The sequence below is a fragment of the Pseudomonas brassicacearum genome (genome assembly GCF_003732175.1).
Lineage (GTDB): Bacteria > Pseudomonadota > Gammaproteobacteria > Pseudomonadales > Pseudomonadaceae > Aquipseudomonas > Aquipseudomonas brassicacearum_G.
In genome coordinates this window covers 343,085-384,449 of record NZ_MOBI01000013.1, presented here as the reverse complement: position 1 = coordinate 384,449, position 41,365 = coordinate 343,085, and the positions used below count along the sequence as shown (strand labels likewise).

Sequence of the window (41,365 nt, the reverse complement as noted above, 5' to 3'; positions counted from 1 at the left end):
GAAGTATCCGATCAGAAATAAAAATGCCAGTCAGCTTAACTGACTGGCATTAGTCCAAGTGGCCGGTTTTTTTGTGGGCGGGATTTGGTGAAACGCTGTTTCTTCCTCCATGAATAGCCAGTCAACGCTTGTCAAATTAAGTGCGGATTGCCCATTCTCTGGGTTCACGAACGAGGCCTATTTTCAAAAAAGCAATGTCCTACACTACTCCGGGAATTGTCCGTACACTTGCGCATTGCTGTGCTTTTGTCACGAGGCTTATAGTCGGCCGACGCCCAAATGGCGTGTCGGGTTTGGCGACTCGACGACATGGTGCAGAAGCTTCCGAGCAGTTTCGGAGCGCTTTTGAACGCACTTAGCTACCTGTTTTTTGGCAGCTGTGCGTGGGAGATCTTCGGATCTGCCGGTTATGCCATGTCCGGTTCGCCAACCCGCGTACAGCTGCCACCCTTTGTTTGGCGACAATTGAGTGGTGCGGTCTTCCAACTACATGGTGATCACTCATGAATGAATACATGGCTTTAACGAGCAACGCCGACGACCTACCCTCCCTGTTCGTCAACACCACTCAACCGCTGCATTCACTGCTCAGCACGGCCAGTTATAGAATCCGAGCCGTGACGCAGATTCTTGAAAACCTCGCGATGCGGGGTGACATCACCACTGACTCGGTCATTCTCAGCGACTTCGCATTGCTCTGCTGCATACCTTTGCGCGACGGTTGCGATGTGCTGGATGTGATTGCGCGACGTATGGATGCAGAACCGTCCTGACGTCACAAGGAAGAGGCCACTCCGGTTTTCCGACAGTTCTAAACTGGAGTTTGGCCGATTTCACGCCCTGTTTTCGGCCTCGTTGGGCAAACCTGCCGCCTCCGCCGCGATGCAGAATTCGTCGGCGCGCGCCAGGCCCTAACGCAGCCCCTAGAACTTGACACCGCAAAACACGCATGCTAGCGAGTGCTATACTTCTTTCGAATTGCATGAAGTCTGCAACGTCCCCCACGGGTACAGATACCGACTGCAAATCTCAGTTAACGGCTGCAGGACAGAGGAGGTCTACAGCAAGCACGAGATGGGAGGTGTGGTATGAATCGGCACTATTACATCAGTGACAATCTCGACGATCTTGAAACCGTTGAAAATGAATTGGAAGCCAACGGCATCAATACCGAACAAATTCATGTGCTCAGTGAAGAAGTGGCTGATGTTGAAGAACATCACCTCCACGAAGTTAACTCGTTAATGAAACAAGACACTGTTCACTCTGGCGAGATTGGTGCAGTGGTCGGTGTGCCACTTGCTGCGCTGGTCCTTGGCGGCGCCTATTGGCTGGGCTGGACCGAATCCGCCGCAGGCTGGGTGCCTTTTATCTTCCTGGCGATTGTTATCGCGGGCTTCTGCATCTGGGAAGGCGGATTTTTTGGTATCCAGGTGCCAAACACTCACTTCCGCAGTTTTAAACAGGTGGTAGACGAGGGCAAACATATCTTCTTCGTGGATGTTGAGCCGGATCAGGAATTGGTACTGGACCGGGTTATCGAACATCATCCAAGACTGAAGATCGCCGGCATGGGAACGGCAGCCCCTCACTGGACAGTAGCCTGGCAGCACAAATGGCATCAGTTCAAGCGAGTGATATCGGGTTAGCCCCTGGAGGCTTGAGGCTATCCGGAAGTGCCGTCCGGACGTCGCTTATTGGCCGAAGAAAATGACCCGGCTGAGGAACACATAGTCTGCCTCGGTGGCCATCAGCCCGACGAGCACCAGTAAACACAACGGTGGCACCAATATGGCGTAGACCATGGCCAACCGTTCCCAAGCCATGTGCATGAAGATGGAGACAATCAAACCTGCCTTCAACAACATGAGCGTGATGATCAGGGACCACCGGAGGTAGCCCTGGAAGTGAAAATAGTCGACAAGATACGACAGCGTGCTGAGGACGAATAACAGACCCCAGATTTTCAGGTACAAGCTGATTGGATGTTGCTGACCTTGAGTATGCGCCATCATCAGTGCTCCTCTTCAGAACCTGTTCACGACCTACCATAAATAGAAGAAAGCAAAAATAAATACCCAGACCAGGTCCACGAAGTGCCAGTAAAGCCCGGCTATCTCGACGATCTGATAGTTTCCGGAGCGCTCATAATCTCCCCGCAATACCTTCAGCGCCACAATGCTGAGGTAGATGACGCCGACTGACACATGCAGTCCGTGAAAACCGGTAATCATGAAAAAGCTGGCACCAAATTGCGCCGCCCCCATGGGGTTCCCCCAGGGACGCACCCCTTCTGCGATGAGCTTGCTCCATTCAAATGCCTGCATGCTGACGAAGGTCACACCGAAGGCTGCGGTCGCCAGCATCAGGGCAGCGGTTTTCGCGCGATCACGGCGATAGGCGAAATTGACTGCCATGGCCATGGTGCCGCTGCTACTGATCAGCACAAAGGTCATGATGGCGATCAGAATAAGCGGGATTTCTCTACCGCCGATCGTCAATGCGAACACTTCACTGGGGTTCGGCCAGGCGCTGGTGATCGTCATGCGTACCGACATGTAGCCGGTTAAAAAGCAGGTAAATACAAACGTATCGCTGAGCAGGAATATCCACATCATCGCCTTGCCCCAGGGGACCTGCCTGAAAGCCTCTCTGTCCGAGGACCAGTCGTTGGCGATGCCCTGCCATCCCGTTGCAGGCGGCGAACTGGGTGGGTTGGATGAACTGGATTCGAGTGGGGCTAGCGGGTGCGATGCCATGGCTTTTCACCTCAGGCCGCAGAATCTGGCAATAGCTTCATAGGTTGCCGGCGTACTGGTCAGCAGAGCGAATAGCACGAACCAAAGACCCAGTAAGTAATGCCAATAGATGGCACAGAGCTCTACGCTGGCGCTGAGTTGCGGCAACGGCACGTGATGCAGGAATTTAGCGACGGTTCTGCTCCAGGCGATCAGCCCGCCCAGCAGGTGGAACCCATGCAGGCCGGTCAACAAGTAGAAAAAACTGTTGGCCGGATTGCTGGCGACAAAGTAGCCCCAGGCGACAAACTGCTGCCAGACCCAGAGCTGTCCCGTCAGAAAGGCAACAGCAAATACGCCCCCCACTGCAAAGCCAATGACAGTTGCATCCAGTCGAGCCTGCCGGGCAGCCATCCGCGACCACTGCAGTGCGATGCAGCTCAATACCAGAAAAGCCGAATTCAGCCATAGCTGCCATAGATTGGCTAACGGCGCCAAGGGCTCCGTCAGGGGTTGCCAGTCGGCCATTTGCGAGCGCTCAATAAAGGCGACCAGGAAGAGAAAGAATAACGAGCTCACTACAGCCAGAAACAAGCGCAGGCCGACCCTTGCGTTTTGGATTCTATCGGCAGCCTCGGCGGCCTGAATATCCTCAGGACCACCATTCCAACTACCGCCGGGGTCAGCACCGTCGGCGTTTCTCAATAGCAGCCTGTTCATGTCTTAACGTCCGCAATCCTGGCTCCGGCACTGAGTTGCCGCATCTGCTCCAGCTCCTCGTCGGAGACCGTTTGCGGAACGAAATCCTGGTCTATTCCCGGCATGCTGTAGTCGTAGGCCCAGCGATACACAACCGGCAGCTTCGCGCCCCAGTTACCGTGTACCGGCGGGGTGTCTGGCGTTTGCCATTCCAGACTGGCCGCGCCCCAGGGGTTACTGCCTGCAGGCTTGCCTTTGAAAGTGCTCCAGGCCAGGTTGAACAGGAACAGCAGTTGGGAAACGCCGACGATCAATGCGACCACCGTAATGAAGGCATTCAATTCTTGCGCCGACTGCGGGATGAACGCGTAGTTGTCATAGGCATAGTAGCGGCGTGGCATGCCCTGGAAACCCAGGTAGTGCATGGGAAAGAAGATGGCGTAGGTGCCGAGAAAAGTAATCCAGAAATGCAGCTTGCCGAGGATGTCGTTCGTCATGCGCCCGGTGACTTTCGGGAACCAATGATAAATGCCGCCGAACACCACCAGTACCGGTGCGACCCCCATGACCATATGAAAATGGGCCACAACGAAATAGGTGTCCGAGAGCGGAATATCCACGATCACATTGCCGAGAAACAACCCGGTCAGACCACCGACCAGAAAGGTGACGATAAAGGCCAGGGCAAACAGCATCGGTACGGTCAGATGTATGTCGCCCCGCCACAGGGTCAGAATCCAGTTGTAGACTTTCAGTGCGGTCGGCACCGCGATGATCAAGGTGGTGGTGGCGAAGAAAAAGCCAAAGTACGGGTTCATTCCGCTGACATACATATGGTGTGCCCAGACCACAAAGCTGAGTACGCCAATCGCAATAATGGCCCACACCATCATTCGGTAGCCGAAGATACCTTTACGCGCATGCGTGCTGATCAAGTCGGAGACCAGACCAAACGCGGGGAGAGCAACGATGTAGACTTCCGGGTGGCCGAAGAACCAGAACAGATGCTGGAATAATATCGGGCTGCCACCTTGGTGATCGAGCTGCTGCCCCAGCGAGATGATCGCCGGCATAAAGAAGCTGGTGCCCAACAGTTTGTCGAACAGCGTCATGATCGCACTGACAAACAACGCCGGGAACGCCAGCAAGGCCATAATCGAGGCCATGAAGATTCCCCATACGGAGAGTGGCATGCGAAACAATGTCATGCCGTGCGTGCGCGCCTGCAACACCGTGGTGACGTAGTTCAACCCGCCCATGGTGGTTGCGACAATAAAAATCGCCAGTGAGACGAGCATCAGCACGATGCCCCAGTCGGTTCCCGGTGTCCCCTTGGTAATGGACTGCGGCGGATAAAGCGTCCAGCCCGCACCCGTGGGGCCGCCCGGGACAAAGAAAGCGGCGAGCAACACCAGAACCGCCAGCAGGTAAGTCCAGTAGCTCAGCATGTTGACGTAGGGGAAGACCATGTCCCGGGCGCCCACCATCAGCGGGATCAGATAGTTGCCGAAGCCACCCAGAAACAAGGCCGTCAGCAAGTAAATGACCATGATCATGCCGTGCATGGTCATCGCCTGATAGTAAGTACTGGCGTCCATGAACCCCAAGCTACCGGGGAAGCCTATCTGCAAGCGCATCAAATCGGACAACACCACGGCGATGATGCCCACGAATATAGCCGTCAAGGAATACTGAATGGCGATGACCTTGTGGTCCTGACTCCAGATATATTTGGTCAGGAAACTTTTGGGCTCGTGCAGTGCTTCTGTTTCGGCTTGCTCCGCATAGGCCATCACGTCATCCTCCTACTGAAGTTTCGGTGTATTGCTGGCTGCTTACGGCTGCTTTCCTGGCTCCGCCTTGCTCGCATCAGCGTCGGCATTCGCTTTGGATTTGATAAAAGCGATCAGTGCGCTTAACTCCTTATCACTCGGCGTAAAGGTCGGCATGATGGCTGCGTAGCCCTTGACGATTTTGGCGTTAGGCTTGAGAACCGATTCTTTTATATAGTCCTCATCGACCTTTATCCTCGTACCGTCCTCAAGGGTTTCTGTCTTGCCATACAGGCCCTGCCAGCTGGGGCCGACGCCCTTGCTGCCATCGACACTGTGGCAGGCCAGACAGCCGAACGACTTGGCCAACTGCTGTCCCTGCGCCACCAAGTCGTCACCCGGGGCAGAAAGCTCATCGCCCTGGCGCGCAGTACCCAGTGATTTGATCAGGGTGACGAGAGCACCCAGCTCATCTTCATTGAGAGTATAGGCCACCATGACCGGCGGGTAGCCCTGTACCCGGCGGGCCTTCGGATCGAGGATCGCCGCTTTCAGGTAGGCCTCATCGACCAGCACACTGGTGCCATCGGCAAGCTGTTCGGTGCGACCGTACAACCCCTTCCATCCCGGGCCGAGACTGGCACTGCCATCCTGGCTATGGCAGGCACTGCAGCCATACTTCTCGACCAACAGCCGGCCTTTTTCCAGCACGCTGTCCCGACTGGGCTTGGCAGCTGCCGCTAATGTCTGCGCAAACGTCGGTTGGCTGCTCAGCCATTGATCGAAGGCGCCCTGTTCTACTACGATCATATGGCCGCGCATGTTGTAATGCCCTACGCCACAATATTCAGCGCAGAGAATTTCATATTCCCCGGTTTTAGTCGGCGTAAACCAAAAGTACGACACCATCCCTGGCACCATGTCCATCTTGCCGCGCATTTGCGGTACATCGAAATCGTGCAGCACATCTTTAGAACGCAGTAAAACTTTTACCGGTTGATCGAGCGGCAGGCGAACTTCATTGTTTAGTATCAGCACATCGTCCTGCCCGGCAGGATCCCTGGGATCAAGACCGAAGGGATTGTTGGAATCAACAAACTTAATATCCGACTTGCCCAACTTCCCGTCCCGGCCGGGAAAACGAAAGGCCCACTGCCACTGCTGGGCGACCACTTCAAGTTCATAAGCTTTTTTGGGCACCCGGACGAAATCACTGTAAACAACCAGACCTGGCGCCAACATCGCGGCAATACCGACCGAAGTAACAATAATTAACCATGACTCCAACTTTTTATTTCCTGGCTGGTAAGCCGCCCTAGAGCCCTCCTTGTGACGATAACGCATCACCGCGACCGCCATAAATACCGTGACGGCGATGAAAAATATTCCGCTGATGATCAGGGTGATGAACTGAGTGGTGTCTATTGACCCCCAGTTGGAAGCGGCCGGTGTCGCATGCCAAGGCGCGAGTATGTTGAACAACACTGATGCAACAACGATTAGAATCAAGACAATTGCTATTGCCATTTTCTCTTCATCCTGTTCCTGTCACTCGTTGGTTATTCAACAGCATCGCCACTTAACAGCATCATCACATCAACATACATCTAACGCACTAGCAGGGCAGATAAGCCCCCTGCTGCTGACGGCAGAGTCAGCAAGAAGTATAGTGCACGAACGAAACAAGCGCTTTCTCTGAAGAACCTGATGCTCGGATTTTACAACTCCATCATTAAGTTAATTATTTAAATCTATTCAGCGTCTATAGCTATAGATATTCAGCATCACGTCGTCCGGAACTACATCGGGCGTAGCGACTTGTTTCCGACCAGTCAAAATAATCTGGATCGAGCCCGCCCTCCCCCAAGCGAGTCCCGGTTGCCAGCTATACTCAATTTCTGATCAGAGACGGCAGAGATCGGCCAGAAGCGACCCGAGCTACAGAGTCCCGCAGTCCACAATGGAGGTTCCGTCATGAGTGCCTTGACGATCGAAGGCTGGTGCAAAATCAGCGGCAACCAAAAGTCCATCCCGGTGGGAGAAGTCCATTTTTACGTCGATGGCCCTCTCCATCTGCGCCTGGAAAAAGCTGAAGGGCGCCTGCAGAAGATCCATGAGCCTGAAGAGATGGTCGATGTGGACATGAGTACAATGGATTTGATCATGCCCGAGGGATACGGCCCCTTGTCCGACTGCCAAATGCGCGTCTATTTGCAACACGGGCGCGGTCAGTTCCATCTGGTCGGACATCGAGCAAGCGATGGGAGTTTGATCTATACCAATGCGGTTTTGATTGATCAACTGATTGATTAGCGACTATGTGATTCTCGGCATCGTTTTTTTCTCTGCGGGGAGCGCAGCGCGAAACCTCACCTTTTAAACAGAAGATGCAGAGACAAGAAAAGCCGGTCCTCAGTGACCGGTTTTTTACGCCCGCCGTTCATCAACAACACACGTTGAGCTGGCGTTGAAGGAATCAGAAACACTCCAGCGCTGCTCCCGGACACCGTGTCCTGCGGTGGTTCCTACACTGTTCCCTACCACTCATCCATTCTGTCGCCACCAGCGGTGGTTATAGTGTTGATAACTTATTTTCAGTAGGTATAGTAACCACCTACACAGCACAGGGAAGTGATGTGAATAGTCGATATTTGATAACCCAAATCGTCGCAGACGGCTGGTATCTGGTACGGGTCAGGGGCAGCCATCACCACTTCAAGCATCCTGTGAAGCCCGGTCTGGTCACCGTCCCACACCCGAAAAAGGATTTACTGACCAAAACGGCCGTCAGCATCCTGCAACAGGCCCTGCTGTATTGAACCGGCGAACAGCACCCAGAGGACAACGAACATGCTTTACCCAATTGCGATTTCAATGGGCGATAACGAACACGCCTGGGGCGTGGAAGTGCCGGATATTCCGGGCTGCTTCTCGGCCGGTGATGACCTGGACGATGCGATCGCCATGGCGCGCGAAGCCATCGAAGGCCACTTCGAGATACTCGCCGAAGACGGCTCGGCGATTCCGCCCGCCAACAAGGTCACCGTGCATGCAGCCAATCCGCAGTACGCCGGCGTTACCTGGGCATTGGTGGACATCGATGTCACCAAGTACCTGGGCAAGGCTCAGAAACTCAACATCACCCTGCCCGGCTATTTGCTGACCCGTATCGACGAATACGTGTTGCATCACCCGGAAGAAAAAAGCCGTTCCGGCTTCCTGGCCTCGGCGGCGTTGAAAGTGTTGCAACAGGGATGAGGGCAACAGCTTCAGGCCTGATGCAACAACGGCCTTTAGCGGGTCGCCACAATGAATAAACGCGGGAACGGCAGCAACACCGAACCATCGGCCTGCACCGGGAAGAATGGCTCTAACGCAGCCAGATATTGCTCGAGGTACTGAGTTTTTTCCGCCTCGTCGAGCGGTTCAAGAAACGGCCGCAAACCGCTGCCCTTGAACCACTCGACCACGGCCGCAGGACCGCCCGCCAGCGGGTGATGGTAGGTGGTGCGCCACACATCGACGCGCGAGGCGCACGAACACAGCATCCGGTAGTAGATATTGGCGTCGTCCAGGGTCGTCCGTTGCCCGGCGATGTCCATAAGCTTACTGGCCCAAGGCCCCTTACTGGCGACTTCACGCATCATCCGATGCGACGGTTGATCGAGGTTGTCAGGCATTTGAATCGCCAGGCTGCCACCCGGTGCGAGCTTGGCCACCAGCGACGGTAATAGCGTGGCGTGGTCGGGCAACCACTGGAACACCGCGTTGGCGAAGATCACATCGAACGGGCCGGGCTCGCTCCAGGCAGCGATGTCGGCGGTGTCGAAGCGTACGTTCGGCAAGCGTTTGCGGGCGGCGTCGATCATGTCGGCCGAGCTGTCCAGGCCACGCACCGCGGCATTGGCAAAGCGCTGCACGAGCAATTCGGTAGAGTTGCCAGGGCCACAGCCGATGTCGATCACCGAACGCGCATCGGTGTTGGGGATAGCGGCCAGCAAATCGCGCGCCGGGCGCGTGCGCTCATCTTCGAACGCCACATACTGTTTGGCAGACCAGCTCATCGCGTACTCCTGTAACGGGTCAGGACATAAGCGACGCGCTAGACTCTGCGTTTCGCTCGTGGGGCGCCAGTAAGCGACAGCCCTGCCAAGTTCGTCAAGATTCGATGGGTAGGTGATGTGGTGAAGGTGGTTACGCCGATGTCGGGTAAGCGCGATCGATAGACGAGCCCGCAGGCTCATATCAAAAGACCGGCACAAAAAAAAGAGCAACCTGTGAAGGCAATGCCAGTCAGTTAAGGCACAAACCTGTGGGAGCGAGCCTGCTCGCGATAGCGGTGGGTCAATCAACATTGATGTTGAATGTTATGCCGTCATCGCGAGCAGGCTCGCTCCCACAGGGATTGCGCTTAACTGACTGGTATTAACCCGAAGGTCGCTCTTTTTGATTCGGCGAAACGTCGGGTCTAGTGAGCCCAACCACCGCCTTGCCAATGCCAGCCATCGTTGCGCTGCTCCCAATGCGGGTGCACGTAACGATAGCCCCGGCGTTCCGGTTCCCAGTGCCCGCGAACGGCGACATATCGTCCGCCTTCCCAGCGCCAGTAACCTCGCGACCAGACATAACCCGGCCGGCCCGCGGGCTCCACTTCAATCACCTGGACCGGTGGTGGCTGTGGCGCGATGACTTCGACGTACTCGCGTGGCGGCGGACGCCGGTCGTGAACCACACGCTCCTGTACGCAACCGGAGGCCGCGATGACCACTGCTACCAATGCCGCGTAACGTAACAACATGCTGCCTCCTGAGGCTCATCGGCCAATAGAGTAACCCTGTAAAACCATGCCCCCTTTACCGCCGCGCTCCTGCTTGGCGTATGAATATTTGTACCAGCAGATATCTGTCTAATACCTGAACCCACCCACAGGAACTGTGTAAAGAAAAGTTGACCTTCCACCGCTCGCAGAAACTGCGAGAACAAGTACAACGCCATCTTTGTTGAGCTGTTCTAGATGCACGTTATTCAGCATAGCGTCAGCTGCACGGGTGGAAACTACACTGGCTGCTGTCGACGTCTCTCTTGATACTCGGGAACCTCCTACATGCACATGCCACATACCGCTTTGCGACCGTTGTGTCTGTCGGCCTGTTTGCTGTTGTTTCCCTCACTCACCTTAGCCGGGACACCCGCAACGCTCAACCCGAGCGACATTGCCTGGCTGCGCCGCGATGGCTTCGATCTGGATGCCGCCAACCTGGCGCGCTTGCGCAGCATGGGCCGTGAGGGTCTGCTTCAAGCCCAATTGGCCGACCGCATCAATGACCCGCTGCCACCGGCAATCAACGCGCTGTTGCACAGTTATCCGGTATTGAGCACGTCGCCCGAATCCTTGTTGCTGGCATTCAAGAGCCAGCAGGAACAGCTCAAGGCCATGCCCGAAGGCGACGCCAAAAACGCCGCGAAAAAAGACGCACAGCAACAAGCCAACGAACTCGCAGAACAAGCGCGTGAAACCGTGCTGTTGCGTGCGGTGTATGGGCCCAATCAGCTCAAAGAGCAGTTGGTGGGTTTCTGGCTCAACCACTTCAGCGTGTTTCAGGGCAAAGGTCGCATACGGGTGCTGACGGCGGACTACGCAGAACACGCAATTCGCCCACACGCGCTGGGTAAGTTCAAGGACCTGGTAATGGCCACCCTCAAGAGTCCGGCGATGCTTGAGTACCTGGACAACGCGCAAAATGCCAAGGGCAAGGTCAACGAGAACTACGCCCGCGAATTGATGGAGCTGCACACCCTGGGCGTCGGCTCAGGCTATACCCAGCAAGACGTGCAGCAACTGGCGTTGATTCTGACCGGCGCCGGGCTTATGCCGCTCGATGGTCGTACGCAGAAGTTTGCTCCTCGGTTACAGGCCTTGGTGGTGCGCGAAGGGCTGTTCGAATTCAATCCTCGTCGTCACGACTTTAGCGACAAGGTACTGCTCGGCCATCCGATCAGGGGCAGCGGCTTTGACGAGATCCGTCAGGCTGTGGAGCTGATTACCCGGCAAAAAGCCTGTGCGCATTTTGTCTCGCAACAGCTGGCCGAATACTTCGTTGCCGATCAGCCGCCGCCCGCGCTGGTGGAACGGATGGCCAAGACCTTCCAGGACAGCGACGGCGATATAGCCCTAGTGATGCGTACGTTGTTCGAATCGAAGGAGTTGCTGCAAAGCGCTGGCACCAAGTTCAAGGACCCGATGCAGTTTGTGGTATCGGCGGTGCGGCTGGCCTATGACGGTAAGCCGCTGGCCAACGCCAGGCCGATGATCAATTGGCTCAATCAGTTGGGGCAGCCAGTATTCGGTCGCGTAACGCCGGACGGCTGGCCACTGGAATCCAGCGGTTGGTCGAGCTCAGGGCAGATGTCAAAACGCTTCGAAATCGCCCGGGCAATCGGACGTGGGGACAACCGATTGTTTACCCCGCAAGGTAGCAACCTGCCCGGCCCCGGGTTTCCGATGATCACCACACCGTTGTTCTACGAGGCCATCTCTCCACACCTTTCAGCAGCGACCCTTGGCGCGCTGAACAAGGCCGTTTCGCCTCAGGAATGGAACACCTTTTTGCTCGCCTCACCTGACTTCAATAACCGCTAAGTTGCATAACGAGGTGCCGCCATGAATCGTCGAGAACTGCTGATTGCCGCTGCGGCAGCCGCGACGCTGCCGTCCTTGTCGTTTAGTGCAAAGCTGTTCGCCGCCCCCGTTTCGGCACCGCGCTTTCTGATGGTTTTTCTTCGCGGCGGCTACGACTGCAACAACCTACTGGTGCCCTACTCCAGCGATTTTTACTACGAGTCGCGTCCGACTCTCGCCATTGCCCGCCCGGACTCCCATAACCCCAACAGCGCCATTGCACTAGACAGCCATTGGGGCCTGAACCCGGTTTTACGTGATTCGATCTACCCGTTGTGGCAACGCAAGCAGATCGCCTTCGTGCCGTTCGCCGGGACCGATGATTTGTCCCGCAGTCACTTCGAAACACAGGACAACATCGAGTCTGGCGAACCGAGCCAACAGCGTAACCGTTACGACTCGGGCTTTCTTGCACGCTTGTCGCGTCAGGTGCCGAACAGTGCGCCCATCGCGTTCACCGATGCTTTGCCCCTGAGTTTTCAGGGCGGCAACGCCATTCCTAACATCTCGTTACGCGGTGCCTCGAAATCGGCCTTTGATGCTCGACAATCGGCGATTCTCTCGTCGATGTACAAAGACACACCTTATGCCGCCTCCGCAACCGGTGGCCTTGAACTGCGCCAGCAGGTGTCAAGGGATCTGCAAGAAGAGATGGTCAAGGCCAATCGTGGCGCGCCGAATGCACAGAACTTTGCGGCCCAGACCCGGCGCATGGCAACACTGATGCGCGACCAGTATCGACTGGGTTTCGTCGATGTCGGCGGCTGGGATACCCACGTCAATCAAGGCAGCACCAGCGGCCAACTGGCCAACAACCTGGCGAACCTCGGTGAAGGTCTGGTCGCCTATGCCCAGGCGCTGGGGGATGAATGGAGCAATACCACCGTGGTGGTGGTCTCGGAGTTCGGCCGCACCTTTCGTGAAAACGGCGCCAGGGGCACCGACCACGGGCATGGCACGGTGTACTGGGTACTCGGCGGCAACGTTCGCGGTGGACGCATCGTGGGTGAACAGGTGGCGGTCGCCCCACAAAGCCTGCTGCAAAACCGCGATTACCCGGTACTCAACAACTATCGGAACTTACTCGGTGGTTTGCTTGCTCGAACATGGGGCCTATCCGCATCGCAGTTACAGAGCGTATTTCCCGGTGTACGTCCGGATGCATTGCAGTTGCTCTGATCGGCGTAAGAAATATGCAACGCATTACGTTAAAAGACCTCAAGGCGCTGATGGTCGCAAGCTCCGGACTCAAAGCCATCAGCTTGGGTCGAACATCGGCGCAAGGCCTGCTCAAAGCCATCGACGGTCAATTCGCCGACACTCTGGAAGTGAAGCTGCCGGGATCGGTAATCGTTACTCAGTGGCACACGATTTAGAGGGAAGACAACACTCGGGGAAACGTTCTGGATCGCCGTTTCCTTATCGCCAAATGATCGGAAGTTAGAAGCAAAGCGACCGCTCGTCGAACGAAGCTCCCTCTGTTTTGACAGCTTCAGATCGGCATCTATAGTGCAGACGCGGCCTGTTGGAAGGAACCCTGGCCGGTCACTTTTATAGGCAAGGAGCCAGGCCAGCTCGTACCTGTGATCGGTGGGTTCCCCATAGTAGCGCGCTTACAACAGCCGCAAGGCAATCAAGCGTTGTTGTGCCTGGTAGATGCCAGGCTCTCACTATGAACAAGGAGCTTTACTATGTCTCGAGTCACGGATGTGCTTGTTTCGATCGACACCGAATCCATTCTGAAAAACTACCCGAACATCAGCAAAAACCCCAACGCGCCAACGCTTATCGATGTCAGTCATGTGTACATGGTCACCAACCGGGACAACGTGATCAATGGCCAGGCCGGTGGCGAACTGAATTTGAAAGCCTCCGTCGGCGACCTGATTCGCTGGCGCGAAACCAGCCTGTCGCAAAGCTTCGAAACAGCGGTAATTTTCTACAAGTTCATCGGCAACGCGGGTAATGAGCTGATCTCGACACCGACTCCACGCAAGGCCACCGCATGTGTTGCCGTGCCAAACACCAGCAACCCGTCGGTGCCTAGCTGCCAGAAAGTCGATAACCATTACTGGTCTTCGGAAACCCTTGCCACCGGCAGCGTGACCTATCACTTCAACTTCCTGATCGTGAACCGGGACTGCCAGATTGTAGCTTGCTGCTCGTGGGATCCGTTCATCACCATCCGTAACTGATCTGGACGGCCCCTTGGCGACAAGGGGCTTTCCCCTCTGCCTCGCGCCCCGACTGGAACTGGATGTCTTGCGTAAGCCGCAGCGGTGGCCGCGATCGACCCACATCATGAAAGGAAGCCGTGATGTCCACAGATACCAGCGCAAACCCGTCATCCACCACTGAGCAGGCAACCAATGTGTTGCTGATTGTCGACGCCGAAACCCTGCTCACCCGCTACCCAAAACCGAGCCTCGACCCGCAGATACCGACCGTGATCGAGGACGGCTTCATTTTCACCTTTGGCGCGTCCCCGGGGACAACGCCAAAGTCCGAGAGCACCTGCCTTGAACTACCCGCAAGTTCAACCAAAACCTTCCACATCCGTGGCCGAACCGTCGGCCTGCACGCCGAACACAGCGTGGTATTTTACAACCTGACTGTGGGCGACGCCGGTGTGTTCTCAAAACCGCATCTAGTGGTGCACAACGACCAGACCTTGCCCGCCCCCAATCCCGAATCCCCCACCGAACCACTCCCGGTGAAAGCCGATGATCACTATTGGCATTGCGAGCAGCTGAGCACCGGTGTCGAGCAGTGCGAGCTGAGCTTTATGCTGGTGAACAGCAGCTGTGAAGTGCTGGGGCATTTCAGTTGGACAGTTGGGGTGAAGCTGTCGAGCTAAACAAAAAACCGGCTTCAATAGCCGGTTTTCAGTTTTTCCTGCTGTGATCAGTCGTAATACCCATCGTCCGCCTCAACCATCCACCCGACCCGATTGGCTGTTGGCCTGAAGAGCCTTGGCCATTTTCAGGTGGTTTTCGAGTTTTGGCAGGGTCTCTGCGGCGAAGGCCTTGATCTCCGGCACGTCAGTGGTTTGTGCTTCCTGCTTCAACTGCTCGATGGCTTCCTGGGTGGTCTGTACCTGGCTGACGGCAAAGGCCGTGTCGAACGAGTCGCCGTCCTTGACCTCAGGAATCAGCGCCTTGGCCTTGCTGGCCACCTCGTCTCTGGGGGCAACGGGCAGATCGAGTTTTTTAGCGATTTTTGCCAGATGCTGGTTGGCAGTGGTGCGGTCGTTGATCACCACAATCGTGTAATCCCTGACCTCTTTGGATTCGGTTTTCTGGTGAGCCAGGCGGCTGGCTTCGATGTCTGCCATACCTTTGACCGAGGTGTCATTGATGAAGTCGGTTGGCGACTGGGCAAAAGCGTTGCTGGCGCCCAGGCCCAGCAACACGGCAAAACTGATGGTCGGTAATCGGCTGGCCATACGGCTCATGGTCGCGCCCTCCTTGAACAGGCAAATGAGTGCAGCGGGTTTCCCCGCCTGACGTCTGAAGTTAAAACACCGCAAAGGTTTAGAAAAATTGCACCGGCCGCGACGAACGGTGCCCCGCATAAAAGCCGGATCAGACGCGATCCAGGCGTCCGCTCAGGCGTTTGACAGCGTACATGGCCTCATCCGCATACTTGAACAATTGCTTTTCTTCGCTGCCATGCTCGGGGTAGAGCGCGATGCCGATACTCGGCAGAATGTTCAGGCTATGGCTCTCCAGGCGCATCGGCTGGCTGAGCACCTGACGGATTTTGATCGCCACACGGGCGGCGTCTTCGGCGGCCTGAATGCTGTCGAGCAGGACCACAAACTCATCACCGCCAATGCGCGCCACCGTGTCGGACTCACGCACGCAGCCTTGCAGTCGATTGGCCACCGCTTGCAGCAACATGTCGCCGACGCCATGACCATGGGTGTCGTTGACCTGTTTGAAGTGGTCCAGGTCGACGTACAGCAGCGCCATGCGTCCAGAGTTTCTTCTGGCTTTACCGAGGGCAGCAGTCAGACGTTCACGCAACAGTTCGCGGTTAGGCAAGCGGGTCAACTGGTCGTGCTGCGCCATGAATTGCAGCCGGCAGTGCAACTGCTTGCGTTCAATGGCTGCCGCGACCTGCGCACAGACGTATTGCAGCAGCTCCTTGTCGCGCTCGGTATAGCGTTCGCCCCCGGGTACGCTTTTGACGATCAACGCACCAATGGTGCCTTTCTGTGAGTTCAGCGGCACGCCCAGCCAGCAGGGTGAATCCGGGTCATTGCCGACCTCGCACTGTCCGGGCATCGAGACAGGTTGGTCTGGCGTCACCAGCACCGGCTGCCCCGTGCGGATCACCTCGGTGCAAAGCTGGCCGGTAACGCTGAACAGCGGATCGCTCTCGTGATCGTCGATGTGGTACGGGAAATTCAATTGCTCGCAGTGCTCATCATAAAGTGCCACCGAGAAGTTCAACGCCGGCAGCCACTCGCCGATCAGCTGATGAACGCGCTTGAACAACGCCAGCAAATCTTCTGCGGCGTGGGCGGCTTCAGAGATGGCGTACAGTGCGGCTTGCCGGGACTCTGCCTGTTTGCGCTCGGTGATATCACGAGCCACGGCGATGCGCAGTTGGTCGACTTCAGACCAACGCGCCGACCAGAGAAGATGCACCACCTGACCATCCTTGCGCAGGTAGCGGTTTTCAAAGTTCGGGTTGGGCTGGCCGCGCATGATTTCCCGGGCGGCCTCCAGGGTCCGTTGGCGATCGGCCGGGTGGACCATCTCGATCATCGGCTGGCCGATCAGCTCGTCCGGGGTGTAACCGAACACTCGCTCGCTAGCGGCACTGACAAAGACGAAGCGCCCCTGGCTATCGACCGCACACACGACGTCGAGCAAAAGATCGATGTAGCTCGCCAGCGGCGCGGAATTACTGGTGGTCATCAAAGATGGATACTGTCCAAAAGTGCAGCCGTGAGTATCAATCCCTGGACCCGGCCATCGCTGAAACGGATGTCCTGATGCAGCTGTCGCAGCCCTGCGCGCAGCCTCAAACCTTACTCGTCAGCAACCCCGGCACCGCGTGCAGCTAGGCGTTGATGGCGAAACCGGTGAACATTACCCCGCAAATCCGGGCAATTGCCAGCTCATGACGCTGATACAGCGCACGCACCCGACGAGTGCCCACAATGCCGATCAGAATAGCGTATGCGCGATACCGCCAACGAAACTCAGAAAGAACAGCTATGGACATACCGCGAGTACGCCCGGTCACGGGGTGAAAAACTTCATCCCGGCATAAGGTCTCTGGCGACATGCCTCAAGTCGCGACGCCAGATCCCCGACATGGAGTTCAAGCTTGTGCCCATCTGGATCCAGGAAATAAAACGACGCGCCTTCGCTGCGATTGTCCCGCCACTCTAGAACACCCACAGCTCGCAGTCGTTGAACCAATACCGGGAAGTCGCTGGCGCCTACGCTGAATGCGTAATGGGTGTAATCGACCGCCGCCTCAGGCTCGCGCAGCGGATCGAGAGACAGGCACAGCCACAACCCCGGCAACGACAGATAGGCGCCGCTGTCCCAGGTGGCATCGAGGCGCAGCTGCAACAGGCCATGATAGAACGCTACGCTGCGGTCCAGATCGGTGACCGCCAGGGTCAGATGGTTGAGGCTGGAGAGCATGCAGGAATACCTTGTGGGTGATCTTTTGAATCAAAGGTTCTGGGGGCAACAGACGAATGGAGCTAGCACCGCCCCCCTGACAGCGATGTAGTATGTTGTATTACAAACCACTACATCGAGACTGCCATGTCCGTCATGTCTTTGCGCCTGCCAGACGAAATCGCCGATACCCTCGCCAATTTGGCTAAAGCGACAGGCCGCAGCAAATCTTTTCTCGCCGTAGATGCGCTACGTGAATACCTGGCTCGAGAGGCTTGGCAAATCGAAGAAATTCAACATGCCTTAAAAGAGGCTGACGCTGGAGATTTTGCCAGTGACGAAGACGTAAATGCCTTAGCCCGCAAGTGGGCAAGCAATGCGCGTTGAGTGGCTGAGAACTGCACTAAAAAATATTGATGACGAAGCCGCTTACATCGCGCTGGAAAATCCGAAAGCCGCAGCTGACTTCGTCAAAGCCATCTTCGCCAGTATCGAGCACCTTGCCCAATTTCCTGCGATTGGCCGTGAAGGCCGTCTGTCTGGCACCCGAGAGTGGGTACTAACCGATCGCCCCTACGTCATCCCTTATAGAGTCCGCCAAGGGCGTTTGCAGGTTCTGCGAGTGTTCCGCACCCGCCGTCTACCACCCGGAACATGGTAGGTCTCAACCTGTGTCATGAACCCTGCAATTCTTTCGGAACCACATACTGCCGACCGTCATACCGCAGCGTCGTCAGCACCGTTTTCCCCACCGTATCTTTGGATTCGCATTCGCCATTCTTCACCGAGTCTTGCGAGCCGGTGGTCACCGATTTAACGATCAGGTCGGCGAAGCCGTGGCTGCTGGTTTTAGCTATATCCAGAGTGCGTTTGATGTTCGAGAACTCGCCCGCACAGTTGGTATCCCACTCACCGCTACCGGACTCGATCACCAGTTGCTCCAGTACCGGGCGCAGTGTATTGCCTTCGCGAACATACAGCGACAGCCGGGACTCGCCGAAAGGATTGGCCCGCGACGAGCCTGTGAAACCTGCTCGCACGCCGAACGCTCGCAGGTCGGAGGTGAGTTTGTAGCGTGCGGTATCGATGCTCAGCCCATCGAACCGGATGGCATCGGAGCTGAACACCGAGGCTTTGGAATAGTGGGCCAGCGGCTTGCCATCGACGTTGGACACCACCGCCAGTTTCAAGTCGTACATACCCATGCCGTCAGGCTCATCGCTATGAGTCGAGTCCGGCTCAATCTGCGACAGTGCAGTGATGGTCTGGCCGTCATAGGCCGGCCAGTCCTTGCACACCGAATAACCCGGTACACCCTCGGGCAATGGCGGTGTTACACACTCGGCATATGCCTGGGTCGCGCCCAGCGCACCACTCATTGCCACACATCCCAGCCAGCTGTATTTCAAGGTCATTCCCTGTTCCTTGCGAACGTCATCAATCGATAAAAGATCAGCGCTGCACTATCGCCCGCCCGGTCTGCCGATTCAACCCGTTCGATACAGCGGTTCAAAACGCGCTGCGAAAGATCTCCTCGATCTGCCGCTGATCCGCCGCCCGTGGGTTGGTCAGGCCGCAGGCGTCTTTCAAGGCGTTGGCGGCGAGGATCGGAATGTCTTGCAACTTGGCGCCGAGATCACGCAAACCACCGGGGATTTCCACATCCCTGGCCAACGCGCGGATCGCCACGATGGCTGCTTGGGCGCCCTCTTCCGGACTGACACCGAGGGTGTCGGCACCCAGAGCCTGCGCCACTCCCGCCAGGCGTTCGGCGCAGACCGCGGCGTTGAAGCTTTGCACGTGCGGCAGCAGTACCGCGTTGCACACGCCGTGGGGCAAGTCATAAAAACCGCCCAACTGGTGCGCCATCGCATGCACAAACCCCAACGAAGCATTGTTGAATGCCATGCCGGCGAGGAACTGCGCATACGCCATGTTTTCCCGGGCGATCATGTCGCTACCGTCGTGCACGGCCAGGCGCAGGTTACGGCTGATCAGCTCGATGGCTTTCAGCGCGCAGGCGTCAGTGATCGGGTTGGCGGCGGTGGAAACGTAGGCTTCGATGGCATGCGTCAAGGCGTCCATACCGGTGGCCGCGGTCAGGCCCTTGGGCATGGCCGCCATCAGCGCCGGGTCGTTGACCGACAGCAGCGGCGTGACGTTGCGATCGACGATGGCCATTTTTACGTGGCGCGACTCGTCGGTGATGATGCAGAAACGGGTCATTTCGCTGGCGGTGCCGGCGGTGGTATTGATTGCGATCAGCGGCAATTGCGGCTTGGCTGATTGGTCGACGCCTTCGTAATCGGCGATCTTGCCGCCATTGGTGGCGCACAGCGCGATGCCTTTGGCGCAATCGTGGGGCGAGCCGCCGCCCAGGGAAATCACGCAATCACACTGGCTACGCTGGAGCAGCTCCAGGCCACTTTCGACGTTGGCAATGCTCGGGTTCGGTTTGGCACCGTCGAAAATCACCGAGTCGATGTCCTGCATCGCCAGTTTTTCAGCGATCAACCCTGCCACACCAGCCTTGGCCAATCCTGCGTCCGTCACGATCAAGGCCTTGCGAAAGCCATAGTTGCGAATGGCATTCATGGCTTCGTCGAGGCAACCGGTGCCCATGATGTTCACGGCAGGAATGAAAAACGTGCTGGTCATGACCAATCCTCTTCGATAGGGCCGAACCGGCAACCCCGATTCAGCGGAGGTCCAGAGGATCGACCCATCCGTTACCGCGCATCTTGATCTGGCTCAACACCCGGTCATGATAAAGTCTGCGCCCTGCACTCCACCTGCTTGAGATGACTGACGCAATGACTGATTTCCAGGAATTTGATGCCCGACTAGAAGACTGGAATGCGTTGCGCGCAACCACCCCGTTCAGCGGCCTGCTGGTGGGCAACGGCGCCAGCCGCGCAGTGTGGGATGATTTTGGTTACGACTCGCTGTTCGAGAATGCCCGCACGGTCGAAGAAAAGCCGTTGAGCCAGTCCGAACTGAGCGTGTTCGACGCGATGCAAACCCGCAGTTTCGAGCAAGTGCTGAGCGCGCTGAAAACCACCAGCCGGGTCAACAAGGCCCTGGCCGTGAGTTCCGCCGCACCGCGCAATCGCTACTACGCGATCAAGGAAGCGCTGATCAACACCGTGCACGCGGTGCACATCCCGTGGCGCCTGGTGCAACCGTCAAGCCTGGCGGCGATCAATCAGGAATTGAGCACCTATCAGACGGTGTTCACCACCAACTACGACCTGCTCAATTACTGGGCGATCCAGCACCAACCCGATGCCATCAGTGACCTGTTTCACGGCACCGAGCCGAGCTTCGACCTGAGCGCCAGCGCCGCGGATAAAACCCGCCTGCTCTACCTGCACGGGGGCTTGCATCTGGTGCGCAACCAGGATGGCACAGCGCGCAAACTGACCTCGACCGAAGGCACGCTGCTGGGCAGTTTTGCGATCAACAACACAATCAAGACGCTGGACGACGTGCCGCTGTTCGTCAGCGAAGGCAGCTCTGAAGACAAGCTCAAAACCATCCGCAGTTCGGATTACCTGTCGTTCTGCTTCGACCAGTTACTCAAGCAAAGCGACGCGCTGTGCATCTTCGGCCACAGCCTGGGCAAGCAGGACGCTCACATCGTTCATGCGCTGCGCCAGGCGCAACCGAAGACCGTGGCCGTCTCGATTTACCCGCGCAGCGCGGCCTTCATTCAGAGCCAGAAGCGGCATTACGCGAAGGTGTTTGAAGGGACCGAAGTGGAGCTGCGTTTTTTTGACTCCAAGAGCCATGCGTTGGGTAGCCCGCAATTGACCGTGCCGGTCGAGCGTTAGATCAAAAGATGACAGATCGTTCCCACGCTCTGCGTGGGAATGCAGCCCGTGACGCTCCGCGTCACCTGCCGAAGCGGACGCAGAGCGTCCAATGAGGCATTCCCAGGCGGGAGCGTGGGAACGATCATGCGCTGAAACTCACTCCTCGCCGCTATGCACCACCACCAGCAACTGCGCCTGCACTTCGCCCACCGAGCGCAGGCGATGCGGTTTTTGCGCGTTGAAGTGCAGCGCATCGCCACGGTTCAAAATCACCCGTTCGCTCATGAAGTCGACTTCGACCTGGCCTTCATGGACAAACAGAAATTCCTCGCCCATGTGCTCCTTGAAGGTCTTGTCGCTGAACTCCTTGGGCGGATAGATGATGAACGGCAGCAGGCTGCGCTCGCTGACCTGATGGGCCAGCACCGCATAACCCGGGGCCTGGTCATTGGCCGCCAGCGACTGGCGCTCTTCGGCACGCACCAGGCTGTAGCTGTCGAGACTGATGGTTTCCTCGGAGAACAACTCCTCGACCTTGACGTTCAGCGCCTTGGCCAGTTTCAGCGCCGCAGCGATGGACGGGGTGTTCAGCCCGCGCTCGATTTTCGACAGATAACTCTTGGTCATGCCGGATTTTTCGGCCAAGGCCTCCAGCGTAACGCCAAGTTTTTTTCGCAGTAATTTCAAACGGATAGACATGTGGAGCGATTAATCCATCAAGGAGGCAACGATTAGCCCTTGCCAATGACACAAAGTGTCATATAGCCTCTTAAGTGTCATATGTGTCCACCCAACGACCTTGCGAGCAGAGGGAGAAACACATTCGACGTCCATTGATCACAGCAAAGGACACCCGATATGGCCAAGACATTAGCACTACCCAAGGACCAACTCATCAAGCAGGCGCTTTCGCAGATGCAAAGCACGCTGGCGGATAATACGTGGACCGACCGGCAAAAGCTGGCGCTGACCTGCCGCATTCTGTTCGAAAATGGCCACGACTCCGGCCTGGCCGGGCAAATCACCGCCCGAGGACCTGCGCCCGGCACCTACTACACCCAACAACTGGGCCTGGGTTTCGACGAAATCACCGCGAGCAACCTGCTGCTGGTCAATGAAGACCTGGAGGTTCTGGAAGGTCACGGCATGCCCAACCCGGCCAACCGCTTCCACAGCTGGGTGTACCGTGCCCGGCCGGATGTGGACTGCATCATTCACACGCACCCAATGCACATTGCGGCGTTGTCGATGCTGGAAGTGCCGCTGGAAATTTCGCACATGGACCTCTGCCCGCTCTATGAAGATTGCGCCTTTCTCGAAGCCTGGCCGGGTGTGCCGGTGGGTAACGAAGAAGGTGAAATCATCGCCGGGGCCCTGGGCGACAAGCGTGCGATTCTGCTTTCCCACCATGGTCAGTTGTCGACCGGCCGATCCATCGAGGAAGCCTGTGTCATCGCACAGTTGATCGAACGCGCGGCCAAATTGCAGCTGCTGGCAATGTCGGCCGGTGAGCTTAAACCGATTCTGCCGGCGCTCGGTCGCGAAGCCCATGACTGGATCTCCAGACCCAAACGCCACGGCGCCGCCTTCAACTACTACGCTCGGCAGAACCTGCGTCAACACGCCGATTGCCTGAACTGAATCCATCCCTTTGCTTAAACGGAGAGACGCCATGTCGACCCCTTCTATTCACGGCATCATCGGCTACACCATCACCCCGTTCACCGCTAATGGCGAAGGCATTGATCTGGATACGCTGGGTCGCTCCATCGACCGTTTGATCGACGGCGGCGTACACGCCATCGCCCCGCTGGGCAGCACCGGCGAAGGTGCGTACCTGAGCGATGCGGAATGGGACCAAGTCAGCGAGTTCAGCATCAAGCACGTGGCCAGGCGCGTGCCGACCATCGTCAGCGTCTCCGACCTGACCACCGCCAAAGCCGTGCGCCGCGCACGCTTCGCCGAGGCGCAGGGTGCCGACGTGGTGATGGTCTTGCCGACGTCCTACTGGAAACTCAGCGAAGCCGAGATCCTCGCCCACTATCGCGCTATCGGCGAGAGCATCGGTGTACCGATCATGCTCTATAACAACCCGGCCACCAGCGGCACCGACATGTCGGTGGAACTGATCCTGCGGATTTTCAATGCCGTGGAAAACGTGACCATGGTCAAGGAGAGCACCGGCGATATCCAGCGCATGCACAAACTGCAATGGCTCGGCGAAGGTCAGGTGCCCTTCTACAACGGCTGCAACCCGCTGGCGCTGGAGGCATTCGCGGCAGGTGCCAAAGGCTGGTGTACGGCGGCGCCGAACCTGATCCCGCAACTCAATGGCGCACTCTATCAAGCCGTGTTGGCCAATGATCTGGGCACCGCTCGGGAGTTGTTCTATCGCCAGTTGCCGCTGCTGGACTTCATCCTTAAGGGCGGTTTGCCCACGACCGTCAAGGCCGGCCTGCGCATGACCGGGCTGGAAGCTGGCGATCCGCGCCTGCCGGTATTCCCGCTGGGTGAAGCCGCTCGCAATCAGCTGCAGGATTTGTTGGCCACGTTGCGCTGATCTTCAGGCACATACAAAACCAGTGTGGGAGCGAGCCTGCTCGCGATGAGGCCTTAACAATCAACACAGACGTTGAATGCCAGACCGCCATCGCGAGCAGGCTCGCTCCCACTATTGGATTTTCGGTGTATTCAAAGCACCGGCAACGTCTTGTCCTTGATCACCTTGGTCGGCCCGTTGGCCTTGACGCTGGCGATGCCTTTTTCCAGTGCGGTGTCGGAAGAATAGGCTTCGCTGCTGCCGATGATCTGATGATTGGCAGCCGTGAGATTGAAGTAAGGATGGCCATCCTTGGTGGTTTTTTTCTCGTAGCGTTCATCCAGTGGGCTATTGGCCTGAACCGAGGCGATGCCGTCATCGGCAGCGCTGCGCGTGGTGTACAGCTCGCTGGTAAGAATGGTCTCGGCATTGGCCGCTTTCAGTACAAAGCGAAACTGGCCAGTGATGCTTTTGCTCAACTCGTACCATCCAGACATGCTCGTTCTCCTTGGCGATTGAGAGGTTGCGCGCTTCAGAGTAAAGACCAGGCAGCCCTACTTCACCACCGCGCGCACCACCGACAACTCCGGCGTCGTCACCCGGCGCTGGCTCAGGTAGCGCGTGCAGCTGACCCGCAGAAACGAGGCGAAGTTCACCACTTCGCCCCGGTAGTCCATCACCTCTTCATAGAGCTTGGCGATCAACTGGTTGGTGGTCATGCCATCGACTTCGGCGATCTCGCTGAGGATGTCCCAGAACTGGTTCTCCAGCCGCAGCGTGGTCACGACCCCGCAGATGCGCAGCGAGCGCGAGCGTGACTCGTAGAGGATCGGGTCGGCTTTGACGTACAGCTCGCACATGCGCAGGCCTCCGCTTACAAGGTGATTTTGGTGCCCAGCAGACCGAGGAAACCGGCCAGCCAGCTCGGGTGTGCCGGCCAGGCTGGAGCTGTCGCCAGATTGCCCTGAACGTGACCTTGCGTCACCGGAATATCGATGAACGTGCCACCGGCCAGACGCACTTCTGGTGCGCAGGCTGGATAAGCGCTGCATTCACGACCTTCAAGAATCCCCGCCGCCGCCAACAATTGCGCGCCATGACAGACTGCGGCAATCGGTTTTCCGGCCTTGTCGAAGGCTTGCACCAGTTGCAGGACTTTTTCGTTCAGACGCAGGTATTCCGGCGCCCGACCACCCGGCACCAGCAACGCGTCATAGTCCGCCGCATCGACCTTGGCGAAGTCGAAGTTCAGTGCGAACAGGTGACCGGGTTTCTCGCTGTAGGTCTGGTCGCCTTCGAAGTCATGGATCGCGGTACGCACGGTCTGCCCGGCGGTTTTGTCCGGGCAGACCGCGTGCACCGTGTGACCGACCATCAGCAGTGCCTGAAACGGCACCATCACTTCGTAGTCTTCGACGTAATCGCCGACCAGCATCAGAATTTTTTTCGCGGCCATGGGGATGACTCCTCTGGTAAAGAATTGGGCAGGAAGGAGTATTCAAGGTAGTCCGAATCCAGCGGGACGGGTAATAACCAGCTACTACGCAGTAGGTACCACGTCATCGTTCATCGTGGGTAAACCCGCGCGCACAAAAACGACACCGTACCCTGTGGGAGCGGGCTTGCCCGCGAAGGCGTCCGCAAACTGTACGGATAAGTCTGCGTCTAGCTGTAACAGCGCAGCCTGCACAGTTTATGGCTAGATGAACGCTCTCCCGCCACTTTCGAATTCTGGTTACCGTTATGTCCTCGCGCGAAAACACCGGCATGGCCCTGGGCCTGCTCGGCGTCGTCATTTTCAGCCTGACCCTGCCCTTCACCCGGATCGTGGTGCAAGAAGTCCATCCGCTGCTCAATGGCCTGGGTCGAGCGTTGTTCGCGGCGATTCCGGCGGCGATGTTGTTGCTCTGGCGGCGGGAGAAATGGCCGACCTGGAAACAGGTCAAAGGCCTGACGCTGGTGATTGCCGGGGTGATTCTCGGTTTCCCGGTGCTCTCGGCCTGGGCCATGCAAACGCTGCCGGCGTCTCATGGCGCGCTGGTCAACGGTTTGCAGCCCTTGTGCGTGGCGCTGTATGCGGCGTGGTTGTCCCATGAGCGACCGTCGAAAGCCTTCTGGGCCTGTGCCGCATTGGGCAGCGCGTTGGTCCTGGGTTACGCGTTGATCAGCGGTGCCGGAAGTATCCAGGCCGGTGATTTATTGATGCTCGGGGCGATTGCCATCGGTGGCCTGGGTTACGCCGAAGGTGGCCGGTTGGCCAAGGAGATGGGCGGCTGGCAGGTAATCTGCTGGGCGCTGGTGCTGTCGACACCGCTGTTGATCGGCCCGGTGACGTATTTGGCGCTACAGCACCAAGGCGAAATCTCGGCGAAAACCTGGTGGGCCTTCGGTTACGTGTCGCTGTTCTCGCAGTTCATCGGCTTCTTCGCCTGGTACGCCGGATTGGCGATGGGTGGCATCGCCCGGGTCAGTCAGATCCAGCTGCTGCAGATCTTCTTCACCATTGCCTTCTCGGCGCTGTTCTTTGGCGAACACATCGAACCGATTACCTGGCTGTTTGCGGTCGGGGTGATCGTTACCGTGATGCTCGGGCGCAAGACGGCGGTGCGCCCGGCGCGTGTTGCCACCGCGTAGAAACAAGATCAAAAGATCGCAGCCTTCGGCAGCTCCTACAGGGGGAGACGGTTTTCCTCTGTTGGAGCTGCCGCAGGCTGCGATCTTTTCGCTCTTAACTCAGGTAGCCATCGGCCCGCAGCAACGTTTCCAGGCAATGTTCGCTGATGTGGTAGAACGCCTTGAGCTCCTGGATTTTCACTAACAGCTGCGTCGGGTCCACCGGTTCCGCGCGTTTGACCGCCAGGATCATCTTGTTCTTGTTGGTGTGGTCCAGGGAGATGAACTCGAACACCTTGGTTTCATACCCGCAGGCTTCGAGGAACAATGCCCGCAGGCTGTCGGTCACCATTTCGGCCTGCTGACCGAGGTGCAAACCGTATTGCAGCATCGGTTTGAGCAGCGCCGGGCTCTGGATTTGCAGGCGAATCTGCTTATGGCAGCACGGCGAGCACATGATGATCGCGGCACCGGAACGAATGCCGGTGTGGATCGCATAATCGGTGGCGATGTCACAGGCATGCAGGGCGATCATCACGTCCAGCTCGCTCGGCGCCACGCTGCGCACATCACCACATTTGAACACCAGCCCCGGATGCTCCAGGCGCGCGGCAGCGGTATTGCACAGGGTGACCATGTCTTCGCGCAATTCGACACCGGTGACCACGCCTTCGGCGTGCAAGGTGTTACGCAGGTAATCGTGTATGGCGAAGGTCAGGTAGCCCTTGCCTGAACCGAAGTCCGCCACCCGTACCGGTTTATCCAGCGCCAACGGTGAAGACGTCAGCGCATGGCTGAAGACCTCGATGAACTTGTTGATCTGCTTCCACTTGCGCGACATCGCCGGAATCAGCTCGTGCTTGCTGTTCGTTACGCCGAGATCAGCGAGGAATGGCCGGGTCAGGTCGAGGAAGCGGTTCTTCTCGCGATTGTGCTCGGCGGACGGCACTTCGCGCAGTTGCTGGGGCTTGCTCTTGAACAGCGAGCTCTTGCCCTTCTTGCTGTATTCGAGCTGGGCTTCATCGGTCAGCGCCAGCAGGTGAGCGTTCTTGAAGTCCTGCGGCAACAGCGCAGCAATCGTCGCGATGCCCTCTTCGATCGGGTAATTCTTGGTGATATCACGCGTCTTGTAGCGATAGACGAAAGACAGGCACGGCTGCTCCTTGACCGTCAGCTGCTTGATGATGATTCGCTGCAAGTCGACTTCAGCGCCGACGTACTTGGCCAGCACCAGTTTGATGAAGGCGTTCTGCGCCAGGCTGGTGCTTAGCAGGTCGATAAATTGCGCGTGATGATCCGGCGTGAGGCTGGCGGGAGTTGCGGTAACAGACATGTAGAAAACGCCTCGGGCGGTGCGGATCGGGGAATGACCGGTATTTTAGGGGGGATGAGGTGCAAGGGCACGGCTAATTTTCCGAACGGTTCAAACTTTCCGAGCTCTTCGTCTTACGACCTGTTGATAGCAACAACGGCCAAACCTTGGTGATGCACTTCAAATCAACCGTTTGTCGAGACTGTTATTTCTTACAGGTAGCATACTCCTGGACATCGGCATGAAATGGGTGTGCTCAGAACTATCAATCTTTAATAAAGGGACTAGCCACCATGTCAAACACTGATAACAGCAATAAAATACCCCATGTCGCCTTGACGACCCCCAAGCCAAACTCAACAGTAAGTGTTTCTGGCTTCAAAATTATTGGGCCGAACGAGATAATTCATCCTGGGACGACTGAGATTGTATTGCATATCTTTCGAGAGGGGGGGAGTGGATATTATGAGAAAAAATTCAAGCCGACGAAGCACCCTTTCGAGTTTGACTATCAATCGCAGCACCCACCGGGGACAGTACTTTGGATTATCTACCACTATTTTCAGTGGGTGGTCCCATTGGGGACGTATAACTCAGGAAAATTCTCTGTTCAGAGCTAGTTATCAACTCTACAATTTTCCTGTTGATACTTGATTGTCTCGCTGCCATCTTCTGGCAATAGTCAGAAGATGGCAGCGAGACAAGTCATCAATGAGCAACACCGACTCGCAAAGAATTGGTTTGGAGCATTTGGCCCCCCTTCACCCCAGCGGAAGCAAGAGTGACCGCTTCTGAATCCCGGGATCATCTTCAGCCCAACACCACCAACCGATTCGGCAACTCATTGCGCACTTGCGTCACCGGCACATGCACCTTGAGCAGTTCGCCACAGGCCTCGATGCAGGTGACAAAGCCCTGCAACGTCTGGCCCTGTTTCACCTGCCGGGTGAAGGCTGCGACGATCGGATCCCAGTTTTTGTTATCCAGCCGCCGGGAAATCCCTTCGTCCACCAGAATCTCCACATAGCGCTCGGCTTCGCAGACGAAAATCAGCAGGCCGGTGCCGCCGACGGTGTGGTGCAGGTTCTGCTCCAGAAACTGCCGACGCGCCAGGTTCGAGGCGCGCCAGTGGCGCACGGATCGAGGGATCAGGTGAGTGGTGATCGACGGAATCCGGAACACCAGGCACAGCACGATAAAACTCACCCACTGCACCAACAGCAAGGTGTGCATGTTCAGCCAACCGGTAACGTAGTGCACGATGCCCGGCACGATCAGCGCCAGCAGGCTGGCCCAGAGCAGTGGGATGTACGCGTAGTCGTCGGCCCGGGCTGCGAGCACGGTGACCAGTTCAGCGTCGGTGTCGCGCTCGACACGGGCGATCGCCTCGGCGACTTTGCGCTGTTCGTGTTCCGTCAGTAATGCCATGGTTTTGAATGCTCACTCATTATTGTTATCACCAGCCGCCCGACGAACCGCCGCCCCCGAAACTGCCCCCACCGCCGCTGAAGCCGCCGCCCCCTCCGAAGCCACCACCAAAGCCTCCGCCGCCAAACCCGCCGGAACCTCCACGACCGCCGCTACGGGGCAGGATGCCGAGCATCTGCAAGATAAAGATCGTCAGGATAAACAACACCGCCAAAAACACGAATATTGTCGGATGACGCCCGATAAAGTCGCTCCCCTGATCACCGCCCGAATCATAAATCGTCGACGGTTCATCCAGTGGGTTGCCACCCAGTACCACCAGCATCGCGGCAACGCCATCACTGATGCCTTTGCTGAAATTGCCGGACTTGAACGCCGGAGTGATCACCTGATTGATGATCACTGAACTTTGCGCATCGGTCAGCCGATCTTCCAGGCCATACCCGACTTCGATCCGCAGCTTGCGCTCGGCGCGAGCGACGATCAGCAAGGCGCCGTTGTTCTTGTCCTTCTGACCGATGCCCCAGTAACGCCCTAGTTGATAACCATAGTCGTCGATGCTGGTGCCTTGCAGGTCCGGCAGCGTCACCACCACCAACTGCTCGCCAGTGGCCTGTTCGTGGGCCTGGAGCTGTTGGGTCAACTGCTCGCGCACCGCCGGCTCGATCATCTGGGCGTTGTCCACCACCCGACCGGTCAGCACCGGAAACTTCAGCTCGGCTTGAGTGGTGATGGAAAAGATCCAAAGCATCACCACCAGGCTCATTTTCAAAACGCGCATTGGCACCTCATCCCTAATGGCTCATGCCTCATGGCTCTTTCCTCATGATTCATGAGGTGGTATCCCGACAGCACTGAAACCCCGCCGGGAACCTGCGCTGATCAGAACTTCACTTGCGGCGCCTTGTCAGCACCCGGGCTGGTGGCCTCGAAGGTGTCGCGCATCGGCAGGTCGCTATACAGCACGCTGTGCCACAAACGGCCTGGGAACGTCCGCAGTTCAGTGTTGTAGTTCTGCACCGCCAGGATGAAATCCCGGCGCGCCACGGCGATACGGTTTTCGGTGCCTTCAAGTTGTGATTGCAGCGCCAGGAAGTTCTGGTTGGCCTTCAGGTCCGGATAACGCTCGGACACCACCATCAAACGGCTGAGGGCTCCACTGAGCTGATCCTGGGCCTGCTGGAACTGTTTGAGTTTATCCGGGTTGTCGAGGGTGCTGGCATCGACCTGAATCGAGGTCGCCTTGGCCCGCGCTTCGACCACCGCCGTCAGGGTCTCCTCTTCATGTTTGGCGTAACCTCTGACCGTTTCCACCAGGTTGGGGATCAGGTCGGCGCGACGCTGGTACTGGTTCTGCACTTGCGACCAGGCCGCCTTGGCCTGCTCGTCGAGGGTCGGTATGGTGTTGATGCCACAGCCGGCCAGAACCGTGCTGAGCAACATCAATACCGCGATTTGCCAGCCCGAACGATAGCGCTGTTGTACATTCATGCGAGTGATGCTCCCTTGCCCATTACCCTGGAAATATTCCTGCGCGCCTTCAACTCGAACTCTTGGGGCATAATCTGCCGCCGCCACTGGATTGCATCGGGCCAATCGGCTAAAAGATGCCCAGCGCTAAAAGAGTTTAGAAGCTTGCGGCATTTAGTCGAACAACAACAGACGCCCCCTAATTTTTGGCTGACCGGCGCGTAACCACTGCGTCCGTTTAGGCTTTTGAGAAAACTATTCATGAAGAAGCTGTGTTTGCTGGGCCTTGCCATCGGCCTGGCCAGTCACTCGGTATGGGCCGACACAAAGCCTGCACCGATAGAAAACAAGGATGCTTTCGTCAGCAACCTGATGAAGCAGATGACCCTGGAAGAAAAGATCGGCCAATTGCGCCTGATCAGCATCGGCCCGGAAATGCCCCGCGAGCTGATCCGCAAGGAAATCGCCGCCGGCAACATCGGCGGCACCTTCAACTCGATCACGCGTCCCGAAAACCGTCCGATGCAGGACGCGGCCATGCACAGCCGGTTGAAGATCCCGATGTTCTTCGCCTATGACGTGATCCACGGCCACCGGACCATTTTCCCTATCCCTCTGGCCCTGGCCTCGAGCTGGGACATGGATGCGATTGGCCGCAGCGGGCGCATTGCCGCCAAGGAAGCCGCCGCCGACAGCCTCGACATCACCTTCGCGCCGATGGTCGACATCTCCCGCGACCCACGTTGGGGCCGCACCTCCGAAGGTTTCGGCGAAGACACTTATCTGGTCTCGCGCATTGCCAAAGTGATGGTCAAGGCTTATCAGGGCGAGACCCCGAGCGCGGCCGACAGCATCATGGCCAGCGTCAAGCACTTCGCCCTGTACGGCGCAGTCGAAGGCGGTCGCGACTACAACACCGTCGACATGAGTCCGGTGAAGATGTACCAGGACTACCTGCCGCCGTACCGTGCCGCCATTGATGCCGGCGCCGGTGGGGTGATGGTTGCGCTGAACTCGATCAACGGCATTCCGGCCACCGCGAACATGTGGCTGATGCAAGACCTGCTACGCAAAGAGTGGGGCTTCAAGGGCCTGGCGGTCAGCGACCACGGGGCGATCTTCGAGCTGATCAAGCACGGCGTGGCCCGCGACGGACGTGAAGCGGCGAAGCTGGCGATCAAGGCCGGCATCGACATGAGCATGAACGACACCCTGTACGGCAAGGAACTGCCAGGGCTGCTGAAGTCCGGCGAGATCCAGCAGAGCGACATCGACAACGCGGTACGTGAAGTGCTTGGCGCCAAGTACGACATGGGCCTGTTCAAGGACCCGTACCTGCGTATCGGCAAGGCCGAGGATGATCCGGCCGACACCTACGCCGAAAGCCGTCTGCACCGCGCCGAGGCCCGTGACGTTGCACGTCGCAGCATGGTGTTGCTGAAGAACCAGAACGAAACCCTGCCTCTGAAGAAGACCGCGAAAATTGTCCTGGTCGGTCCGCTGGCCAAGGCACCGATCGACATGATGGGTAGCTGGGCTGCCGCCGGCAAACCGGAACAGTCGGTAACGTTGCTCGACGGCATGACCCGTGCCCTTGGCGATCAGGCCAAGCTGACTTACGTCCGTGGCGCCAACATCACCGAAGACAAGAAAGTCCTCGATTACTTGAACTTCCTCAACTTCGATGCTCCGGAAGTGGTGAATGACCCGCGTTCGGCGCAGGTCATGATTGACGAAGCGGTGAAAGCCGCGCAGCAGGCTGATGTGGTGGTGGCGGCAGTCGGAGAGTCCCGTGGCATGTCCCACGAATCGTCGAGCCGTACCGATCTGAATATCCCGGCCAGCCAGCGCGACCTGATCAAGGCCCTGAAAGCCACCGGCAAACCGCTGGTACTGGTGCTGATGAACGGCCGTCCGCTGACCATTCTCGACGAAAAGGACCAGGCTGATGCGATTCTCGAAACCTGGTTCACCGGCACCGAAGGTGGCAACGCCATTGCCGACGTGCTGTTCGGCGACTACAACCCGTCTGGCAAGCTGCCGATCAGCATCCCGCGTTCAGTCGGGCAGATTCCGACCTACTACAACCACCTGAGCATCGGTCGCCCGTTCACTCCAGGCAAACCGGGCAACTACACTTCGCAGTATTTCGATGACACCACAGGTCCTCTGTTTCCATTCGGCTACGGTCTGAGCTACACCAGCTTCAGCCTGTCGGACATGGCCCTGTCGTCGACCACGCTGAACAAGTCCGGCAAGATCGACGCCAGCGTGACGGTTAAAAACACCGGCAAGCGCGACGGGGAAACCGTGGTGCAGCTGTACATTCAGGACGTGGTCGGTTCGATGATTCGCCCGCTCAAAGAACTGAAAAACTTCCAGAAAGTGATGCTCAAGGCCGGCGAACAGAAAGTCATCCACTTCACCATCGAAGAGGACGACCTGAAGTTCTACAACGCCCAGCTCAAATATGCAGCAGAACCTGGCAAGTTCAACGTGCAGATCGGCCTCGATTCCGAGGACGTGACGCAGCAGAGCTTCGAGTTGCTTTAACCCCCCTGAAATCTGGCGGGCTCTTGTGGCGATGGGGCTTGCCCCCGTTTGGCTGCATAGCAGCCATAAAACCTGCAAACTCATTCTCAGGACAGAACGAGTTTGCCGGTCTTAGGACCGCTTCGCGGTCCAACGGGGGCAAGCCCCCTCGCCACAGTTCCACGTAACCGGCTAACCCCGCCGATCCAGCAGATTCACCACCATCCGATCCACCCATCCCCATACCCGTTGCTTGACCCGCCGCCACAGCGGCCGGCGTTGCCATTCCTCGAGACTGACCCTTTGACTCAAGGCAAAGTCCTTCTCGAAACTTGCCGCCACCGCCAGACTCAGCGCCGGATCGAGGGCTTCCAGGTTGGCTTCCAGGTTGAAGCGCAGATTCCAGTGATCGAAATTGCATGAGCCAATGCTCACCCAGTCATCGATCAGGACCATTTTCAGGTGCAGGAAACACGGCTGGTATTCGAAGATCTTCACCCCGGACTTGAGCAGGCGTGGGTAATAACGATGCCCGGCGTAGCGCACCGACGGATGATCGGTACGCGGCCCGGTCAGCAGCAGGCGCACATCAATGCCCCGTTCAGCAGCCTTGCGCAGCGAGCGGCGGACTTTCCAGGTCGGCAGGAAGTAAGGCGTGGCCAGCCAGATTCGCTGCTGACCGCTGTTCAATGCACGAAACAGCGATTGCAGGATATCCCGGTGCTGCCTGGCGTCGGCATACGCTACCCGGCCCATCCCCTCACCCATCGACGGCACCCGTGGCAGACGTGGCAAACCGAAGTGCGACACAGGTTTCCAGGCACGGCGGTGACGGTTGGCAATCCATTGACGGTCGAACAGCAACTGCCAGTCGAGCACCAGCGGGCCGCCGATTTCCACCATCACTTCATGCCACTCGCTGGTTTCGCAACCGGGGGTCCAGAACTCGTCGGTGACGCCCGTGCCGCCGACCACCGCCAGCGACTGATCGACCAACAGCAACTTGCGGTGGTCACGGTAAAGGTTGCGCACCCAGCGCCGCCAGCTCAGGCGATTGTAGAAACGCAGCTCCACGTCAGCCTCGATCAGGCGTCGCCGCAGACTCAGGGTGAATGCCAGGCTGCCGTAGTCATCGAACAGGCAACGCACGCGTACACCGCGCTCGGCGGCTTGCACCAGCGCCTGAACCATCGCCTCGGCACAGGCGCCCGCCTCCACCAGGTACAGCTCCAGGTCGACCTGTTCCTGCGCAACGGCAATCGCCGCCAGCATCCGTGGAAAAAACTGCGGCCCGTCGATCAACAGCTCATAGCGATTGCCTTCGCGCCAGGGAAACACTGCACCTCTCATCTCAGCGCGCCGTAAAAATCAGCACCGCACCCACCGGCACCGACGAACTGATGGCCGACAGGCCGGCAGCGTTGCGCAGGGTTTCCAGCCCCGGCAGCAGATCGAAATCCGCAGCATTAAGTACCAGCGGTTCCAGTGTCACCACTTGAAAGCGCCGATCATCGAGGCGTGTCGCCAGCAACTCGGCGTTGTAAGCGTGGTCTTTGCCGTGAAGGCTGACCGTCAGTGGCAAACGCAATTCGAGTTGCGCGCCGGGGGCCAGATCCTTGATCGGCCGCAAATCGATCTGCATGCTGATCAGCGCTTCAGGGAACGTCTTGATCTCGAACAGCTCTTTGCGCATGCGCTCATCGCGCAGCGCAATTCCACTGTTGACCGACTCCAGTTCGACCTGCACTTGCGCCTGGCCGTTGGCGTCAACCTTGCCATGCAGTACCAGAAAGCGCTGAACTTCGGAGAGATTGGCATTCTTGGTAGAGATAAACGACAGACGTGAAGACTCACCGTCCAGGTACCAGTCGGCGTGGGCTGGCGAGGTAACGAAAGCCAATGGCAGCAAGGCCAGGGCTGTGCAGCAAAACCGCTTGAACATAAACACTCATGGGCAAGTAAACCTGAGCCGAACCTTAGCCTGAGTGAACGCGCTTGCAAACCGCGCAAATCAAAAGCCACCTCTATGGAGTCAACCGACACCCCTGACGAGCCCCGAGCCACGCGGCGATATGACTGCGCCCCATGCCGCTGACCGTCACGCGCTTGTTGGGAGCGTCATCGAGAAAACTGCTGACAGGCACGTACTGCGTCACATAGCCCTGGCAATAATCCGCCGGGTTGTTCTCGACATACCGGCACGAGCAATACTCCTTGGCGGTGTAGGCGCTGATGATGTCGGGGAACGCCCACAACGCAACTCGCTCCTGCCACATCCAGCCAAGCAGCGCAGCGATCAACAACAGCAACACGCTGAGCCGTGGTCGACGGCGAATAAATCTGAAATTCATGGCTGCACCTTCTGTGCAAATGCCGCCAGTGCCAGTCTGAGCAATTCGTTGTGCCGGTAACTGCCGTCGCGATCATCTCCATAGCGCACAATCACCAGGTTCTCGCTGGGCACCACGTACAGCGCCTGCCCCCAATGGCCGAGTGCGGCGAAGGTGTCATCGGGTGCGTCTTCCCAGGGTCTTTCGGCGCCGTCGACCGCCCGATTGAGCCACCAATGCCCGCCGGGAACGGCTTCATCCTGATTGGCCTTGAAGCGAATGAACGGTTGGCGGTTGAACTCGACCCAGTCCTTTGGCAGCAACTGCCGGTTACCCCAGCGACCGTCGCGTTGCATCAACAGGCCGATCCGCGCCAGATCGCGAGCCGTCATGTAGGCATAGGACGAGGCAACAAACGTCCCCAAGGCATCGGTCTCCCAAACCGCACTGCGAATCCCCAAGGGGCCGAACAACGCGGTCCATGGATAGTCGGCGTAGCGCTGCGTACCGACCATGGTCTTCAGTGTTGCGGACAATAGATTGCTGTCACCGCTGGAATAACGAAACGCCTGACCCGGTGGGCTGAACTCGTCATGGGCGGCAGCGAACGCAGCGATGTCCTGGCGTCCATGGGTGTAGAGCATCGCGACCACTGAAGAATTCAGCGGTGCATATTCATAGGTTTCCTGCCAATCCAGCCCCGAGGCCCAATGCAGCAGATCTGTAATGGAAATATTCGGATGGCTCTGCAAGGGCGGATAAAACTTCACTGCCGGGTCCTGCAATTTGAACAAGCCTTCGCCATAGGCCACGCCCAGCACCGTGGCCATCAGGCTTTTACTGACGGACCAGGTCAGGTGCGGTGTGTCGACGGTCGTCGGGCCGGCGTAGCGTTCGTAGATCAGTTGCCCGTCACGAATCACCAGCAAGGCATCGGTGCGAACGCCTGTGCGGCTGCCGTCGTCGCGCGGTGCAAAGGCGTAATCCTCCAGGACCTGAAGCGCCGGGCCGCTGATTTTCGGGCCGGGTGACCATTGCTCGGCGGGCCAGTTTTCCGCCAGAACCGGAAGGCTGACCAGCAACATGAACAGCAGAGTCAGGCGTTTGAACACGACAGGCACTCAGAGGAATTAACCCTCTGAGCGTAGTCGAGATAAATGACAGTTCGAGAAATGCGCTTTCAGTTAGACCGTCATCGCGAGCAGGCTCGCTCCCACAGGGAACTATGTAGAACATGGATCTGCGGCACGACACCATCCAATATGGGAGCACGCTTGCTCGCGATGAGGCCCATCAATACACCGCAAATGCCTTGGCCAATCGCTTGGCCCGAGCACCCGCCGCCAGATCGAGCACCGCCTGATCACGCATCCACAACGCCGCCCAGTGTGGCGGTCCGTCGGCAAAGGCTTCATTGAGCGCTGGCTTGAGCCCATCGAACTGCGCAAACAACCCGCCCAGCAACACATGTCCGGCGCTGCTGTTCGGCGGTTGGCGGCTGGCTTCCGCACACCCGGCCAACAGTGCCAGCAACTTCAGTTGAAGGTTTTGCGGCCAGGCGCTGTCATGACCGACACCGTACAGCCAGGCACCCATGGCGCTGAGTACGTAGATGTCTTCAAGGGTACGGAACGGTTTGACGTATGCATCCCAGCCATCTCCAGCGAGCAGTTCACACAGCGCGTTGTCGAGAAACAGCCGGCCGTGACTGATGTCCGGCATCAAGGCAATGGCCGGCAGCTTTTCAACCCGTACGCCGGGTTCGCCGGGATACACCACCGCCAGACTCAAACGCGCTGACTCGCCCTGCTCCTCGCTGCGTACAGCGATCAACAGCCAGTCCGCCGCATCACCCGCGGTCACGAAATCCTTGCGCCCGCTCACACGCAAATCCGCGAGCCGGGTTTGCATGTCCGTCGGGCGCAGGCTGCGCCGCTCTGTCGCACACAATGCCCCCAGACTCAGCGGTGCGCTGGGCCACAACATGCGCAACGCCGCCTGGTACCCCACCAGAAAGGCCAACCCCGGCGTTGCCATCATCCGCCCGCCACGCACCGCCAATTCGAACGGCGTCACCGCGCCCAACACATGCAGCAACGTCGCATACCCCTCCGCCAGATCAGGGTTTTCGGGCTGACGCTGATCACAGTTCAACAGGGCTTGCCATGGCATAAACGGATCCTCGAGGGCTGTCACACAAGCATCACCAAAGCTTCATGGCGATGACACCGGGGCTACATAGCCTGACTTTGCACAACAAAGTCGATCGACTGCAACCCAAGACGGGTGAGCAGCCCGTACGGAGATTCGCAATGACTCAGATCGCCCGCATCAGCGACACCGGCAATGAACGCCGCCTGCAAGCCGAACGCCTGATCGGCGCCGAGGCGTTGCAGGAAGCCCAGGCCCTGCGCTTCAACGTTTTCAGCGGCGAATTCAACGCCAAGCTCAAAGGCGCAGAGTTGGGCCTGGACATGGATGACTATGATGTTCACTGCGCCCACATTGGCGTGCGTGATTTGAATAGCGGACGCCTGGTAGCAACGACGCGTTTGCTCGACCATCAGGCCGCCAGCAGCCTGGGGCGCTTTTACAGTGAAGAAGAGTTCAGCCTGCACGGCCTGGTGCTTCTGCAAGGGCCGATCCTGGAAATCGGTCGCACCTGCGTCGACCCGGCCTACCGCAACGGCGGCACCATCGCCGTGCTCTGGGGCGAGTTGGCCGAAGTGCTGAATCAGGGCGGCTACAGCTACCTGATGGGCTGCGCGAGCATTCCGATGCAGGACGGCGGCATTCAGGCCCAGGCGATCATGCAGCGCTTGCGTGAACGCTATCTGTGCACCGAACACCTGCGCGCCGAACCGAAGAAACCGCTGCCGGCCCTCGACATCCCGTCCAACGTGATCGCCGAAATGCCGCCGCTGCTCAAGGCCTACATGCGCCTGGGCGCGAAGATCTGCGGTGAGCCGTGCTGGGACGAAGATTTCCAGGTCGCCGACGTGTTCATCCTGCTCAAGCGTGACGAACTGTGCCCGCGTTACGCCAAACACTTCAAGGCGGCAGTCTGATGAGCCGGCTGCGGGTGTACGCGCGGATCGCGCGAGTGCTGCTGGTGGTCGCGCTGGGCTTGAGCATGGCCAGCGTGTTCGGGCTGTTCGAGCGCATGGGAGTTGCCAACTCGATGGTGCGGCGCCAACGCTGGTCGCGTTTTTTCATGACCCGGCTGAGCAACGCCCTGCCCTTTCGCGTGACGGTCCACGGTGAACTGCCACAAAAGCCGATGCTCTGGGTCAGTAACCATGTGTCCTGGACCGACATCCCGCTGCTGGGCATGCTCACGCCCTTGTCCTTCCTGTCCAAGGCCGAAGTGCGTACCTGGCCGGTCGCCGGCTGGCTCGCGGCCAAGGCTGGCAGCCTGTTCATTCGTCGAGGTTCGGGTGACAGCCAACTGATCCGCAAGCAGATGAGCCGCCACCTGGAACAAGCCCATCCATTGCTGATGTTCCCGGAAGGCACCACCACCGATGGCCGTTCGTTGCGCACCTTTCATGGTCGCTTGCTGTCCGCAGCCATTGACGCGGACGTGGCGCTGCAACCGGTGGCCGTTCGTTATCTGCGCGATGGCCAGATCGACCCGCTCGCCCCGTTCATTGGTGATGACGACTTGCTCTCGCACTTGATGCGCTTGTTCGCCAACGATCGGGGCGACGTCGAGATTCATCTGCTCAAACCGATTGCCTGCCACGGCCAGGAACGCGCGGCGTTGGCCTTTGCGGCGCAACAAGCGGTGCAGAAGGCGTTGTTTGGAGCGTTGCCAGAAACACAGTCAACTCCGTTACGTCCGGCCATAGCCGCTTGACGCTGTACCCTGTGGGAGCGAGCTTGCTCGCGATTGCGTTGTGTCAGTCAACATCATCGTTGAATGCTAAAACGCTATCGCGAGCAAACGGAACGCCGCCCGGCTGCTCCCACATTAGATTTGCGCAGTCAAATGGTTATGCGCAAACCCTTGCAACTGCGGATAGAACAACCGGAAGTCATCGCTCAACGGTTCATACAACCGCTGTAACTCCTCCATCGCCGCAGCCAGTTCTTCAGGCCGCGACAGGCGCCGTGAAATCCCCCGCAGCACCTGGTCCAGCACCGCAAACTCCCGATAAGAACCGAGCCAGTCATTCGCCTCCATGTGCGGGGCAATCTGCGCCAGTCGCCCCGGCAACTGCGGTTCGGCAGCCAGCACCCGGTACACATCCGAAGTGAACTGTTCCAGCGGCTGGTCCGCGTAAAGCGTCCAGTCCCGCGCCAGGCAATGGTCGAAAAACACATCGAGCACGATGCCGGCATACCGCCGTCGCGTCAGCGTAAAGCGCGACAACGCCAGGTCGACCAACGGATGGCGGTCGGTAAACACGTCGATGCTGCGATGCAGCGCAATGGCCGCTTCGATCTCCGGATTGAACTGCCCTTGCAGCCGACCCTTGACGAAATCGCCATACAAACTGCCGAGCAATTGACCGGGGCGCTGGCCACCGAGATGAAGATGTGCGAGATAGTTCATGGGCGCAGCTTAGCACTGCCCCCTTGTATTTTTACAATCAACATATCGTTATAACCCGATATACCGATTTAGGCTGACCTCAGATCAAAATCATATTTGTATATCGCGAAATACCGATTTAAAGTTCGCCTCATCGCGATATAACGTTTTACCCAACCCGAGCACTGCCATGTCCACCATTGACCTCGACGAAATAATAAAAGCCCTGGCGCACCCGGTACGGCGAGAAATCCTGCACTGGCTCAAAGACCCGACCGTCGAATTCCCCGACCAATCCCACAGCAACGAGCACGGCGTCTGTGCCGGGCAGATCGATCAACGTTGCGGTTTGTCGCAATCCACCGTTTCCGCCCATCTGGCGACCCTGCAACGCGCCGGCCTGATCAGCAGCCGTAAAGTCGGCCAGTGGCATTTTTTCAAACGCAACGAGGAAACCATTCAGGAATTCCTCCGCACCTTCAGCAAAGAGCTCTGACCCTTTACGTCAGTACGCCGATAAGGAATCAACAATGCCCCTCTCGCTCCTCATTCTGGCCCTCAGCGCCTTCGCCATCGGCACCACCGAGTTCGTCATTATGGGCTTGCTGCCCGATGTAGCGGCCGACCTTGGTGTGTCGATCCCTGGCGCCGGGTGGCTGGTGACCGGCTACGCCCTGGGCGTGGCCATCGGTGCGCCGTTCATGGCACTGGCCACCGCCAGACTGCCACGCAAGGCTGCGCTGGTCGCGTTGATGGGCATTTTCATTGTCGGCAACCTGCTCTGCGCCCTGGCCAGTGATTATCAGGTGCTGATGTTCGCCCGTGTCGTCACCGCCCTGTGCCATGGCGCGTTCTTCGGTATCGGCTCAGTGGTAGCGGCAGGTCTGGTGCCCGCCAACAAGCGTGCTTCGGCCGTCGCCCTGATGTTCACCGGCCTGACCCTGGCCAACGTGCTGGGCGTACCGCTGGGCACTGCGTTGGGTCAGGAAGCCGGTTGGCGTTCGACCTTCTGGGCGGTGACCGTGATCGGTGTGATTGCGCTGATCGGCCTGATCCGTTTCCTTCCGGCCAAACGTGATGAAGAAAAACTCGACATGCGCGCCGAACTGCGCGCCCTCAAAGGCGCCGGTATCTGGCTGTCGTTGAGCATGACCGCACTGTTCGCCGCATCGGTCTTCACCTTGTTTACCTACGTCGCACCGCTGTTGGGCGAAGTCACCGGTGTCTCGCCACGCGGCGTGACCTGGACCCTG

At 58.0% G+C, this 41,365-nt stretch carries 47 protein-coding genes and 1 pseudogene (1 of these 48 only partly in view); 21 read left to right on the top strand and 27 right to left on the bottom strand.

Annotated elements, in window-relative coordinates; all coding sequences use genetic code 11:
- Positions 1-503 precede the first annotated feature (503 nt).
- Together BK658_RS12680 and BK658_RS12675 are read left to right on the top strand one after the other, a co-directional pair.
- On the top strand, positions 504-773 hold the full coding sequence (locus tag BK658_RS12680) for a hypothetical protein (RefSeq protein WP_054596089.1): 270 nt from the start codon (positions 504-506) through the stop codon (positions 771-773).
- A gap of 315 nt (positions 774-1,088) precedes the next feature.
- Positions 1,089-1,649 carry a magnesium transporter gene (locus BK658_RS12675; protein WP_123582570.1) on the top strand — a complete coding sequence of 187 codons (561 nt, stop codon included), beginning with the start codon at positions 1,089-1,091 and terminating at the stop codon, positions 1,647-1,649.
- A 45-nt stretch (positions 1,650-1,694) separates the two neighbouring features.
- Here BK658_RS12675 and BK658_RS12670 read toward each other — a convergent pair whose 3' ends face one another.
- From BK658_RS12670 to BK658_RS12650, 5 genes are read right to left on the bottom strand one after another with little or no spacing between them, the layout of a single operon-like run.
- Positions 1,695-2,012, bottom strand: coding sequence for a cytochrome C oxidase subunit IV family protein (locus BK658_RS12670; RefSeq protein ID WP_123582582.1), 318 nt, complete (start codon positions 2,010-2,012; stop codon positions 1,695-1,697).
- A 33-nt stretch (positions 2,013-2,045) separates the two neighbouring features.
- Entirely contained in the window at positions 2,046-2,759 is a 714-nt protein-coding gene (locus BK658_RS12665; RefSeq protein WP_123582569.1) for a heme-copper oxidase subunit III family protein, read from the bottom strand.
- A 6-nt stretch (positions 2,760-2,765) separates the two neighbouring features.
- Positions 2,766-3,458, bottom strand: coding sequence for a cytochrome c oxidase subunit 3 (locus BK658_RS12660; protein WP_123582568.1), 693 nt, complete (start codon positions 3,456-3,458; stop codon positions 2,766-2,768).
- Positions 3,455-5,230: a cytochrome c oxidase subunit I gene (gene ctaD, locus BK658_RS12655; RefSeq protein ID WP_123582567.1), complete on the bottom strand. Its 1,776-nt coding sequence runs from the start codon at positions 5,228-5,230 to the stop codon at positions 3,455-3,457. The genes BK658_RS12660 and ctaD overlap by 4 nt, the downstream gene beginning before the upstream one ends.
- A gap of 42 nt (positions 5,231-5,272) precedes the next feature.
- Positions 5,273-6,736, bottom strand: coding sequence for a c-type cytochrome (locus BK658_RS12650; RefSeq protein WP_123582566.1), 1,464 nt, complete (start codon positions 6,734-6,736; stop codon positions 5,273-5,275).
- 447 nt (positions 6,737-7,183) lie between these two features.
- Between BK658_RS12650 and BK658_RS12645 the strand changes: the two genes are divergently transcribed.
- The 3 genes from BK658_RS12645 (at position 7,184) to BK658_RS12635 (ending at position 8,467) form a co-directional block, all read left to right on the top strand.
- Positions 7,184-7,522, top strand: a complete 339-nt coding sequence (locus BK658_RS12645; RefSeq protein ID WP_123582565.1) for a hypothetical protein — start codon at positions 7,184-7,186, stop codon at positions 7,520-7,522.
- A gap of 323 nt (positions 7,523-7,845) precedes the next feature.
- Positions 7,846-8,028, top strand: a complete 183-nt coding sequence (locus tag BK658_RS12640; RefSeq protein WP_081013750.1) for a type II toxin-antitoxin system HicA family toxin — start codon at positions 7,846-7,848, stop codon at positions 8,026-8,028.
- Positions 8,029-8,059: 31 nt separating this feature from the next.
- Positions 8,060-8,467, top strand: coding sequence for a type II toxin-antitoxin system HicB family antitoxin (locus tag BK658_RS12635; protein WP_071551463.1), 408 nt, complete (start codon positions 8,060-8,062; stop codon positions 8,465-8,467).
- Positions 8,468-8,502: 35 nt separating this feature from the next.
- On the opposite strand, the gene tam is transcribed toward BK658_RS12635, so the two are convergent.
- Together tam and BK658_RS12625 are read right to left on the bottom strand one after the other, a co-directional pair.
- Positions 8,503-9,273: a trans-aconitate 2-methyltransferase gene (gene tam / locus BK658_RS12630; protein WP_123582564.1), complete on the bottom strand. Its 771-nt coding sequence runs from the start codon at positions 9,271-9,273 to the stop codon at positions 8,503-8,505.
- Positions 9,274-9,677: 404 nt separating this feature from the next.
- Positions 9,678-10,007 carry a YXWGXW repeat-containing protein gene (locus BK658_RS12625; RefSeq protein ID WP_019692252.1) on the bottom strand — a complete coding sequence of 110 codons (330 nt, stop codon included), beginning with the start codon at positions 10,005-10,007 and terminating at the stop codon, positions 9,678-9,680.
- Between the two features lie 306 nt (positions 10,008-10,313).
- Between BK658_RS12625 and BK658_RS12620 the strand changes: the two genes are divergently transcribed.
- The 5 genes from BK658_RS12620 to BK658_RS12600 all read left to right on the top strand — a co-directional run bounded on the left by BK658_RS12620 (position 10,314) and on the right by BK658_RS12600 (position 14,745).
- On the top strand, positions 10,314-11,849 hold the full coding sequence (locus tag BK658_RS12620; protein ID WP_123582563.1) for a DUF1800 domain-containing protein: 1,536 nt from the start codon (positions 10,314-10,316) through the stop codon (positions 11,847-11,849).
- 21 nt (positions 11,850-11,870) lie between these two features.
- Positions 11,871-13,067, top strand: coding sequence for a DUF1501 domain-containing protein (locus tag BK658_RS12615; protein WP_123582562.1), 1,197 nt, complete (start codon positions 11,871-11,873; stop codon positions 13,065-13,067).
- Between the two features lie 14 nt (positions 13,068-13,081).
- Positions 13,082-13,264, top strand: a complete 183-nt coding sequence (locus BK658_RS12610) for a hypothetical protein (protein ID WP_123582561.1) — start codon at positions 13,082-13,084, stop codon at positions 13,262-13,264.
- 315 nt (positions 13,265-13,579) lie between these two features.
- Positions 13,580-14,083 carry an inclusion body family protein gene (locus BK658_RS12605; protein ID WP_123582560.1) on the top strand — a complete coding sequence of 168 codons (504 nt, stop codon included), beginning with the start codon at positions 13,580-13,582 and terminating at the stop codon, positions 14,081-14,083.
- A gap of 122 nt (positions 14,084-14,205) precedes the next feature.
- Positions 14,206-14,745, top strand: a complete 540-nt coding sequence (locus BK658_RS12600) for an AidA/PixA family protein (protein WP_123582559.1) — start codon at positions 14,206-14,208, stop codon at positions 14,743-14,745.
- Positions 14,746-14,817: 72 nt separating this feature from the next.
- Here the strand turns inward: BK658_RS12600 and BK658_RS12595 are convergent, their stop codons facing one another.
- The 4 genes and pseudogenes from BK658_RS12595 to fos form a co-directional block, all read right to left on the bottom strand.
- On the bottom strand, positions 14,818-15,342 hold the full coding sequence (locus tag BK658_RS12595) for a DUF4142 domain-containing protein (protein WP_123582558.1): 525 nt from the start codon (positions 15,340-15,342) through the stop codon (positions 14,818-14,820).
- A 130-nt stretch (positions 15,343-15,472) separates the two neighbouring features.
- A complete protein-coding gene (locus BK658_RS12590; RefSeq protein ID WP_123582581.1) occupies positions 15,473-16,816 on the bottom strand; it encodes a sensor domain-containing protein in 1,344 nt (447 codons plus the stop codon).
- A gap of 145 nt (positions 16,817-16,961) precedes the next feature.
- Positions 16,962-17,116, bottom strand: a pseudogene (locus BK658_RS12585) (LysE family translocator); the annotation flags it as partial.
- A 27-nt stretch (positions 17,117-17,143) separates the two neighbouring features.
- Positions 17,144-17,557, bottom strand: coding sequence for a fosfomycin resistance glutathione transferase (gene fos, locus BK658_RS12580; protein ID WP_123582557.1), 414 nt, complete (start codon positions 17,555-17,557; stop codon positions 17,144-17,146).
- Between the two features lie 126 nt (positions 17,558-17,683).
- On the opposite strand from fos, the gene BK658_RS12575 reads away from it, so the two are divergent.
- Positions 17,684-17,923, top strand: a complete 240-nt coding sequence (locus BK658_RS12575; protein WP_123582556.1) for a CopG family ribbon-helix-helix protein — start codon at positions 17,684-17,686, stop codon at positions 17,921-17,923.
- Complete coding sequence (locus BK658_RS12570; RefSeq protein ID WP_123582555.1) at positions 17,913-18,197, top strand: type II toxin-antitoxin system RelE/ParE family toxin; 285 nt, start codon at positions 17,913-17,915, stop codon at positions 18,195-18,197. The genes BK658_RS12575 and BK658_RS12570 overlap by 11 nt, the downstream gene beginning before the upstream one ends.
- Positions 18,198-18,210: 13 nt before the next feature.
- Here the strand turns inward: BK658_RS12570 and BK658_RS12565 are convergent, their stop codons facing one another.
- Positions 18,211-18,951 carry a PA3715 family protein gene (locus tag BK658_RS12565; protein ID WP_123582554.1) on the bottom strand — a complete coding sequence of 247 codons (741 nt, stop codon included), beginning with the start codon at positions 18,949-18,951 and terminating at the stop codon, positions 18,211-18,213.
- Between the two features lie 94 nt (positions 18,952-19,045).
- Entirely contained in the window at positions 19,046-20,194 is a 1,149-nt protein-coding gene (gene yiaY, locus BK658_RS12560; RefSeq protein ID WP_123582553.1) for an L-threonine dehydrogenase, read from the bottom strand.
- Positions 20,195-20,349: 155 nt separating this feature from the next.
- Between yiaY and BK658_RS12555 the strand changes: the two genes are divergently transcribed.
- Positions 20,350-21,369 carry a DUF4917 family protein gene (locus tag BK658_RS12555; RefSeq protein WP_123582552.1) on the top strand — a complete coding sequence of 340 codons (1,020 nt, stop codon included), beginning with the start codon at positions 20,350-20,352 and terminating at the stop codon, positions 21,367-21,369.
- A 138-nt stretch (positions 21,370-21,507) separates the two neighbouring features.
- Here the strand turns inward: BK658_RS12555 and BK658_RS12550 are convergent, their stop codons facing one another.
- On the bottom strand, positions 21,508-22,050 hold the full coding sequence (locus BK658_RS12550; protein ID WP_123582551.1) for a helix-turn-helix domain-containing protein: 543 nt from the start codon (positions 22,048-22,050) through the stop codon (positions 21,508-21,510).
- A gap of 159 nt (positions 22,051-22,209) precedes the next feature.
- On the opposite strand from BK658_RS12550, the gene BK658_RS12545 reads away from it, so the two are divergent.
- Together BK658_RS12545 and BK658_RS12540 are read left to right on the top strand one after the other, a co-directional pair.
- On the top strand, positions 22,210-22,992 hold the full coding sequence (locus BK658_RS12545; RefSeq protein WP_123582550.1) for an aldolase: 783 nt from the start codon (positions 22,210-22,212) through the stop codon (positions 22,990-22,992).
- Between the two features lie 31 nt (positions 22,993-23,023).
- Positions 23,024-23,911 (top strand): dihydrodipicolinate synthase family protein, encoded by an 888-nt coding sequence (locus BK658_RS12540; protein WP_123582549.1) that lies wholly within the window; start codon positions 23,024-23,026, stop codon positions 23,909-23,911.
- 131 nt (positions 23,912-24,042) lie between these two features.
- Here BK658_RS12540 and BK658_RS12535 read toward each other — a convergent pair whose 3' ends face one another.
- The 3 genes from BK658_RS12535 to BK658_RS12525 are packed head-to-tail and all read right to left on the bottom strand — an operon-like array spanning position 24,043 to position 25,346.
- Positions 24,043-24,387, bottom strand: coding sequence for a YegP family protein (locus tag BK658_RS12535; protein ID WP_123582548.1), 345 nt, complete (start codon positions 24,385-24,387; stop codon positions 24,043-24,045).
- 57 nt (positions 24,388-24,444) lie between these two features.
- Positions 24,445-24,750: a ribbon-helix-helix domain-containing protein gene (locus tag BK658_RS12530; protein WP_054596073.1), complete on the bottom strand. Its 306-nt coding sequence runs from the start codon at positions 24,748-24,750 to the stop codon at positions 24,445-24,447.
- A gap of 14 nt (positions 24,751-24,764) precedes the next feature.
- Entirely contained in the window at positions 24,765-25,346 is a 582-nt protein-coding gene (locus BK658_RS12525) for a DJ-1/PfpI family protein (RefSeq protein ID WP_054596072.1), read from the bottom strand.
- Between the two features lie 287 nt (positions 25,347-25,633).
- Here BK658_RS12525 and BK658_RS12520 point away from each other — a divergent pair, with 287 nt between their 5' ends.
- Positions 25,634-26,524 (top strand): DMT family transporter, encoded by an 891-nt coding sequence (locus BK658_RS12520; protein WP_123582547.1) that lies wholly within the window; start codon positions 25,634-25,636, stop codon positions 26,522-26,524.
- A gap of 94 nt (positions 26,525-26,618) precedes the next feature.
- Here the strand turns inward: BK658_RS12520 and BK658_RS12515 are convergent, their stop codons facing one another.
- From BK658_RS12515 to BK658_RS12500, 4 genes are all read right to left on the bottom strand, one after another.
- A complete protein-coding gene (locus BK658_RS12515) occupies positions 26,619-27,836 on the bottom strand; it encodes a class I SAM-dependent methyltransferase (RefSeq protein WP_123582546.1) in 1,218 nt (405 codons plus the stop codon).
- Positions 27,837-28,625: 789 nt separating this feature from the next.
- Positions 28,626-29,243, bottom strand: coding sequence for a TPM domain-containing protein (locus tag BK658_RS12510; protein ID WP_123582545.1), 618 nt, complete (start codon positions 29,241-29,243; stop codon positions 28,626-28,628).
- A 28-nt stretch (positions 29,244-29,271) separates the two neighbouring features.
- Positions 29,272-30,024 (bottom strand): TPM domain-containing protein, encoded by a 753-nt coding sequence (locus BK658_RS30590; RefSeq protein WP_123582544.1) that lies wholly within the window; start codon positions 30,022-30,024, stop codon positions 29,272-29,274.
- A gap of 101 nt (positions 30,025-30,125) precedes the next feature.
- Entirely contained in the window at positions 30,126-30,734 is a 609-nt protein-coding gene (locus BK658_RS12500) for a LemA family protein (RefSeq protein ID WP_123582543.1), read from the bottom strand.
- A 240-nt stretch (positions 30,735-30,974) separates the two neighbouring features.
- On the opposite strand from BK658_RS12500, the gene bglX reads away from it, so the two are divergent.
- Complete coding sequence (gene bglX / locus BK658_RS12495; RefSeq protein ID WP_123582542.1) at positions 30,975-33,266, top strand: beta-glucosidase BglX; 2,292 nt, start codon at positions 30,975-30,977, stop codon at positions 33,264-33,266.
- Positions 33,267-33,437: 171 nt separating this feature from the next.
- Here bglX and BK658_RS12490 read toward each other — a convergent pair whose 3' ends face one another.
- The 5 genes from BK658_RS12490 to BK658_RS12470 all read right to left on the bottom strand — a co-directional run bounded on the left by BK658_RS12490 (position 33,438) and on the right by BK658_RS12470 (position 37,747).
- On the bottom strand, positions 33,438-34,595 hold the full coding sequence (locus tag BK658_RS12490) for a phospholipase D-like domain-containing protein (protein WP_123582541.1): 1,158 nt from the start codon (positions 34,593-34,595) through the stop codon (positions 33,438-33,440).
- 1 nt (position 34,596) lies between these two features.
- The gene (locus BK658_RS12485; protein ID WP_123582540.1) at positions 34,597-35,187 is read right to left on the bottom strand and encodes a YceI family protein; all 591 of its coding nucleotides are present in this window, start codon (positions 35,185-35,187) and stop codon (positions 34,597-34,599) included.
- A gap of 82 nt (positions 35,188-35,269) precedes the next feature.
- A complete protein-coding gene (locus BK658_RS12480; RefSeq protein ID WP_123582539.1) occupies positions 35,270-35,596 on the bottom strand; it encodes an amidase in 327 nt (108 codons plus the stop codon).
- Complete coding sequence (locus BK658_RS12475; RefSeq protein WP_123582538.1) at positions 35,593-36,687, bottom strand: serine hydrolase domain-containing protein; 1,095 nt, start codon at positions 36,685-36,687, stop codon at positions 35,593-35,595. The genes BK658_RS12480 and BK658_RS12475 overlap by 4 nt, the downstream gene beginning before the upstream one ends.
- Before the next feature lie 181 nt (positions 36,688-36,868).
- A complete protein-coding gene (locus BK658_RS12470; protein ID WP_123582537.1) occupies positions 36,869-37,747 on the bottom strand; it encodes an acyl-CoA dehydrogenase middle domain-containing protein in 879 nt (292 codons plus the stop codon).
- Between the two features lie 140 nt (positions 37,748-37,887).
- On the opposite strand from BK658_RS12470, the gene olsB reads away from it, so the two are divergent.
- Together olsB and BK658_RS12460 are read left to right on the top strand one after the other, a co-directional pair.
- Positions 37,888-38,643, top strand: coding sequence for an L-ornithine N(alpha)-acyltransferase (olsB, locus tag BK658_RS12465; protein WP_123582536.1), 756 nt, complete (start codon positions 37,888-37,890; stop codon positions 38,641-38,643).
- Positions 38,643-39,434, top strand: coding sequence for a lysophospholipid acyltransferase family protein (locus tag BK658_RS12460; protein WP_123582535.1), 792 nt, complete (start codon positions 38,643-38,645; stop codon positions 39,432-39,434). The genes olsB and BK658_RS12460 overlap by 1 nt, the downstream gene beginning before the upstream one ends.
- Positions 39,435-39,548: 114 nt before the next feature.
- On the opposite strand, the gene BK658_RS12455 is transcribed toward BK658_RS12460, so the two are convergent.
- Positions 39,549-40,133, bottom strand: a complete 585-nt coding sequence (locus tag BK658_RS12455; RefSeq protein ID WP_123582534.1) for an acyl carrier protein phosphodiesterase — start codon at positions 40,131-40,133, stop codon at positions 39,549-39,551.
- A 169-nt stretch (positions 40,134-40,302) separates the two neighbouring features.
- On the opposite strand from BK658_RS12455, the gene BK658_RS12450 reads away from it, so the two are divergent.
- Entirely contained in the window at positions 40,303-40,608 is a 306-nt protein-coding gene (locus BK658_RS12450; RefSeq protein ID WP_054596057.1) for an ArsR/SmtB family transcription factor, read from the top strand.
- 34 nt (positions 40,609-40,642) lie between these two features.
- Positions 40,643-41,365 carry the 5' portion of an MFS transporter gene (locus BK658_RS12445; protein WP_123582533.1) on the top strand. The gene runs 444 nt beyond the window's last position, so 723 of the gene's 1,167 nt are visible here — the first part of the coding sequence; it begins with the start codon at positions 40,643-40,645; its stop codon lies beyond the right edge, outside the window.

Bases quoted from the DNA above. Each gene is read 5' to 3' on its own strand.
- BK658_RS12590 (WP_123582581.1), bottom strand. From the start codon at position 16,816: ATGACCACCAGTAATTCCGCGCCGCTGGCGAGCTACATCGATCTTTTG.
- BK658_RS12675 (WP_123582570.1), top strand. From the start codon at position 1,089: ATGAATCGGCACTATTACATCAGTGACAATCTCGACGATCTTGAAACC.
- BK658_RS12660 (WP_123582568.1), bottom strand. From the start codon at position 3,458: ATGAACAGGCTGCTATTGAGAAACGCCGACGGTGCTGACCCCGGCGGT.
- BK658_RS12485 (WP_123582540.1), bottom strand. From the start codon at position 35,187: ATGTTCAAGCGGTTTTGCTGCACAGCCCTGGCCTTGCTGCCATTGGCT.
- BK658_RS12665 (WP_123582569.1), bottom strand. From the start codon at position 2,759: ATGGCATCGCACCCGCTAGCCCCACTCGAATCCAGTTCATCCAACCCA.
- BK658_RS12635 (WP_071551463.1), top strand. From the start codon at position 8,060: ATGCTTTACCCAATTGCGATTTCAATGGGCGATAACGAACACGCCTGG.
- BK658_RS12600 (WP_123582559.1), top strand. From the start codon at position 14,206: ATGTCCACAGATACCAGCGCAAACCCGTCATCCACCACTGAGCAGGCA.
- BK658_RS12550 (WP_123582551.1), bottom strand. From the start codon at position 22,050: ATGTCTATCCGTTTGAAATTACTGCGAAAAAAACTTGGCGTTACGCTG.
- BK658_RS12620 (WP_123582563.1), top strand. From the start codon at position 10,314: ATGCACATGCCACATACCGCTTTGCGACCGTTGTGTCTGTCGGCCTGT.
- olsB (WP_123582536.1), top strand. From the start codon at position 37,888: ATGACTCAGATCGCCCGCATCAGCGACACCGGCAATGAACGCCGCCTG.
- fos (WP_123582557.1), bottom strand. From the start codon at position 17,557: ATGCTCTCCAGCCTCAACCATCTGACCCTGGCGGTCACCGATCTGGAC.
- BK658_RS12525 (WP_054596072.1), bottom strand. From the start codon at position 25,346: ATGGCCGCGAAAAAAATTCTGATGCTGGTCGGCGATTACGTCGAAGAC.
- BK658_RS12480 (WP_123582539.1), bottom strand. From the start codon at position 35,596: ATGAATTTCAGATTTATTCGCCGTCGACCACGGCTCAGCGTGTTGCTG.
- BK658_RS12650 (WP_123582566.1), bottom strand. From the start codon at position 6,736: ATGGCAATAGCAATTGTCTTGATTCTAATCGTTGTTGCATCAGTGTTG.
- tam (WP_123582564.1), bottom strand. From the start codon at position 9,273: ATGAGCTGGTCTGCCAAACAGTATGTGGCGTTCGAAGATGAGCGCACG.
- BK658_RS12530 (WP_054596073.1), bottom strand. From the start codon at position 24,750: ATGTGCGAGCTGTACGTCAAAGCCGACCCGATCCTCTACGAGTCACGC.
- BK658_RS12670 (WP_123582582.1), bottom strand. From the start codon at position 2,012: ATGGCGCATACTCAAGGTCAGCAACATCCAATCAGCTTGTACCTGAAA.
- BK658_RS12615 (WP_123582562.1), top strand. From the start codon at position 11,871: ATGAATCGTCGAGAACTGCTGATTGCCGCTGCGGCAGCCGCGACGCTG.
- BK658_RS12455 (WP_123582534.1), bottom strand. From the start codon at position 40,133: ATGAACTATCTCGCACATCTTCATCTCGGTGGCCAGCGCCCCGGTCAA.
- BK658_RS12565 (WP_123582554.1), bottom strand. From the start codon at position 18,951: ATGACCTTGAAATACAGCTGGCTGGGATGTGTGGCAATGAGTGGTGCG.
- BK658_RS12645 (WP_123582565.1), top strand. From the start codon at position 7,184: ATGAGTGCCTTGACGATCGAAGGCTGGTGCAAAATCAGCGGCAACCAA.
- ctaD (WP_123582567.1), bottom strand. From the start codon at position 5,230: ATGGCCTATGCGGAGCAAGCCGAAACAGAAGCACTGCACGAGCCCAAA.
- BK658_RS12510 (WP_123582545.1), bottom strand. From the start codon at position 29,243: ATGGCATTACTGACGGAACACGAACAGCGCAAAGTCGCCGAGGCGATC.
- BK658_RS12490 (WP_123582541.1), bottom strand. From the start codon at position 34,595: ATGAGAGGTGCAGTGTTTCCCTGGCGCGAAGGCAATCGCTATGAGCTG.
- BK658_RS12680 (WP_054596089.1), top strand. From the start codon at position 504: ATGAATGAATACATGGCTTTAACGAGCAACGCCGACGACCTACCCTCC.
- BK658_RS12500 (WP_123582543.1), bottom strand. From the start codon at position 30,734: ATGAATGTACAACAGCGCTATCGTTCGGGCTGGCAAATCGCGGTATTG.
- BK658_RS12540 (WP_123582549.1), top strand. From the start codon at position 23,024: ATGTCGACCCCTTCTATTCACGGCATCATCGGCTACACCATCACCCCG.
- BK658_RS12515 (WP_123582546.1), bottom strand. From the start codon at position 27,836: ATGTCTGTTACCGCAACTCCCGCCAGCCTCACGCCGGATCATCACGCG.
- BK658_RS12535 (WP_123582548.1), bottom strand. From the start codon at position 24,387: ATGTCTGGATGGTACGAGTTGAGCAAAAGCATCACTGGCCAGTTTCGC.
- BK658_RS12460 (WP_123582535.1), top strand. From the start codon at position 38,643: ATGAGCCGGCTGCGGGTGTACGCGCGGATCGCGCGAGTGCTGCTGGTG.
- BK658_RS12555 (WP_123582552.1), top strand. From the start codon at position 20,350: ATGACTGATTTCCAGGAATTTGATGCCCGACTAGAAGACTGGAATGCG.
- bglX (WP_123582542.1), top strand. From the start codon at position 30,975: ATGAAGAAGCTGTGTTTGCTGGGCCTTGCCATCGGCCTGGCCAGTCAC.
- BK658_RS12610 (WP_123582561.1), top strand. From the start codon at position 13,082: ATGCAACGCATTACGTTAAAAGACCTCAAGGCGCTGATGGTCGCAAGC.
- BK658_RS12570 (WP_123582555.1), top strand. From the start codon at position 17,913: ATGCGCGTTGAGTGGCTGAGAACTGCACTAAAAAATATTGATGACGAA.
- BK658_RS12595 (WP_123582558.1), bottom strand. From the start codon at position 15,342: ATGAGCCGTATGGCCAGCCGATTACCGACCATCAGTTTTGCCGTGTTG.
- BK658_RS12575 (WP_123582556.1), top strand. From the start codon at position 17,684: ATGTCCGTCATGTCTTTGCGCCTGCCAGACGAAATCGCCGATACCCTC.
- BK658_RS12450 (WP_054596057.1), top strand. From the start codon at position 40,303: ATGTCCACCATTGACCTCGACGAAATAATAAAAGCCCTGGCGCACCCG.
- BK658_RS12625 (WP_019692252.1), bottom strand. From the start codon at position 10,007: ATGTTGTTACGTTACGCGGCATTGGTAGCAGTGGTCATCGCGGCCTCC.
- BK658_RS30590 (WP_123582544.1), bottom strand. From the start codon at position 30,024: ATGCGCGTTTTGAAAATGAGCCTGGTGGTGATGCTTTGGATCTTTTCC.
- BK658_RS12545 (WP_123582550.1), top strand. From the start codon at position 22,210: ATGGCCAAGACATTAGCACTACCCAAGGACCAACTCATCAAGCAGGCG.
- BK658_RS12470 (WP_123582537.1), bottom strand. From the start codon at position 37,747: ATGCCATGGCAAGCCCTGTTGAACTGTGATCAGCGTCAGCCCGAAAAC.
- yiaY (WP_123582553.1), bottom strand. From the start codon at position 20,194: ATGACCAGCACGTTTTTCATTCCTGCCGTGAACATCATGGGCACCGGT.
- BK658_RS12520 (WP_123582547.1), top strand. From the start codon at position 25,634: ATGTCCTCGCGCGAAAACACCGGCATGGCCCTGGGCCTGCTCGGCGTC.
- BK658_RS12605 (WP_123582560.1), top strand. From the start codon at position 13,580: ATGTCTCGAGTCACGGATGTGCTTGTTTCGATCGACACCGAATCCATT.